At 36.3% G+C, this 57,671-nt stretch carries 54 protein-coding genes (1 of these 54 running past the window's edge); 35 read left to right on the top strand and 19 right to left on the bottom strand.

Translation table 11 applies throughout. The features are described 5' to 3' along the window. From JOE44_RS00270 to JOE44_RS00215, 12 genes are all read left to right on the top strand, one after another. Positions 1-418, top strand: the 3' portion of a protein-coding gene (locus JOE44_RS00270) for a DUF3575 domain-containing protein (protein ID WP_209783827.1). It extends 128 nt beyond the left edge of the window; the window shows 418 of its 546 coding nt (coding positions 129-546); its start codon lies beyond the left edge, outside the window; its stop codon occupies positions 416-418. Positions 419-771: 353 nt separating this feature from the next. Beyond that, positions 772-1,608 (top strand): hypothetical protein, encoded by an 837-nt coding sequence (locus JOE44_RS00265; RefSeq protein ID WP_209783826.1) that lies wholly within the window; start codon positions 772-774, stop codon positions 1,606-1,608. After that, positions 1,592-2,164, top strand: a complete 573-nt coding sequence (locus tag JOE44_RS00260; RefSeq protein ID WP_209783825.1) for an SdpA family antimicrobial peptide system protein — start codon at positions 1,592-1,594, stop codon at positions 2,162-2,164. The genes JOE44_RS00265 and JOE44_RS00260 overlap by 17 nt, the downstream gene beginning before the upstream one ends. Beyond that, positions 2,152-3,054: a sporulation-delaying protein SdpB family protein gene (locus tag JOE44_RS00255; RefSeq protein ID WP_209783824.1), complete on the top strand. Its 903-nt coding sequence runs from the start codon at positions 2,152-2,154 to the stop codon at positions 3,052-3,054. The genes JOE44_RS00260 and JOE44_RS00255 overlap by 13 nt, the downstream gene beginning before the upstream one ends. Before the next feature lie 26 nt (positions 3,055-3,080). Further along, positions 3,081-3,395 carry a DUF1648 domain-containing protein gene (locus tag JOE44_RS00250; RefSeq protein ID WP_209783823.1) on the top strand — a complete coding sequence of 105 codons (315 nt, stop codon included), beginning with the start codon at positions 3,081-3,083 and terminating at the stop codon, positions 3,393-3,395. A gap of 10 nt (positions 3,396-3,405) precedes the next feature. Beyond that, complete coding sequence (locus tag JOE44_RS00245) at positions 3,406-4,659, top strand: alpha/beta fold hydrolase (RefSeq protein ID WP_209783822.1); 1,254 nt, start codon at positions 3,406-3,408, stop codon at positions 4,657-4,659. A 69-nt stretch (positions 4,660-4,728) separates the two neighbouring features. Further along, a complete protein-coding gene (locus tag JOE44_RS00240; RefSeq protein WP_209783821.1) occupies positions 4,729-5,046 on the top strand; it encodes a hypothetical protein in 318 nt (105 codons plus the stop codon). A 19-nt stretch (positions 5,047-5,065) separates the two neighbouring features. Next, complete coding sequence (locus tag JOE44_RS00235; RefSeq protein ID WP_209783820.1) at positions 5,066-5,392, top strand: hypothetical protein; 327 nt, start codon at positions 5,066-5,068, stop codon at positions 5,390-5,392. Positions 5,393-5,411: 19 nt separating this feature from the next. Next, positions 5,412-5,738, top strand: coding sequence for a hypothetical protein (locus JOE44_RS00230; RefSeq protein WP_209783819.1), 327 nt, complete (start codon positions 5,412-5,414; stop codon positions 5,736-5,738). Between the two features lie 128 nt (positions 5,739-5,866). Next, complete coding sequence (locus JOE44_RS00225) at positions 5,867-6,448, top strand: hypothetical protein (protein WP_209783818.1); 582 nt, start codon at positions 5,867-5,869, stop codon at positions 6,446-6,448. Then, positions 6,448-7,296 carry a hypothetical protein gene (locus JOE44_RS00220; RefSeq protein WP_209783817.1) on the top strand — a complete coding sequence of 283 codons (849 nt, stop codon included), beginning with the start codon at positions 6,448-6,450 and terminating at the stop codon, positions 7,294-7,296. The genes JOE44_RS00225 and JOE44_RS00220 overlap by 1 nt, the downstream gene beginning before the upstream one ends. A 199-nt stretch (positions 7,297-7,495) precedes the next feature. Next, a complete protein-coding gene (locus JOE44_RS00215) occupies positions 7,496-7,921 on the top strand; it encodes an AAA family ATPase (protein ID WP_209783816.1) in 426 nt (141 codons plus the stop codon). On the opposite strand, the gene JOE44_RS00210 is transcribed toward JOE44_RS00215, so the two are convergent. Further along, positions 7,916-9,826 (bottom strand): amidohydrolase, encoded by a 1,911-nt coding sequence (locus JOE44_RS00210; RefSeq protein ID WP_209783815.1) that lies wholly within the window; start codon positions 9,824-9,826, stop codon positions 7,916-7,918. The genes JOE44_RS00215 and JOE44_RS00210 overlap by 6 nt on opposite strands. Before the next feature lie 481 nt (positions 9,827-10,307). Here JOE44_RS00210 and JOE44_RS00205 point away from each other — a divergent pair, with 481 nt between their 5' ends. Continuing rightward, positions 10,308-12,707 carry a hypothetical protein gene (locus JOE44_RS00205; protein ID WP_209783814.1) on the top strand — a complete coding sequence of 800 codons (2,400 nt, stop codon included), beginning with the start codon at positions 10,308-10,310 and terminating at the stop codon, positions 12,705-12,707. A 254-nt stretch (positions 12,708-12,961) separates the two neighbouring features. Here the strand turns inward: JOE44_RS00205 and JOE44_RS00200 are convergent, their stop codons facing one another. Beyond that, positions 12,962-13,786, bottom strand: a complete 825-nt coding sequence (locus tag JOE44_RS00200; RefSeq protein WP_209783813.1) for a hypothetical protein — start codon at positions 13,784-13,786, stop codon at positions 12,962-12,964. 110 nt (positions 13,787-13,896) lie between these two features. On the opposite strand from JOE44_RS00200, the gene JOE44_RS00195 reads away from it, so the two are divergent. The 3 genes from JOE44_RS00195 (at position 13,897) to JOE44_RS00185 (ending at position 15,396) form a co-directional block, all read left to right on the top strand. Then, positions 13,897-14,043: a hypothetical protein gene (locus JOE44_RS00195; protein WP_209783812.1), complete on the top strand. Its 147-nt coding sequence runs from the start codon at positions 13,897-13,899 to the stop codon at positions 14,041-14,043. Between the two features lie 156 nt (positions 14,044-14,199). Beyond that, a complete protein-coding gene (locus tag JOE44_RS00190; protein ID WP_209783811.1) occupies positions 14,200-14,406 on the top strand; it encodes a hypothetical protein in 207 nt (68 codons plus the stop codon). A 522-nt stretch (positions 14,407-14,928) separates the two neighbouring features. Next, positions 14,929-15,396 carry a hypothetical protein gene (locus JOE44_RS00185; RefSeq protein ID WP_209783810.1) on the top strand — a complete coding sequence of 156 codons (468 nt, stop codon included), beginning with the start codon at positions 14,929-14,931 and terminating at the stop codon, positions 15,394-15,396. A 150-nt stretch (positions 15,397-15,546) separates the two neighbouring features. Here the strand turns inward: JOE44_RS00185 and JOE44_RS00180 are convergent, their stop codons facing one another. From JOE44_RS00180 to JOE44_RS00165, 4 genes are all read right to left on the bottom strand, one after another. Continuing rightward, on the bottom strand, positions 15,547-17,217 hold the full coding sequence (locus JOE44_RS00180; protein WP_209783809.1) for a lamin tail domain-containing protein: 1,671 nt from the start codon (positions 17,215-17,217) through the stop codon (positions 15,547-15,549). A 340-nt stretch (positions 17,218-17,557) separates the two neighbouring features. After that, a complete protein-coding gene (locus JOE44_RS00175; RefSeq protein ID WP_209783808.1) occupies positions 17,558-18,361 on the bottom strand; it encodes an SDR family oxidoreductase in 804 nt (267 codons plus the stop codon). A gap of 77 nt (positions 18,362-18,438) precedes the next feature. After that, positions 18,439-18,996 carry a Crp/Fnr family transcriptional regulator gene (locus JOE44_RS00170; protein ID WP_209783807.1) on the bottom strand — a complete coding sequence of 186 codons (558 nt, stop codon included), beginning with the start codon at positions 18,994-18,996 and terminating at the stop codon, positions 18,439-18,441. A gap of 67 nt (positions 18,997-19,063) precedes the next feature. Then, the gene (locus JOE44_RS00165; protein WP_209783806.1) at positions 19,064-19,930 is read right to left on the bottom strand and encodes a LysR family transcriptional regulator; all 867 of its coding nucleotides are present in this window, start codon (positions 19,928-19,930) and stop codon (positions 19,064-19,066) included. A 94-nt stretch (positions 19,931-20,024) separates the two neighbouring features. Here JOE44_RS00165 and JOE44_RS00160 point away from each other — a divergent pair, with 94 nt between their 5' ends. Continuing rightward, on the top strand, positions 20,025-21,002 hold the full coding sequence (locus JOE44_RS00160; RefSeq protein ID WP_209783805.1) for an alpha/beta hydrolase: 978 nt from the start codon (positions 20,025-20,027) through the stop codon (positions 21,000-21,002). A 56-nt stretch (positions 21,003-21,058) separates the two neighbouring features. Beyond that, positions 21,059-22,021, top strand: a complete 963-nt coding sequence (locus tag JOE44_RS00155; protein ID WP_209783804.1) for a zinc-binding dehydrogenase — start codon at positions 21,059-21,061, stop codon at positions 22,019-22,021. Between the two features lie 89 nt (positions 22,022-22,110). Here JOE44_RS00155 and JOE44_RS00150 read toward each other — a convergent pair whose 3' ends face one another. The 3 genes from JOE44_RS00150 to JOE44_RS00140 all read right to left on the bottom strand — a co-directional run bounded on the left by JOE44_RS00150 (position 22,111) and on the right by JOE44_RS00140 (position 23,895). Then, entirely contained in the window at positions 22,111-22,569 is a 459-nt protein-coding gene (locus tag JOE44_RS00150) for a MaoC family dehydratase (RefSeq protein WP_209783803.1), read from the bottom strand. Positions 22,570-22,914: 345 nt separating this feature from the next. Next, positions 22,915-23,109: a cold-shock protein gene (locus tag JOE44_RS00145; RefSeq protein ID WP_209783802.1), complete on the bottom strand. Its 195-nt coding sequence runs from the start codon at positions 23,107-23,109 to the stop codon at positions 22,915-22,917. A 54-nt stretch (positions 23,110-23,163) separates the two neighbouring features. Then, positions 23,164-23,895 (bottom strand): DEAD/DEAH box helicase, encoded by a 732-nt coding sequence (locus tag JOE44_RS00140; RefSeq protein ID WP_245169663.1) that lies wholly within the window; start codon positions 23,893-23,895, stop codon positions 23,164-23,166. A 429-nt stretch (positions 23,896-24,324) separates the two neighbouring features. Between JOE44_RS00140 and JOE44_RS00135 the strand changes: the two genes are divergently transcribed. Both JOE44_RS00135 and JOE44_RS00130 read left to right on the top strand, forming a co-directional pair. Continuing rightward, a complete protein-coding gene (locus JOE44_RS00135; protein WP_209783801.1) occupies positions 24,325-25,272 on the top strand; it encodes a beta-1,6-N-acetylglucosaminyltransferase in 948 nt (315 codons plus the stop codon). A gap of 111 nt (positions 25,273-25,383) precedes the next feature. Beyond that, a complete protein-coding gene (locus JOE44_RS00130) occupies positions 25,384-26,595 on the top strand; it encodes a crosslink repair DNA glycosylase YcaQ family protein (protein ID WP_209783800.1) in 1,212 nt (403 codons plus the stop codon). Positions 26,596-26,683: 88 nt separating this feature from the next. Here JOE44_RS00130 and JOE44_RS00125 read toward each other — a convergent pair whose 3' ends face one another. The 3 genes from JOE44_RS00125 to JOE44_RS00115 form a co-directional block, all read right to left on the bottom strand. Then, on the bottom strand, positions 26,684-28,192 hold the full coding sequence (locus tag JOE44_RS00125; RefSeq protein ID WP_209783799.1) for an adenosine kinase: 1,509 nt from the start codon (positions 28,190-28,192) through the stop codon (positions 26,684-26,686). Positions 28,193-28,447: 255 nt separating this feature from the next. Continuing rightward, positions 28,448-29,368 carry an AraC family transcriptional regulator gene (locus JOE44_RS00120; protein ID WP_209783798.1) on the bottom strand — a complete coding sequence of 307 codons (921 nt, stop codon included), beginning with the start codon at positions 29,366-29,368 and terminating at the stop codon, positions 28,448-28,450. A gap of 474 nt (positions 29,369-29,842) precedes the next feature. After that, complete coding sequence (locus tag JOE44_RS00115) at positions 29,843-30,754, bottom strand: NAD(P)H-binding protein (RefSeq protein WP_209783797.1); 912 nt, start codon at positions 30,752-30,754, stop codon at positions 29,843-29,845. 217 nt (positions 30,755-30,971) lie between these two features. Between JOE44_RS00115 and JOE44_RS00110 the strand changes: the two genes are divergently transcribed. From JOE44_RS00110 to JOE44_RS00080, 7 genes are all read left to right on the top strand, one after another. Further along, on the top strand, positions 30,972-31,406 hold the full coding sequence (locus JOE44_RS00110; RefSeq protein WP_209783796.1) for a hypothetical protein: 435 nt from the start codon (positions 30,972-30,974) through the stop codon (positions 31,404-31,406). Between the two features lie 104 nt (positions 31,407-31,510). Continuing rightward, positions 31,511-32,596, top strand: a complete 1,086-nt coding sequence (locus JOE44_RS00105) for an efflux RND transporter periplasmic adaptor subunit (RefSeq protein ID WP_209783795.1) — start codon at positions 31,511-31,513, stop codon at positions 32,594-32,596. Between the two features lie 15 nt (positions 32,597-32,611). Next, positions 32,612-35,773, top strand: coding sequence for an efflux RND transporter permease subunit (locus JOE44_RS00100; protein WP_209783794.1), 3,162 nt, complete (start codon positions 32,612-32,614; stop codon positions 35,771-35,773). Further along, positions 35,766-37,235 (top strand): TolC family protein, encoded by a 1,470-nt coding sequence (locus JOE44_RS00095; RefSeq protein WP_209783793.1) that lies wholly within the window; start codon positions 35,766-35,768, stop codon positions 37,233-37,235. Before JOE44_RS00100 ends, JOE44_RS00095 begins: the two co-directional genes overlap by 8 nt. A gap of 621 nt (positions 37,236-37,856) precedes the next feature. Beyond that, positions 37,857-38,006 carry a hypothetical protein gene (locus tag JOE44_RS00090; protein ID WP_209783792.1) on the top strand — a complete coding sequence of 50 codons (150 nt, stop codon included), beginning with the start codon at positions 37,857-37,859 and terminating at the stop codon, positions 38,004-38,006. A gap of 195 nt (positions 38,007-38,201) precedes the next feature. After that, positions 38,202-41,156, top strand: coding sequence for a SusC/RagA family TonB-linked outer membrane protein (locus JOE44_RS00085; RefSeq protein ID WP_209783791.1), 2,955 nt, complete (start codon positions 38,202-38,204; stop codon positions 41,154-41,156). 9 nt (positions 41,157-41,165) lie between these two features. Further along, the gene (locus JOE44_RS00080; protein ID WP_209783790.1) at positions 41,166-42,629 is read left to right on the top strand and encodes a RagB/SusD family nutrient uptake outer membrane protein; all 1,464 of its coding nucleotides are present in this window, start codon (positions 41,166-41,168) and stop codon (positions 42,627-42,629) included. Between the two features lie 315 nt (positions 42,630-42,944). On the opposite strand, the gene JOE44_RS00075 is transcribed toward JOE44_RS00080, so the two are convergent. After that, on the bottom strand, positions 42,945-43,457 hold the full coding sequence (locus JOE44_RS00075) for a hypothetical protein (protein WP_209783789.1): 513 nt from the start codon (positions 43,455-43,457) through the stop codon (positions 42,945-42,947). A 111-nt stretch (positions 43,458-43,568) separates the two neighbouring features. Between JOE44_RS00075 and JOE44_RS00070 the strand changes: the two genes are divergently transcribed. Continuing rightward, a complete protein-coding gene (locus tag JOE44_RS00070; protein WP_209783788.1) occupies positions 43,569-44,606 on the top strand; it encodes a serine hydrolase domain-containing protein in 1,038 nt (345 codons plus the stop codon). 282 nt (positions 44,607-44,888) lie between these two features. Here the strand turns inward: JOE44_RS00070 and JOE44_RS00065 are convergent, their stop codons facing one another. Continuing rightward, a complete protein-coding gene (locus JOE44_RS00065) occupies positions 44,889-46,004 on the bottom strand; it encodes an acyltransferase (RefSeq protein WP_209783787.1) in 1,116 nt (371 codons plus the stop codon). 183 nt (positions 46,005-46,187) lie between these two features. Between JOE44_RS00065 and JOE44_RS00060 the strand changes: the two genes are divergently transcribed. The 4 genes from JOE44_RS00060 to JOE44_RS00045 all read left to right on the top strand — a co-directional run bounded on the left by JOE44_RS00060 (position 46,188) and on the right by JOE44_RS00045 (position 49,620). After that, the gene (locus JOE44_RS00060) at positions 46,188-47,252 is read left to right on the top strand and encodes a sensor histidine kinase (protein WP_209783786.1); all 1,065 of its coding nucleotides are present in this window, start codon (positions 46,188-46,190) and stop codon (positions 47,250-47,252) included. Continuing rightward, a complete protein-coding gene (locus tag JOE44_RS00055) occupies positions 47,245-47,940 on the top strand; it encodes a LytTR family DNA-binding domain-containing protein (RefSeq protein ID WP_209783785.1) in 696 nt (231 codons plus the stop codon). Before JOE44_RS00060 ends, JOE44_RS00055 begins: the two co-directional genes overlap by 8 nt. A 343-nt stretch (positions 47,941-48,283) precedes the next feature. Continuing rightward, positions 48,284-48,844 (top strand): hypothetical protein, encoded by a 561-nt coding sequence (locus JOE44_RS00050; protein ID WP_105680800.1) that lies wholly within the window; start codon positions 48,284-48,286, stop codon positions 48,842-48,844. Positions 48,845-48,924: 80 nt separating this feature from the next. Further along, entirely contained in the window at positions 48,925-49,620 is a 696-nt protein-coding gene (locus tag JOE44_RS00045) for an ATP-binding cassette domain-containing protein (protein ID WP_209783784.1), read from the top strand. A 96-nt stretch (positions 49,621-49,716) separates the two neighbouring features. Here the strand turns inward: JOE44_RS00045 and JOE44_RS00040 are convergent, their stop codons facing one another. Further along, positions 49,717-51,654, bottom strand: coding sequence for an SPFH domain-containing protein (locus JOE44_RS00040; RefSeq protein ID WP_209783783.1), 1,938 nt, complete (start codon positions 51,652-51,654; stop codon positions 49,717-49,719). Positions 51,655-52,100: 446 nt separating this feature from the next. Between JOE44_RS00040 and JOE44_RS00035 the strand changes: the two genes are divergently transcribed. Then, positions 52,101-52,538, top strand: coding sequence for a hypothetical protein (locus tag JOE44_RS00035; protein WP_209783782.1), 438 nt, complete (start codon positions 52,101-52,103; stop codon positions 52,536-52,538). A 124-nt stretch (positions 52,539-52,662) separates the two neighbouring features. On the opposite strand, the gene JOE44_RS00030 is transcribed toward JOE44_RS00035, so the two are convergent. From JOE44_RS00030 to JOE44_RS00020, 3 genes are all read right to left on the bottom strand, one after another. Then, positions 52,663-53,463, bottom strand: coding sequence for a patatin-like phospholipase family protein (locus tag JOE44_RS00030; protein WP_209783781.1), 801 nt, complete (start codon positions 53,461-53,463; stop codon positions 52,663-52,665). A 165-nt stretch (positions 53,464-53,628) separates the two neighbouring features. Then, positions 53,629-55,017, bottom strand: coding sequence for a dihydrolipoyl dehydrogenase (gene lpdA, locus JOE44_RS00025; RefSeq protein ID WP_105680808.1), 1,389 nt, complete (start codon positions 55,015-55,017; stop codon positions 53,629-53,631). 228 nt (positions 55,018-55,245) lie between these two features. Then, positions 55,246-55,509 carry a hypothetical protein gene (locus tag JOE44_RS00020; protein ID WP_209783780.1) on the bottom strand — a complete coding sequence of 88 codons (264 nt, stop codon included), beginning with the start codon at positions 55,507-55,509 and terminating at the stop codon, positions 55,246-55,248. Between the two features lie 205 nt (positions 55,510-55,714). Between JOE44_RS00020 and JOE44_RS00015 the strand changes: the two genes are divergently transcribed. Both JOE44_RS00015 and JOE44_RS00010 read left to right on the top strand, forming a co-directional pair. After that, a complete protein-coding gene (locus JOE44_RS00015; RefSeq protein WP_209783779.1) occupies positions 55,715-56,089 on the top strand; it encodes a hypothetical protein in 375 nt (124 codons plus the stop codon). A gap of 126 nt (positions 56,090-56,215) precedes the next feature. Beyond that, positions 56,216-57,097, top strand: a complete 882-nt coding sequence (locus JOE44_RS00010; protein ID WP_209783778.1) for a hypothetical protein — start codon at positions 56,216-56,218, stop codon at positions 57,095-57,097. Positions 57,098-57,148: 51 nt separating this feature from the next. On the opposite strand, the gene JOE44_RS00005 is transcribed toward JOE44_RS00010, so the two are convergent. Then, positions 57,149-57,671: fibronectin type III-like domain-contianing protein (locus JOE44_RS00005; RefSeq protein WP_209783777.1), on the bottom strand; the 523-nt coding region annotated here is incomplete at its 5' end.

Genomic DNA, 57,671 nt, shown 5'->3' with positions numbered 1-57,671 from the left:
GCTATCCGGTGCTGCGGAAGTAGGTTTTGAACGGTACCTCAACAAAAAATCATCACTGGGAATCTCTGCATTTTTCGTCTATGACAATACAAAAGAGAAAGACATGAATTACTTCATCTCCCCCTATTACAGATATTATTTTGGAAAAGAATATGCTTCCGGTTTCTTTGTCGAAGGATTTGGAATGTTCACCTCCATTGATGGAAAAAAAATATACGCAGCAGACAATATTACATTCACTGAAAATAAAGATGTTTATGATCTTGCACTGGGTGCAGGTCTTGGCTGGAAGCTGGTTACCAAAAAAGGACTTGTTTTTGAAGCCAATGCAGCTTATGGAAAACTGATGTTCAATGCCAATAAAACAGATCATGACCAGGTTATAAAACTTGGATTGAGTATTGGCTATCGGTTTTAATATCCAATATATCTAAAAAGGATAGCAGAAATTTTGTATGCAGTGGATACATTACAAGAAATGAAGAATACATAAAATCCTGACGAAAGTTGGGATTTGTAGATTATATAACCTTTGTTCATTCAAGCAATTATCTCACTGATAATCAAAACACAAAAAAAATAAATTATTCCCGTTGCTTTCAAAAATAAATCCTATACGAAATAGGAATTATTATCTTGAAAACATTTACTTATTTCGTTCACAAAAAATAAATTTATACTCTATTCTTATATTTTTCCCATAAACTTTTTGCATATTCACTGAAATATTTATATTTGCTCAGTCAAAAAAACTAATAAATTTATTTAACCATGAAAAGATTCAGAACAAATCTGCGTACGGTTTCTGTGTTACTTACACTAAACGTATTTTTAGCTTCATGCTCAAACAGCATTGATGATGCTTTAGGGAATTCACCCGAAAACTCCAAAACTGAAAAGAACCTTAACGGTCTTTCTTCAAAAATGGCCCAAGAATATTCCGGGGAAGAATTATTTGAAGGAATATTCTTTGCGTATGGGGATTTTGCCAAAAACATTGAATCTCACAAAGAGATCGTTGAAAAAGTAAATGCTGCGCCTGCTGATCAAAAAGATTTATTTAACAAGAGATTCAGCAATTTCGTTAAAAGTGTAAAAACGAAGGATGCCGATTATTTTGAAAACTTCAAAAAAGAGATATTGAGTGGTGATAACTCAAATATCCAAAATGCGATTAAAAATGGATCTATCCATATTTATGAAAATGTAGCTATTATCTTACCTGAGTTTCAGCCTATAATGGATAAGCTTGAGCAAGATGAGGAATTACAGAACATGGTAGCAGAAGGCGGAGAAATCAGCCCGGAAGATCTTAAAAATTTAAATGTTAAATATCAGAAGTTTTTAGCTCAGAACTATGATGTTGAAGCAATTCCTTGCTCGTGGGCTGTAGCATGTTTTTACTATGCAGCTTTAGCAATTCATAATACAGTTGCAGTTACAGCTAATCTTGCTGTTGCGGGAGCTGTTGCGATTTACTTAGGGGTTACTTGGTGGGGACCTAAACTAACAAGTCCTAGAAAAGGAAAATCAATAAGCGTTATGAATGAGGATTATTTAAAATTTGAATTATTTGTTCAAGAAATTGCTGATGCTTCACAAAATTAAAAACCTGTTTTTAAACCTTAGATACACTGCCTTAGCAGTGTGTCTGGGTTTATTTGCAATAATTTCATTTATTATTGTTCTTATTTCAAGTATTCCTTTTAACCCTATTCAGTATAAATTTAACTATGTAAGTCAAGTTTACACCTATGCTCCTCAAGGTTGGGCATTTTTTACCCGGGAGGCAAAAGAAGATCAGGTTTATATTTATAAAATTGAAAATAATAAGCTTGAGAAAATTAGCCAGAAACATGCGAACCTAAGCAACTTTATAGGGTTATCCCGTAAAGTATCAAAAATGACAATGGAAGTGGAAATCATTGCCACTATGCTGGACAAAAAGAAATTTCCTAAAACAACATGGAATTATGATGAAAATCTTTACGGTAAAATTCCAGATCAGTTTATTACCATTAAGAATCTCATAAAATCACCTATTTTGTGTGGAGATTATTTAATTGTTTACCATAGTATCGTTCCATGGGCATGGAGTAACTCAGCGTATAAAACAAGAATGCCCGCCAAAGTTATTAAAGTAAGAATAACATGTCAAAATTAAACACTATTGAAAATAAACTGAGAGCATTCGCTTTCACCCATGCACCTTATACCAATGTTGTGGGCTTATCAAGAAGCCTGATCGCACTGGGAACACTATTAACTCTTTTAATTAATCCGGTTGATACCATTTTTGTACGTAAAGTCTCTGGCAGCTTTATGATACCCACCTTGCAAAATGAGTTTGCCAGTAAAATCAACTTTTTTTATTTGCTTGGCAATCAGGATCTGGTCTTCATGAAATGGGGCGCAATTATTATTTTAGCCCTCGTTATCAGTGGTTATTTCCAAAAGATAACCTGCATATTACATTGGTGGATTTCTTTTAGCTTTTTGCATACTGCAGCAGTAATTGACGGAGGTGATCAGATTGCTACCATTCTGACTTTGCTTCTCATTCCTATTTGTATATTGGATAATAGGAAAAATCACTGGGACGCTAAAAAAGAAGAGCATCGTGCAACAAATCTTATTTCGATTTGCTTTCTGTATATGATCCGTCTGCAGGTGGCCATCATCTACTTCCATGCCTCTGTAGGAAAATTTGCACATCCCGAATGGGCTAATGGAACTGCTATTTATTATTGGCTTCATCATTCCAATTTTGGGATGCCTGATACTTTTAATTTTTTAAATCCATTTTTAGGAAACCCTTTATTTATTACATGTTTAACCTATGGTGTACTGATTTTAGAATTGTTACTTTTTTTAGCGTTATTTGCTAGCAGAAAGTACAGATTATCTATTCTGGTAGTGGCTTTAGTATTCCATTTCTTTATCATTATTTTCCATGGGATATTTTCGTTCTTCTTCTCGATTAGTGCAGCATTAATTCTGTATTTGTATCCAACAAACGAAAATTTCACATTAAAATGGTTTCAAAAAAAATAAAATTATTATTCTGCATTCCGTGCCTTATGGTTTTACTTTATACAGCCTATGTGCTCTATACGTATGATCGTATCCCCGAAATGATACCCATTCATGGATATGGTGATCATGTGGACGGATATGGAGATAAAATTTATTTATTTTTAACGATTGGATTGAATGTTCTGTTATTATTACTCATTTGGGTTTTGATTAAGATTCCGCAAAATCTCAATCTGCCCATTGAGATTAATGATGATAACAGAGAATCTGTTTTCCAGAATATACAGATATCTTTAGTTGTGCTCGCTGTTATTATCACGGTAATATTTTGTGTCTTATTTAAAGATACCGTATTTTAATTTTTTAGGAATGAAAAAGTATCTCAATTTATGTCTTCTTACCTTCTCTATTTTTACTTATTCACAAAGTAGAAAGGAAATCGGAAGTAATTTCATACAAGCCTTATTTATTGAAGGAAATGCTGAAAAAACGCATCATTTTTTTGATGAATCTGTTGCCCAGCAAATTCCAATTGACATTTTAAAATCTCTGCCGGGACAACTGGAAGGACAGTTTGGCAAATTTAAAAATGTTATTGAAGTCAATAATGAACAAGATACTTATTACTATTATTCTGAATTTGAAAAATCAAAACCTGATATTCAAATCACTTTTACTGATCATAATAAGATTATAGGTTTTTATGTATTGCCTCATAAAGATTTTATTAAGGAAGATGATAAAACAACGTTAAAAATAAAGAGTGACGGATTAGAACTAAAGGGTACATTATTGCAGCCGACTGAAGACAATAAGAAAAAACTTGTCATTTTTGTTCATGGTTCCGGAGCGAATGACCGAAATGAAACGGTAGGAGAAAACAGTCCTTTTAAAGATATTGCGGAATACCTGTTAAAAAATGGAATTTCGTCATACCGATATGATAAAAGAAACTATTCTTATCCTGCAAGCTTTGATGATCAGTCAACCGCTGAACAGGAAACAATCAACGATGCAGTCAATGTTTCCACCTATTTTAAGAAGAATAATGATTTTAAAGGATACCAGATCATTATTTTAGGCCATAGCCTGGGAGCTTATCTGATGCCCAAAATAGCTTCTAAAGCAGAGGTATCCAAATATATTTTCTTATCCGGAAATGCAAGACCTCTGCAAGATTTATTATTAGACCAGTTTGAATACCTTCATAAAATTGATGCTTCAGCGGTGTCAGATGAAAACATTCAGAATCTGAAGAAAGGGATTTCAATATTGAATTCCAGTACATTTAATGCAAATACCCCTAAAGAAGAATTACCAATGGGAATTCCGGCTGCTTACTGGAAATACCTGCAGAATTACCACCCTTTAGAAGAAGTAAAGCACATTAAAGTGCCTATGTTTTTTGCTCAGGGCGACAGAGATTATCAGGTAACTGAAAAAGATTTTATGCTCTGGAAGACTGCATTAAAAAATAATACTTCTGCAGAATTTAAGTTGTACCCGGGATTAAGTCATTTATACATTAAAGGTTCCGGCATCGCTTCTCCAAAAGACTATACCGTAAAAGGGAAAGTGGATGAGGTATTTTTAAGGGATTTGAAAAATTTTATTCTAAAATAACAGGCATGTCGGACAAACTGAAACAGCGACAAAAAATTTGAAAGTAAGTAAAACTAATAACTATTTAACATGAAAAAAAGTACCATTCTCTTTTCTGCAATTTTAGCAGTAATTGTGGGATCTTCATTTACCCAAGCTAACTCTAGTAAAGGTCAAAATCTAGATTTAAATGCTATCAAAAAAGGACATATCGTTGATGTTAAAGATTTACGAGGCCATAAGCAAATTGTAAATGTTGTCATAGACGGATCTATTGTAACCAATCAGGTTAATACAACAGATGTTATCGTTACCCAAAATTATGCGGTAGTAGGCACTTCACCAGGTACTGGGACCGGTACAGGAAAAAACACGAAACTCGCTAAACTGATCAATGATTATAAATAACCTTTAAAATTTAATAAACATGAAAAAAAGTACATTCCTGTTTTCAGCAGCTTTAGTCATAATCGTTGCCTCTTCATTTTCACAGGTAAACTCCAGCAGAGTTGAGGATTTAAACAATACAACAGGAAACAAGAACCATTCAATTTCAATAAAAGATCTAAGGGGTTACAAAAACAATATAATAACCGGTACATCTGCTACAGCTATGCCTGGAACATTAGATAATCTAGCTACGACAGATTTAAGTACAGGATATTTTCTATCAGGCCCTGGGACAGGAACAGGAACTGGTTTAGGGACTGGAAAAAACACGAAACTTGAAAACTTAATTAATCATTACAAATAATTTTTAAAACTTAATAAACATGAAAAAAAGTACATTCCTATTTTCAGCAGCTTTAGTAGTAATCGTTGCCTCTTCATTTTCACAGGTAAACTCCAGCAGAGTTGAGGATCTAAACAATACAACAGGAAACAATAACCATTCAATTTCTATACAGAATTTAAATGGCTACAAAAACAATATCGTTATTGGTTCATCCGCTACAGCTTTTCCTGGAACATTAGATAATCAGGTTACAGCAGATTCAAGTACAGGAATTATTCTATCAGGCCCTGGGACCGGAACTGGAACAGGTTTAGGGACTGGAAAAAATACAAAACTTGAAAATTTAATTAATAACTATAAATAGTCGTTAGCCTGAATCTTTTGAACCCTATGCTGTTCATCAGTTATCAATAAGGTTTTTTTTTACTATTCTCGAATAATAGTTTATTAATTTCCAATAAACTGTTGTTCGGGAATATTCTATATATAATTATGAAAAAACAAGAATTTCCTTTTAGAAAAAAGATTTATTTAACAATTACCTTTACCATAATTTCAATCATCCTGTTATCGTCTGTAAAAACAACAGTAGACAGTGTGTGCAATTATTATCAGTATGATAAGAATACTCCTTTAAACAATTTTCTAACCTCTGTTTATAATATTAAGCCTTTAAGAGTTTTTAATTCTTACACGGGTTTTGAGACCGGCTATGGTTTTTTTGGGACGAATGTATCCAGTGATTTTGTGATCATTTACGACCTGCTGGATAAACAAGGAAACAAGGTTGACAGCAAGAAATTTAAATTGAATACCAAAGAAGCCAGCGTTCGTTTTACTTCTTTAAACAGGTTATTTCTTGATAAACTGACGGGAGACAAAAATGAAATGTTTAATAAATATATTGACATCGTACTGAAAGAAATGTCAAAGCATATTTATAATCAATATAATGGTAAGTATGGGGTTCATCTCAAAGTATATCTTTACAACTACCCAACATTACAGGACTATGTAAAAGGCAAGAATAAGACAGAATTATTTTTAACTAATGAAATGACCTATACTAAATAATGGACAGAATTTATACTTTTTTCTTTACCCAGCAAAATAACAATTTCTGGCTTACCTTTTTCAGAATTGCGGTATCTTTACTCATCATCATTCATTTTGTATCTATATTACCTGATTTCAAAAATCTATATTCAGTAAATGAAGGGGTAATCGGGTATAATGTAACGGATATTTTTGTTCCGGATTACTTAATAAATTTACCCAAAATCATTATTTTTTTTGATACAATGGGGATTGCCCCTGATACGACAATTCTATCATTTAAAATACTCTTCCTGGCTGCTTTAGGTACGTTGTTATTAGGCTACAAACAAAACCTATCAGCACTTGTTGTTCTTCTTTTACAAATTGCTCTCGTAAAGAGTAACTCCTATTATGCTTATGGCGTGGATTTTTTCACCAGCATGTCTCTTTTTTATCTAGCCATCATTCCTCGTGATTTGTCATCAATCGCATTATCTCCTTTTAAACGATTATTTCAAATTCATGTATCAATCGTATACTTTTTTGCAGGTTTTGATAAGATCATTGGCACCAACTGGTGGAATGGAGAAAACATATGGAAGGCCATTAATTTACCTTTCGCTACCAATACATATGACATTACATTTCTAGGACATTTTCCTATCTTATTAACTGTTTTTGGACTGTTAACCGTTATTTTAGAGTTGACCTATCCTTTTTTTGTATGGCAGCCAAAAATTTCAAAATACTGGATATATTTAACGATTTTAATGCATGTGGGAATAGCATTTATATTAAATCTGTATTTTTTCAGTTCCATAATGATCATTTGGAATCTGACTTTACTGTTTTCTTTTAACAATGAAAAACCTACTCAGTCTTAATCTTACTGATTAAAAAAAATCCGTTTCAGTGGTGAAACGGATTTTTTATGGTAAAGATTATGTATTGGAATATTTTCAAAACCCATCGAAGGATTAGCCTTCTTTTTTACCTATATTTGGATTTGAATGGAAAATTAGGAGGTCAGCCCCAATGGAAACTAGAAATCATTCATCAGAAATCCTGAACACAGACTGAAATATGAGAATTGCAATATTCGGTGCTCATAAAGTTGGTAAAACCACATTAGCAGAAGAACTTCTGGAAAACCTTCCCGGATATACATTGGAAACAGAACCTTATTATCAAATGGAATCTTCAGGTTTTGAATTTTCAGAAGAACCCAATGCGGAAGACTTCGTTGAGCAGTTTAATTATTCCGTACAACTTATTTCCCAAAGCAGTAACGATGTACTATTTGACAGATGTTTCATTGATATCTTAGCTTATCTTCATATTCTTGATCCGCACCGAAATATTAAGCCTCTTTTTGAAAAAACCCAGGCCATGATTTCCGAAATATTTCATGATAAATTAGGACCTATCAAAAAAATCAGAGCAGAAATAATCTACTCTGATCGTGTATTGATTAGCAATTATTTAAATTCTTTTCAGAACAGATTATGAGTTATCTGAAAAGAGCATATCTTTTTCGGTTACTGTTTTTGCAGCCTTATCATTCACATACACAGGGATACCGCCTACCCAAGTTTCCAATACCGGAATATCTCTCATTTTCATATATTGCAACGATGGGGTATTTAATGAAAGAGGATCCTGATCCAGGATAACGAAGTCTGCAAAGTATCCTTCCTCTAACGACCCTACCCATTTATCCGCGTAACACTGCCAGGCAGCATCATAAGTAACCGCAATCAAAGCCTGCTCTGGAGTAAGACGCTCGGCGCTGTTTAACACTTCAATCTCCGTTGGATTCTTTTCCATGATTCTGGTAATCGACTGTTCCATCATTCTTAAAGGGCCTAACGGGCTTACCTCATTGTCGCTATGAAGGGTAATTCTCATACCAGCGGCAAGCGTTGATCCGCAAAGGTCAAGCATCTGCGCTTTCTCACCAAAGATCACTTCCTTAAAAGCATATCCCCAATAGCCAACATGCCCGATAAGGAAACTTGGAGAAACTCCCATCTGAAGCATATTGGTAATTTGATCGGCCGTCAGCAGCGAACAGTGTTCTATACGGTTACGAAGCTCACGACCTTTATATTGAGCAAGACTACGCTGATAGGCATTGATAGCAAATGTTACGGCCTGATCTCCATTGGCGTGAACCATTAGCGGCCAGCCTTTTACAGCCACCACCGTATTGATTAATGTATTATAGCTTGGCGGAATTGTATAGGCAGGAATACCTGTCTGCGGAAAATTAAATACCCCTGTATTATTAGCGGGATCACACAGGTAAGGAGCGCTCTGATAACCGGTGAGTCCTTGGTTGGAACCATCTGAAACCACTTTAATATGTCCGTAGTATACAGGTTTATAGTGTTCCGGTTCTTGATAAGGGTCAAGATTATCTACATCTGCCTGATTGGAACAAAGATATGCCCCGCCTGTTCTTACCCATTCAGGGTGAGTCTCGAAATATTTGGTTAAAAGTACTTCTGAACCCTTATTCAGACCCGCATCATACATAAAAGTAACTCCTCTTGAATTGGCTGTATTGAAAAGATTCGTAAGATACCTGTTAATCTCTATGCTCATCGCAATGATCTGCAGTTTTACCGTTTTCAATGCAGGAGTCATCTGTAAACCTTCCTGCAATTGGCCTTTGGTTTCACTGATATATTTATCAACAGTTTTATACTCGTCACTGATATCAGAATTATGTTTAAACACATACTCCAGTGCTTTGGTATTCAGATAAAGAGTATGCATAGAAGCACTTAACAGCATCATTGGGGTATCATGATTAATCGTATCGAGTATTACATTATCAATCGTTATTAGCTCTTTCTTACCATTTTTATCTTCAAAAGGCATTAACGAAGGATCTAATCCTCTTCCTAAAATAACAGCTCCGGGAATTTTAGGAATGTGATTGTTGATGATTGTTCCCACAGATGCCAAATCGTATATAGCTTTTAAATTCTGTCCTTCAAAAGGGCTCAGATCCAGCCAGCCATGCATCATTGCCGTAGGAACCATATGAACATGGGGTTCTATCAGACCAGGAAGTAAAGTTTGGGTACCGGTCAGTTCTCTTCTTTGAAATTCCTGATAATTCTCTTTCATATATGCTTCTACCTGATCTTTTGTACCGGTTACCACAACTTTTCCATCTGCAATCCCAACAGAAGGAACGGTGTCTGTAGATCCTCCAATCATAGGACGGATGGTTCCTCCGCTGATCATCAGAGTTTGTGGTTTTTCGTGGGTTGCTTTTCCGGAACCCGGATTTATTTTGGTCATATTTTCTGCACTGAAGAGTTCTTCTTTAAGAACATCTAGAACAGGATTGTGGCAAGAGCAATGCGTGCAGCCATGCGTGTGTGAATGTGATTTTTCCATAAGAATAATTGGGTTTAAAAGTGTGTGTAAGTTTAATTCTGTTTGTATCGATTTTTAATTGTGATATACATAGAAATACAAGCCTGTCATTGGATGAGGCTTATGATATAATGAGAATAAATAAGGATTGTTCTTAGAATATTATACTCAAGTAAATACTGGGATGTGAATAAATTTCATTTGTTTTCATGTTTTAGTTTATTTCATAAAAATAATAAAAATATCCGTTCAAAAATTATTTTATCACTTGATATTGATTAATTATTCACATCTAAATTTTTAATTTACAGCAGGTTGCCACTTAATTCACAATTCCGTTCTGAATCCTTGAAATGGTTAATCATGCATGGTATCTCAAAATTTTCACTCTTGAAATAGGATCAATCCTATTTCTTTCTGGTGAAATAACCCGTCAAATATCAATTACCGAAGTCTTTAAATGACTACATTAGCAAAGAATTAAAATGCGCTGAGATTTCTTATGAAAAATATATTCCGTGTATTGCTTATTTCAATGGTACAGCCTGTACTGGCACAAACCAAATTAGAAAAGGCAATTACCAATCTTGAGGATAATTACGAGCAGGAGAAAGTATATGTACTTACCGACAAATCCCAATATGCTGCCGGTGACAAAATATGGTTCAAAAGTTTCGTATTTGACGGATATAACCGTTCTCCATTATCTACTACCCTATTTGTTGAGCTGTACAATGCTGATAAAAAATTAATAGACTGGAAAACCATCCTGTTGACCAATGGGGAAGGCAGCGGAGATTTTCAGCTGAAAGAAGATCTTCCCGAACAGGTTTATTTTGTAAGAGCTTATACTCCTTACATGACTAATTTTAATGAAGATTTCCAAATTGTAAAAACCATTCCGGTTTATAATCCAGGCTCTGCGGAATCATTAGTTATTGCAAAAAATTCCGATTGGTCTGCAAAAGCATTTCCCGAAGGCGGAACTTTCATTAGTGGTATGCCTACAAAATTTGCAGTGAGGCTGTCATCCAATTCATCACTGCCGGAAAACTGGTCCGGAAAAATAATAGATTCTCAAAATCCCACTACTCCAATCACCACATTTAAATCTTTTGATAAAAATGTAGCCTCTTTTAAAATAACTCCGGCCTCAGGAAAAAAATACCAGGCCATTATTCAGGACAATACGGGGAAAAGTCAAACCATAGATCTGCCACAGGTTGCAGACAGCGGCCTTAATATTGAAGTTTCCAGTACTAAAGAAGGGATAAAATATGCTCTTAAAGGTGTTAATCTGAAACAACAGCTTCAGGGTTATAAAATTGTCGGAATGATCAATAACCACCTTGCCTACAGAGCGAATATCAATCAATTAACCAATGAAGCATCCAGTCTTATTCCTACAAAAATAAGTAATGGGGCGAACGGTATTTTACAGTTGGTTATTTTTGATGAACAGGATAACGTTGTAGCAAAAAGGCTTTGCTTTATCAAGCCAGGTAATTTAAAGATTGAGAAAGCGGAAATAATAGGCCAGAGCTTAAAAACAACGCCAAGAGCATTCAACAGCATTGACCTTTCTCCAGAGTCTTATTTTAAAAATTATACGGTTCTCGTAAGCGAAGATGATGGCACTCAAACTCCGGAAGAAGAAAATATCCTGAGTGGACTTTGGTTGACAGGAGATTTCACCACAAGAATAGACAACCCTGCACAATATTTCTCCAGGAATGCCAACAGTGAGGCTCTTGATGCCCTGCTTATTTCTGAAAACTGGAAAAGATTCGACTGGAATTCTGCACTCAGTGGATCTACACCCTCTATTAAGACCAAATCTGAGCAATATCTTTCCTACAGGGTAAAACCTATTAAAAACAATACAATGCTGGTGAACACCACTGTCAATTTAATATTGAGATTGGGTAAAAATACGCCTAGCTTTAATCAGTTTAAAACAGATCAAAACGGATATATTTATTTAAATAATCTCAATAATGACGAACCTTTAGACGTATCATTTTTTGTAAATTCAGAAAACAAAGAATCAGGGAAGGATGATTTGTTTGTCACCATAGAGCCGTTAGTTACGCCCACACCATTTAAAGGTAACTTCCCTGCTACCAAATACACATTGGTAAAGACCGATAAAAACAAGACGGTTTCTCCCAAAATCTCCAGAGCCATCAACACCCAAAAAAATATTAAAAAGAAAGAAAGTGCTGAAATACAGATTCAGGAAGTTGCTTTGGTAGGAAAAAAGAAAGATCCCACAGAAGAGCTGGATAAACAACTGTCCAGTGGAATGTTCAGTTCTGTCAATACCACCATATTTGACTTTGTGAACGAAAACCAGCATACCGGAGGATCAATGAATGTATTAGACTGGCTGCAAGGAAGAGCTACAGCCGGATTAACCTTTCAAAGAAACAGTTCAGGGATCAATGTACCCTCTATCCGCGGCCAGCAGGCTAAACTGTATTTGGATGAAATATCTACAGATGCCACCATGATTGCCAACATTCCTATCAGCAATATAGCGATGGTAAAAATCATTAAAGGATCAGGACTGGTAGGTGATGCCATAGCCGTCTATACCATGAAAGGAAATATGAAATCCAAAAGCAATGAAAAAGAAGCACCAAAGAACAATGCATCCATCATCAAAGGATATGATAAACCTTCAGAATTTCCTATTGAAATGATCGATGATAATGCTCCGGAAAAAATTGAAAGTGATACCCGCGAAACCCTTTACTGGAACCCGAATTTATTTGACAGCGATTACGTCCCTCCAAGAATTAAATTCTTCAACAACGACAGCGCCAAACAATATAAAGTACTGATCATAAGCTTTGATGAAGACGACAACATTCTTTATGACCAGCAGATTTTGAAATAATAAAAAGCCTTTCAGTTTTCCTGAAAGGCTTTTTAGTTTTGAAGAAGGAAGCTGGAAGAAGGAAGTGATGATGGTTATAAAGAATAGATATTTGTCTGTTTTTATGAAAGAATCAACTTCGTTAGTTTCATCTTTACTTCTTCAAAATATGACAATAATACTCTTGAATCTTTGCTTACAGAGACTATTAATCATCGTAAACTAAAATAACTTCTCCCCAATTCTCCAAAGTCTCACAATATAAAGGATCGAAATTAAGATTTTCGTTTTCTAATAATTAATTCCAGATTTACAATTAGAAAATGAAGGAAAACTCCTATTCCAATACAATAGATTATGATATAATGAAGAGTATATAATATATTAGCCATTGGTGTTAAAGGAGACATATTTCCTGTAAATATTGAAGATATACTGTACGGAAGTAATGTTGCAAAAGTCCAAAAATTATTTCTGTCTAATTCAGTCTTTTTAACTTTATAATAGTTAAGTTCCTTCTTAAGGTAGTTAATATCATTATTAATTAAACTTCCAAATTTCATAGAGTCTAATTCCACATGGCTTCCACTTCTACCTAACTTCTTTTTTAAAATACCATTTTTGTCAAATACATAAACAGTCGCCATAAAATCTCTACCAGTAATATTTAAATTAATATCTGAATGTATTATACTACCTTCTGTAAAAGTTAATTTCTTCAATTCATTTAATCGTCTGTTTAGGATTGTATTATTTGAGAGCTTAATATTTTCAAGATATTTAATCTCGTAAGGAATGTTCTTAGAATCTTCACTCAATTCATTCAGAACTGTCTGTTTTCGATTATCATGAATAGCAGTTTTAAATTCAAAACTTTCCGGATCTTTTTTGAGCATTAAGGTATACAAAAAAGGAAATACAACTAAATGCAATGTTAACATGATTGAAAGACATGAAATAGCATATTTAGATTTGTGATACTTCTGATATTTAGAAATCCGGTAGAGATAAGTAGAGAATGATAAAATAATTAAAATTAAAAATACTGTTGAAAAAAATTCGCCAACACCAAATGAGATATTAAGTAAGGTTAGTATCATATACGTTTTTTAACCGCAAACATACATGAGATCATAATACCTTTATTACGGATTACCATAATGTAAAACTCTCAACTTATGATAACTTTAGTCTGTTAAACAAATTTATTATGGAAACAATTAAAGCAATTAAACCTGGTCCAAAACCTGATAAGTCTGACGGAATCCCAGACAGAAGAAGAAGAGTAACACCGGAAACAAAACCAAAACATCCAGAACTAAAACCTCATAAGCACAAACCCGGAGATTCAAAATGATCAATTTTCCCAGCAAAACTGGGATTTTTGGTTTTATATAAACCGTACTTCTTGTACTAGATTGATATATATTAATAAAAACTATTGAAAAATAATCGACTATAAGTATTTAGGAGATTATACAAAAAAAACAAAAATAACCCCATTATAAAATGCATGACACATAAAGAAATTAGAAAAGCACATCTGGAAAATAATAAACTTTATGATCATAAAGACATTAATTTCCAAGAGTATATTAAAAAGCAATTTGAATTACTCAGTGAATTAGATAGAAATATATATAGATTAGAAAATATTCATTTAGAGCTTTTTAAAAATATAAAAACTTGGTTTAGAAAAAAGTTTTATAATGAAATATAAACTATAGTAGTTACAACCTCTCTTCCTCAAAAGATCTTCCCTTCTATTGCCCAAATTCCTTCGTATGATTTTATCGCCACATCACTATTCTAAAAAAAATCCTTTTCATTCGAATAATCTTTTGTACGGGAAACCATCCTTGTCAAGGTTTAAAACCTTGACAAGGATATCAAACGAAGTTCTTTTGTATGAGACTTACACTTTAAAGACAAAAACAGTACGCTGCTATTTTATTTTAGCCCTATGTAACGGTTCCAGAATATTCTTTTGCGGTTCCAGACCCATCCGGAGCAATATAAAACCCTTCCCTTGGGGTTTACCCATGAGAAATTAGGAATCACGGACCTATCGGCAGAACATAAAGACCTTAAAGGAGCATTTCAGAACCCCAAAATAGCGTTCCAAAACCTCAACTGAGATATCAGCAAACTATCTGTATTGTAAACAGCAGAAATTTTCCAAAAAAACATCATCTTTTAAAAGAAACTCTCAAATATTCCGTTTAATTCTTAAATTTGGCTTATGCGAAAGAATCTTTATTTCATCATTATATTATGTACGCTTACCAGTTGCTATACTTATCAGGTAAAAAAGCCAGTGGATCCGGCTGCCGGCAATAAGCAGGACTCTAAAAAGAATACAGCGATTGCCAATAATACCGCTCCTCAAATGAACACTACCGCTGCACCTCAAAGCTTGAACATCCAGCAGGCACCTGCTCCGGTTAATATTCAGGAGAAATTAGCTGCGGGTAAAAATGTTAAAATTGAAGTGGATAACAAGAGTTATAAAGTTATCGTTGACCGATGGGAAGGCGACAGTCTGGTAGCACATCCCGTTCGTAATGCTAAAAAAAGTTTGAAATTCCATAAGAACCAGATCAATAGCGAGAGAATTGCAGAAAAACGTTTTTCGCAGCCTATCGCTGATATCCTTACTGTTACGGCTTATGCTGCTATTGGCGTTGGAATCTATCTTCTTGTCAAATAGTTTTTTAAACTTCACTATTCTTCAAAGTCTCTCTATTTCAGACCAGAAAAAGTCTGAACACAGACAGATAAAAGAAGATCTTGATATAGTACCTAACAAAATAGACTGTCTCAAAAGACAGTCTATTTTTATGAATTATTTTTTGTTGGTTTATGGCCAGATTACCCCGGATTGCTTAGGGCTTGTCCATGGTTTTCCTGCCGGGCTTGTTCCCGGATGGGCAGCAAGACATTCACTTACCCATGTAGCACCCACAGCATGAGATTTCACTTTTTTTACAGAACAATAGGTAGTTCCGAAGTTATCTTTATACAGCTGGTAGTTAGGATAAGCACCTTTCGCTACTAACTCTTCATTATCCAGAAGTTCAACATCATCACCTACCTCAGCCGGATAATCCACAATAGCACCCAGAACCCATGCTATGGAATCTCTATTGTTACCCGCAACCAGACTTGGCGGAGGACTGAGTGTGATCTTAATTGTAGATTTTGATTGGTCTACAGAGTAAGAAGAAGAATAGGTAGATTCTTTAACACTCGCCAAAGGAATTCCTAAGAAAGAAAGCGTAGCGGAAGTAGACTGTTCAAAAGTTTTCTGAATACTCTTATAATCTTCACCCGTTACAGTGATCTCTACCGTAGGATAATTGGAAATCGCCACCCCGTTCAGTAAACCGAAAGGTCCTTCCGCATTGAATTTCATACCCGGATCCGGAGAAAATTTATATCCTGAGATATGTTTTTCTTCGTCTTTGTCTCTGCTGTTGATCTGCGCTTTACGGATCGGATCAAACCATGCCCAGTACATATTACTGGCTATATTAAAATCTGTTGGTCCAAAGTTAACAAGAGTAACTCCTGTAAACATCATTGATATTTTGATAGAGTTTTTACTTATCGCAATATCTTCACTGAAATAATTGGCATTGCCACCAATTCCCAACGTAAAGAAATCAAAGATAGGAATAGAAAAACCCGTTTTTCCCTCTACGGAAACCCGGAACTTGCTTTCAGATTCACGGTTGACTTCCATATCAATCTGAGCGGTCTGAGCGGTATTTTTAAGACCGTTTAAAATATCGCTAAGCGGTGTTGTCACCTGAAAAGCTGGTAAAATACTGTCGTCATTCAGCAACAGTCCGCCATTTTCTTTTTTAGGATTCTGTACATTCTTTAATGCTTTGGATAAGTAGCCGTTATTCATCGTCACATTGTTCTGCAGAGATATCGTAGCACCCAGCGCATCCAGATAATTAGCTAGCACAGGAATAATCGGTTTTCCGCTTGCCGGAGTCTTGTTCAGCAGAGCATCAAGATTATCACTTTTCTGAATCTGGTACAAAGTAGTAGCGGGATTCGCCCATTCTGTAGCAATTTTATCCATAATGATATCAATAGGCTGCATGGTGTCGGTAGCAGGAGGAAGCGTATTATAAGCAGCTACCCACGCATTAAGTAAAGCCATTTGCTGATCTGTAGCTCTTGTATGGGCATCATTCAGTACAGCGGTATCTTCTACGGATAAAGAATAGTTGACTTTTGAGAAAGCATCAATAAAGTAATTGGTAAATACCTGATCCAGCTGCACCGGCTCCGTATTGGCTCTAAGGTTGGAAGAGATCCAATCGTAAGTTTTCTTATTAAACTTCAGATTAGACGGATCCTGCCAGTAATAAGGGAAATTTCCTTTGCCATTGATGGTGATTGCGGACAGGTCTGTACTTAAAACACTGGAAAGAATATCATTGGCTCTGTCTTTCAGTTCTGTAATAATTTGTGATGCTTCTACAAAGGGAGCAACATTTTCTGGATTTTTCATGATGATAATATTTGGTATGGTTCCTACTCTTTTGTTGGCTTTTCGGATACTGCCGTTGTTCAGGGTTTGGAAGCTTCTTTTGAACATACCAAAGTAACGATGAAAAAAGACCGGATTTTAGGGTATAAATCTCTGATTTTGAAGCCAAGTATTTGTACTGTAGCGCATAGGCATTTTTACGTATAAAAAATAACCTTCTTAAAAATCTTCGCTTTTTCTCTTAAGCATACTCACGCGTTGAAATAAAAAACATATTTAAAATCAACAGGCCTTTCAGGTTTGAAAGGCCTGTTGTAAAATGAAGATCGTTAAGAATACAGATTGTTTTGAAAATAATGCATCAGCCCAAAAACCGCTGGCTCATTGTTTCCAATACAGTTTCTATTCCCTCTGTTCTAAGCCATTCATATTCTGCGGTTGCCAGATCACCAGCGATATAATGAACCTGCTGCTTGTGGTCTGTTGCTGCTTCATACACGATATCGGCAATAGTTTCAGGAGTATCCCGTTTCGCAGTGGAATCTGCTCTCATCGATTTAATATATTGATTGAAAACATTCTGGTAATCCGGATGGGAAACCATTTGGGCATTGCTTCCAAAATGAGTCTGCATATAAGCAGGAACCACTGTTTTGATACTGATCCCCCACTCTTTCAATTCATAACTCATGCCTTCTGACCATTTTTCAAGCGCTGATTTTGTTGCAGCATATACAGAAACAAAAGGATATGGAATGTTGGCTGTGGATGAGGTTACCGTAATTATTGTTCCCTTTTTTCTGGCTCTTAAATAAGGAAGAAATGATTTTGTAACCAGTATCGTTCCTAAAAAATTAGTATTGATCTGTTGGCTCAATTCTTCGTCTGTAGTTCCTTCAAAAGGTCCCATAAGTCCATAGGCGGCATTATTCAGTACTATATCTACAGGGCTTATCTTTTCTGCTTCTGAAGCAATTCCGGAAATCTGTTTCGGATCGCTGATGTCTAATTTCAGGAGATGGATATTGGGAAACTCTGTAAGCTCAGTTTCTTTTTCCGGATACCGCATAGCAGCAATTACCGTCCAGTTTTTTGATGCAAACAGCTTTGCAGCCGCCTTTCCTAATCCTGATGATGTACCTGTAATGAAAATCGTTGGGTTCATTTTTTCTTTTTTAAAATTGATATCACAAATGTGCAACGATAAAAAAAGAACCTGTTTACCATTTGGTAAAAAGCAGTTTACCGGATATTTTTTCTGATTCTGCTGAGTGACTGCTGGGTAATCCCAAGATAAGAAGCAATATATGACAAAGGAATACGGTTAACCAGTGTGGGATATTTTTCCATGAATTCCAGATAGCGGGTGGTAGCATCCTGAGCTACTAACGGGCTTACTCTTTCTAATTTCTGAGCGAGTGCTTTATTCGTGATTTTCTGAATGATATTTTCCCAGTCAATAATCGTATCTGAAATATCTTTCCAGTCCTGATTAGAAAACACAAGCAGCTGGCAATGGGTTGCAGCCTGTATATATTCTGTGGAAGGCACATTTTTCAGATTAAAAAGTAGATGGTTCTCTTCCAGAAAAATCTTGGTAATTTCTTCTCCTTTGCTGTTGTAATAACAGATACGAAGAATTCCGTCGAGAAGAAAACCTACCTGTCTCAGGACTTTCCCTGCTTCTGCAAAATACTCATCTTTGCTCAGCTCAATTTCTTTGGCTTTGCTTGTGATAAGGTCTATTTGTTGCTGGTTTAAATGACCAAATTGCAGGATATATTCTATAAACTCTTTCATTATGACAAAGTTAGCAATAGTTAAGGTAGAATATTTACCATTTGGTAAAAAGCAAGTTGGAGAAGAATTATAATAATTGAGAATGCATATCAATAAAACACTGCAGAGCTTTGGACTGTGGTCCGTCTTTTCTGAAAACAAGAATCGTATTCATCGTTCCCAGCTGTTTGTTCAGTCCATACGTCTTAATGCCTCTTCCTGCATAATATTGATTAACCACTTCCTCAGGCAATATGCTGACTCCCAGGCCAGCTTCCACAAAGTTAATGACTCCTTCAATAGAATTCAGGACCGTACTTTTATAATTAAGAATTCCTTTATGGCTCAGCCAGGATTCTAATCGTTCCCTGAAAATACAGCCTTCATCAAATACCACTATTTTCAGGGGTTCATTGGCGATGAGTGTCTGCAGATTCGGGCCTTTTGAGGAAGCCAGAATCACAAGCTGTTCTTCCTTAATACAAATTTTCTCCAATCCTTTGGCATTCACAGGGGCAGAAACAAAGGCTGCATCAAGCCTGTACTCCAAAACATCAGACAGTACTGAATCTCTGGTATCTGACTTAAATTCCAGCTCAATACCAGGGTATTTTTCATCAAAAGTATTGAGGATTTCCGGAACTTTTAATGCCATTGTTGTTTCTATACAGCCTATTTTCAGACAACCCCGGATGTTGTCACCGCTCAGAATATTGTTTTTTGCTTCTTCCACCAAATGCTGAATCTGTTTAGAATACTGCATCAGGATCATGCCTTCAGATGTAAGCTCTACTTTTCTTGAGGTACGTGAAAAAAGCTTGGTATTAAACTCATCTTCAAGACTTTTTATTCTTGCTGTAACATTGGACTGGACGGTAAACATGACAGAGGCTGCTTTTGTAAAACTTCCCGTTTCTGCTACGGCTTCAAATATTTTTAAATCGTGTATATTCATTTCAATTAATCATTATTAGTGATTTAAATCATTATAATTAATCGTTTTTAATAATCAAATATCCATATTAATTTTGAACTATCAAAAAAAATAAATGAAAATAATTTCAAGACAATTCATTGCAGGTTTATCTGTTGCCTTATTCACAGGTACGATGACCATGGCACAGTCCAATCAAAAATTACATTCAAACAATCACATTATGGAAAACTATCCTATTCATTATCGCAACATCAAAGTAAATGATCTTAACCTGTTTTACAGAGAGGCCGGCCCAGCCGATGCTCCCACGATCCTTCTTCTCCACGGATATCCTACCTCATCTCATATGTTCAGAAATCTGATCCCGATTTTGAGCAAAAAATACCATGTAATTGCGCCGGATCTTCCGGGATTCGGTTATTCTGATGCTCCGGATCATAATAGGTTCTCTTATACATTCGACAATCTTGCTGGAACGGTACAGGCCTTTGTAGACAAGCTGGAGATGAAACGTTTTGCCGTTTATATCTTTGATTACGGAGCTCCGGTAGGGTTACGTCTGGCGATGAATAATCCTGAGAAAATCACGGGAATCGTTTCACAAAACGGAAATGCGTATGAAGAAGGTTTAAGCGATCAATGGAATCCCATCCAGAAATACTGGAAAGATCCTTCACAGGCCAACCGTCTTGCCTTAAAAAACTTTGTATCTGAAGAAGTTACCCTGTTTCAGTATCAGCATGGTGTTTCTGATCCTTCATTAATTGCCCCGGAAGCGTATACCCTCGATCAGAAATTCCTTGACAGACCAGGCAATATAGAGATACAGCTGGATTTGGTAAAAGATTACAGAACCAATGTGGCTTTATATCCCAAATTCCATGAATATTTCAGAAAATATCAGCCAAAATTATTATTGGTGTGGGGAAACAAAGATCCTTATTTTCTTCCTGCCGGAGCTGAAACCTATAAAAAAGATGTACCGGATGCGAAATTAAAGTTTTATGATACGGGACATTTTGCCCTGGAAACAAATGCAGCAGAAATAGGTGCTGAAATCTTTGAATTTATGGGAACATTACCCCGATAAAATCTATAATCAGAAAATCATTTTCCTTAAAAAAAGAATAAGAGAAATATCTCACTATGAAAACAATTCTCATTACAAACTATGGCGGACCGGAAGTTCTGCAGCTTACGGAAATGCCTGATCCTGTTATAAAAGATCCGTCTCAGGTACTGGTAAAAGTAAGAGCAACCTCTATTAACCCGCTGGATTATCAGATCAGAAGAGGTGATTATGCATCACTTTTCGATCTGCCTATGATAACAGGGCATGATATTGCCGGTGATATTATAGCTGTAGGTGAATCCGTTAAAAAATGGAAACCTGGTGATAAGGTGTATTATTCCCCGCGTTTTGGAAGTTCGGGGAGCTATGCCGAGTATCATCTTACCGATGAGTCTTCATTATCCAGAATGCCGGATACTATCAGCTATGAGGAAGCTGCTTCTATTCCCCTTATTGGAGGGACAGTTTGGGAAATGCTTGTGGTAAGGGCTCAATTGAAAAAAGGAGACCGTATTCTTATCCTTGGTGGTGCCGGAGGTGTAGGAACATTGGCCATACAGGTTGCTAAATCATTGGGTGCTTTTGTTTATACCACCGGGCAAAATATTTTACATGAAAAACTAAAAAATCTTGGAGCTGATGTTGTAATTGATCATCATAAGGAAAATTATATTGAGGAAATCAAAACACATACGAATGGAAAGGGTGTTAATGTAATCATCGACACTGTGGGAGGAACTACCCTTTCAGACAGTCCGCTTGCATTAGCAGATTACGGTTCTGTAGTAACACTCGTTGATATTCCACAGCCTCAAAACCTCATCAATGCGTGGGAAAAGAATGCGACGTATCATTTTGTTTTTACCCGACAAAGCAGGGATGAACTTCACCATATCACTGAATTAATTGAAACCGGACATGTAAAACCTGTTATAGACAGCATATATTCACTTGAAGATGTCCAAAAAGCTCATCAAAGAATTGAGGATTCGAAAAGAGACAGACCTTTATTAGGAAAAATTGTATTGACCGTGTAATTATTTATAATAAGGTCATAAAATTTGAAAGCATCATTGAATTCAATAATGCTTTCAAATTTTTATATTCTCTGAAAGGAGATTCATCTTTATAAAAAATGATAAAGGAAAATGACATCACCTATATAAGCGGGCTTTGTACGATCTTTAATTAGCAGTTGAGCTTCTACGATTACTTTAACAGTTCCCCTAAGATCAATCACAGATTTTACCGTAGCCTTCAGCTTCACAGCACTATTTACCAGCACAGCTTCTCCGAATTTAAGATTTTCTATTCCGTAGTTGATCTCCATTTTTACATTTCTTACATCTGCAATCTGTTTCCAGAGATAAGGGATCAATGATAAAGTTAAATAACCATGAGCAATTGTTGACTTAAATGGCCCTTCTCTTTCCGCTTTTTCCTGATCAGTATGAATCCACTGGTTATCTAATGTAGCATTTGCAAATCTATCGATCTGATCCTGATCTATCAAATGCCAGGCAGAATATCCCAATACCTGCCCTTCAAGAGACTTATATTCATTAAAATTATTAATAATAATCATATCTTTTTCTGAACCTTTTGAGGGATTACAATATGTATAGCTCAATGATTATCACCGTAGCCGAGTGTATATCAACACTGCATATTTATTTTCCAGGCATCCGGCCTTAGTCTGTCAATATTCAGACCAATTGCTTCCTTATTTTTTTAAATCTCTAAAAACCTCTTACGTAAAAGTAAGAGGCTAATGAACATAATGAAAATAAAAAGTAATTTACATTACATCAATGTTCTTTCAAACAATATATCCAGATATACTAAGTTCCATGAAATTTTGAACTTATAAAAATATGAGACTTGATATGGCAAAATATTTTTCTAATATACCTGCAATTAAGATTTTAAATTAAGCTAACTTTACGTTAACAGCATTTAAACCTTTATCACTTTTTTGTACATCAAAAGCTACTTTATCATTCTCGCGGATTACTCTTGTGTTTAATCCTGAAGAATGTACAAATATGTCTTTACTTCCGTCTGCCGGAGTAATAAAACCGAAGCCTTTTGCTTCATTAAAAAATTTTACGGTGCCTTCTTGCATTGTAATTGTTATTAAAAATTGTGTATTATAATCTGTAAACGTTACAGATTTTATTTATGATATACTGACAGGCATTGTGTTTCCTATCAGCGGTTGAATATTTTTAAGATCCGGGAGCTTCACCGTTTGTGGTATTGAAGATGCAGGATCTGCAATAATCTCTACAGGATTGTTCAGGATTGTTTTGGCGAAATATTTTAAACTTCCCGGCATTGTAGCAGAAAAAAGCAGGTTTTGTCTTCTATGAGAAACCAGATTCAATATTTTTTTTATATGATTAGTGAGTCCCATATCAAGCATTTTATCGGTATCATCTAAAACAAACAGCTCAATTTTAGAAAGATCAATATGTCTCTGATTTTCTACATCAAGCAATCCTCCAGGTGTTGCCACAAGAATATCTACTCTTTTTCTTAGTGCTGCAAGATGGCTACCAATGGAAACCCCTTCATAAACAGAAAGCAGAGACAATGGTAAATATTTACTGTAGATTTTAAAATTCTCTTCTATCTGTATGGCCAGTTCCTGAGTTGGTGTAAGTATTAAAGTTCGTATTTCTTTATGATCCGGAGTTTGTCTTTTCAGCAACTGTAAAATAGGCATAGCAAATGCAGCTGTTTTTCCAGCACCTGTCTGTGCAGACACTACAATATCCCTTCCTGCCAAAATATGCGGAATTGCAGAGTACTGTATTTCAGTAGGTCTGGAATATCCGGCTTCTGTCACTGCACGGATAATAGGATTAATTAGATTTAAATTTTTAAAATTCATTATAAATTCCGGCATTCCCGGTATCTTAAAACAAATCTGTTGATCAGAATTTGAATCGGTGTATTATAATGACAAACAAAAGAGTATTCTTTTCTGTTCATCTTTCTCTTGCCTCAGCTACAATAATATTTTTATCTATATTACGGATGGCCCGGCAATAACGTGTCGCTCTTATCTACAATAGAACTTTATAATCTCTTATTTCCATTATGAAAACAAAGGCTATAAATTGGTAGCTGAAAAAGCAAAACTGAAAGAAAAAAGTGATTTTAAACTATGACAGAATAGCAAAGGCAGTGACCTGTTTTTATAAATGTTCTGCAAACCTACAATAAAAAAAACGAACATCACCTTATATAATTAACTGATTATCAAAAATTTATTCGTACCTTCTGCAAATTAAACGAATTGTTTGCTGACGCGGATGATTTTAAACTCCGGAATATGCAAACTTCTTTTCCCTTACCCAGCCCTTCCCCCAGAACATTAGAGTCCCATACAGGCCTTCATGTAAGAATTGCTTATTTCATTATGATACATCATAAACCTGAAATATTTAAAAATATGTTTCAGAAGATCTATACCAGGGATCAGTTTTATCTTATCCATATTGATAAAAAAGCAAAACAAGAGTTCATTGAAGAAATACAGCTTTATATCGTTCATTTTCCCAATGTTTATATTCTGGACAGTATAAATATAGTTTCGGGAGGTTTCAACATCGTTCAGGCAGAATTGAACGCTATGGAATTCCTCCTGAATGTAAGCAAAGAATGGGATTATTTTATTAATCTGAGCGGTGAAGATTATCCACTGAAATCACAAAATATTATCCGTAAATTTCTTACCACCAATAAAGGCAGGAATTATCTTTTTTATTATGATCAGAAGTTTTACAGACCAGACACGCTGCAAAGAATACAAAATCACTTTACAGAATTGGCTTATGTTATTTCATCTTTCATCTACAAAAGATCTTTTATGAAAAATGTAATACCCTATATAGGTGGCAAATGGTTTATGTTTACAAGAGAAACCTGCTTATTTTTAACAAACAACAAAACTGTAATGGATTTTGAAGACTATTATCTTCATACTTTTTTACCTGCAGATTCATTTTTCCAGACTGTTCTTATGAATACATCATTCAATGATATTATTGTCAATGATGATAAAAGAGCGGTACTTGAGACCTCCTTTTTTCAAAATACCCAGAATACATTCAATTATATTCAATCATTAAAATCCGGCAATCAGCTTTTCATCAGAAAGGTTAACAAAAAAACAGATGAAAGTATCAGAAAATACATTGAAGACAGCTATCTTACTCCCCTTCCTTATGTAAATGAAGTAGAAAGAGAATTGAAAAGAAATAACCGTCAAAACAACTGATTTTTGAACTTCATCCCCAATATGCTTAAGACAGATACTCTTTACTGCTTTTCTGCTAAATCATTATATTTGAAAGAAACATCATAAAATCTGTTTTCTTGGAATTACAATATGGAAAAGAAGCTGACTCCGGAACATGTAAAGCTTGCCACTTTAGACTGTCAGGGATTAATACATAGTACGCCGTTCGGAACTGGAAAAACTGCAGTTTTGAATGCAGTGGAACATCTTGGATATATTCAGATTGATACTTTATCGATTGTGGAACGAGCCCATCATCATACGCTTTGGACAAGAATCCCAGATTTTCAGACAGATTATCTGGAAGAACTGGTGGAAGACCGTAAAGTATTTGAATATTGGTTCCATGCTGCTTCCTATCTTCCCATGCAGGACTTCCGGTATGTTTTACCCCAAATGCTGACGATCAAAAGAGGAGAATCCCGTTACTACAATGCAGATCCTAAAGTGATGGAATATGTCATGGACACTATCCGCAATGAAGGACCTAAAAGAGCAAGAGATTTTGAAAATGAAAGCCATAAAGCCGGAAGCTGGTGGAATTGGAAGCCTGCCAAATTAGCGCTGGAAAGACTTTTCATGCAGGGAGATCTGATGATCAGCGGACGTTCCGGAATGCAGAAAACATATGATCTCGCTGAAAGGGTTTTGCTTTCTTTTATTGATACCACGGAACCTACTCCACTTGAGTTTGCAGAATATCTGGTTAAAACCAATCTGCGTGCCTATGGATTGACAACGGTAAAGCAGATTACCCACCTTCGGAAAGGAAACGACTTAAAAAAGAATGTCAATACCGTTTTAAAAACTATGCTGGATAAAGGGGAAATATCTCAGGTCAAAATAGAAGGACTCTCTTCTGCTTTTATTCGGAATGATGTTTTTGAAAAGACATTTGATCTGAAAGATTCCAATATACACCTGCTGTCTCCCTTTGACAATTCTATTATCCATCGGGATAGAATCAGGCAGATTTTTGATTTTGATTTCCGGCTGGAATGTTATACGCCAAAAGAAAAAAGACAATACGGTTACTTCTGTCTGCCCATTCTGTATGGTGACCAGTTCATAGGAAGAGTCGACTGCAAAGCTCACAGAAAAGAAAAAAAACTGGAGCTCATTCATTTACATATTGAAAACAATACTTTGGATATTGAATTGTGGCTGAAACCTTTCGCAGAAACTATAAAACGTTTTGCTGTTTTTAATGGCTGTGAATCTTTGACTTTGACAAAAGTAAGTCCATCAAAACTGAATGCTCCCGTGAAAAAAGAATTGTCCGGATTAAAGTTTAAAAAGTAATAGCTGCTTATCTGAATGTTTCTATTAAAAGACAAATCGCATTATTGAGCTCAATAATGCGATTTTATTTTTATCAGGGTAATCCCGATTAGTTTAATTTCTGATTTGTTTTCTGAACAAAATCATCCCATTGCTGGTTCAGGTAAGTGAGTGCTTTCTTTTTCTCACCGTCATTCATAGAAGAATAATTAATGGAATTGAAAACCAGTTTCTTCAGGGCTTTTAAATCCAGATCCCAATATACCTGCGTTACCCAGAAATCATAGCTGAGCCCTGTATATCCATAGACGGAAGGATCATCGCTGCTGATAGAGCATTGTATTCCATTGCTCAGTAAAACCCTTGCAGGATGATTTCTCAGGTCACTTACATATCCTAAGATCTGATTACTGATCGGGCTTACTTCAACCAGTTTATTCTGTTTTCTGATTTGTTCCATTGTTTTGGGAAAATAAATCAGATTCAATCCGTGCCCAATTCTTTTATTGTTTAACAGCGCTACATCCAAAACATTTTTATTCAGGATAGAGCTGCTTTCTCCGGCATGAAGGTAGAGAGGAAGCTCTACTCCATACTTTTTATGAAGTTCATCCAGTTTTGTCCAGCTTTTCTCAAAAAAACTGATGTTGTGCCCTGCTGCTTCATCTGCCACAAGATCAAATCCTGAGATCATATCCGGAAATTCTTTCTTCAGTTCAAATGCTGTTTCCAGTTGTTTTCCAATACTTTCATTATCTAAGAATTTAAAGCTTGAATAGATCAGTTTAAGGGTGAACTGCGGATCCGACTGATGTATTTCTTTAAGAATATCCTTCAGATCTGTGATGGAAGTTTTCAAAGGATATTTGCCATGCTGAAAATCATAAAGTTCATCAAAGATATACCTGATTTCTACGTGCTGTACTTTATCTTTTATCAGATCTTTAAATCCTTTCAGATAATATTCTTTAAAGAATGGACGGTACGGAAGCAGCAGACTGATCCTCTTAAAACGTTTTTCAAATTCAATCCAATAATCTGTATAAGAGCAAAGATTGTCACGTTTCAGTGTAAGAAGATCCTGGAGTTCTTTTTCAAAATCAGGAGTTGAGGTCAGCTTTTTATCAAGACTTACAAATCCGTTCGGAACTTTTCCGTTTTCAAAAAAAGCCAGCTGTCCGAAAATGAACTGATCATTATCTTTCTGATCATACACATAACATTCCTGATATTTTCTGGCGGCCGAAATGATCCATTTCACATCTGTTATTCCTCCACTGTGGGTATGCAGCAAACCTCCTTTCGGCATAGTCTGAAGGAATTCAAACAACTTGCTGCTTTCAATTAACGGCTTAATTTCATTAAAAGAGCTGTTATATAAAGATATTTTTTTCTTTTCCGTATCACTGAGAAACTGTTTGCGGATCTGGAATATTTTCTTATCCAAAACGATTTCCGTATCCGATAATTTTATATCAGCATCAAAGGCCATCGCCTCATTTTCTTTCTCAGACGATGCCCATTTCTGTTGATAGACAGATTTTTCCGCCACTTTAGTTTGTCCCCAAAATAGAGGTGAGCCTAAAAGTGATATATAAATAAGGTATTTTTTCATCATAATAAATATTGGAGGAGTTTTTTGTACTATCGGTTATATTTTTAACCGTTAAAAAGTAGCTTTTTACAGCAAAAATTGTGCAAAATAAAGCTATTTCAAAAATAATATTAATTTTATTAAAATCCTCAGGTAATTATTATGCTTTAATTGTTTTCTGACCGGCCTCACTTACAGGGTGTGAGGTGCGCCAATTGTGACGGAATTTTTAAGGACAACATTCAATAATGAGAAATAAAGAAACCATTTCCGAATTCTCTACTGAAAAGAAGTTCTGAACTCCAATGGAGAAAGACGGGTTTTATTTTTAAACAATTTGGTAAAAGATTGTGGATGTTCAAAACCGAGCTCATAAGCAATCTCACTTACAGACAAATCTGTGGTAGAAAGCTTTTCTTTTGCTTTTTCAATCAGTTTATCATGAATAAACTGCTGGGTACTCTGACCGGTAAGCGTTCTTAACATACGACTTAAATAATTGGGAGAAATTCCAAGATGATCTGCAACAAACTGCACGGTAGGTAATCTTTTTGACACAAGATCATTATCATTGAAATAATCATCCAGCATAACTTCTAAACGATTCAGAATGGTATGGTTGGTTATTTTTCTGGTAATAAACTGCCGTTCGTAGAACCTTTCTGAATAATTGAGCAATGTTTCAATGTGTGAAATAATAATATTCTGACTGAATTTATCGATCACCGAATGATACTCCTGCTCAATATTTTCTATAATTCCATTGATGGTAAGCTCTTCTTTTTTTGAAAGAAATAAAGCTTCATTCACTGAATAATCAAAAAAATCATACTGCTTTATGGTTTTGGCAAGTGAAGTATGCCACAGAAAATCAGGGTGAATTAATAGCATCCAGCCGGATTGTTTTTCTTTCGGACCGGAATCCGCTTCAATCCTGAAAACCTGGTTGGGAGAAATAAAGAAAAGGGTTCCTTCATCAAAATCATATTCCTGCTGGCCATATTTCAGCTTGCCATTCATTCCTATTTTTAAAGAAATCTGGTAAAAACCCAGCATCCAATTAACTTCACCAATGTCGGCAGGCCGCTTTACATCCTTATAATCGATAACACTGATCAATGGATGTTCAGGAGGATTCAGCCCTCTTGAACGGTGAAATTCCGTAATGGTTTTTATTCTTTTGATAGCCCGTCTTTCCATATCTATAAAATTACAAATTGTTTTTGCAGTAAACTTTTGTTGTAGAGTTTTTCGCACAGATGACACAGATTTTCACAAATATTTACGTTAATACTATTATTTTCAAAACTTATTTGAACTTCTCTACGGCAAAATTTTCTCTTTTTTTAATTAAATATTTACTTCTTTTGTGACTTTTGTGATTTATTTTTCCCGCAGATTGCACAGATTTTCACAAATATTTACGTTAATACTTTTATTTTCAAAACTTATTTGAACTTCTCTACGTCAAAATTTTCTCTTTTTTTTAATTAAATATTTACTTCTTTTGTGACTTTTGTGGTTTATTTTTCCCGCAGATGACACAGATTTTCACAGATGGTTGTGGTTAAAGCAGTGCGTTATTTTATTCTTAAGTGTACTTTTCAGCGTAAGAATATGGTCTTCGTCTTACTAAAATGCTTAAAAACTTTTGTGACTTTTGTGGTTCACTATTTACACTTCATCATTTTGATAGACCTCAGCAAATTCCTTTACAAAGTCGGCCAGTTTTACTTTTCCCAAAACAGGCTGATGCTGATCATAATCTTCATACAGAATCCCGCTTCCCTGAGCTGCCTGAGTTTCTACAAAACCTTTAGCCACCTGCTCATTAAAGCCCATATCAAGCCAGCTTTTCAATAATTCCTGATCTGAGATCACCTTCCACTGAAGATCCGGCTTACCGATTGAGTTCCCCAAAGCTTTCGCAATTTCATTAGGAGAAACCTCATCACTTGCTACGTAACGAACTGTTCTTCCTTCAAATGGTTTTTCAGTTTCTTCTGCAATAACAGCCGCAATATCTAATGGAGAAACCCACGGTTCTTTCTGATCTCCTCCCCAATTGGAAATAATAGCACCTTTGTTTTTAATCGTACTGATGAATGAAAACATATTGAAATAAATACCTACCGGACGAATAAATTTGATGGCAACTTCATCCGGAAGCTGCTTCAGAATCTGTTCTACATGATGATGAAACACGATAATCCCCGTCCCTTTATCCGTGTGAGCTCCAATACTGCTGAGATGAATAATTTTCTTCACTCCAGAGCGCTCCACAGCTGTTTTGTAATGGTGGCCAATTTCGCAGATCTTTCCAATAAAATCAACATCTTTATCAAAAAAATCTCCTGCTGCTTCCATGGTCTCCATTAAATAAACAATATCTGCCCCTGTAAATGCATCAGTGAGAAAATCAGGATCAAACATACTGCCTATCGCCGCTTTTGCTCCCAATGCTTCTATAGCTGACATTCTTTCTACAGTACTGCTTATCACTGTTACCGAGTGTCCTTTCTGTATAAGCTCTTCTGTAAGGGGTTTTCCGATGTTCCCGATGGAACCTGTTAAAACAATATTCATTTCTATAATTTTTTGTTAGAGCAAAATTCTGAAATACCTGTAAAGATGACTTCACCGGATCTATCTTCTTCTTAGCCAAAAAAGGAAACTTGATGAATAGATGCATTTTTTCGGTAAACAGAACACTTTTTAACACTTTTTTAATCTATAACGGTTGCACCTATTTTGAACTTTACCTACCTTTGCCTCTGGGATGCGGAAAAGATTTCATCAATATTTGTACAGCTTGTTATTTGCATTGCTTACCGTTTTAGGTTGGTACTATGGGCAAATCCAGCAGTATATTTCAACAGATATTTCTTCCGAACTTCATTTTACCACTGATCTTCTTGTTCATCAGAATAAAAGCTTCAAGGCATCTTTTGCCTTTCTTAAAAATCATGAGGCCAATGATGCTTACAATGTCAGCCATCCCCGCTACAACAAAATCAGAGCTAATCTTTCTGAAAACGACAACGAAAATGACGACAATGTAGAAACATCCGGTTCTACTGAGCTTCTCGCTCTTTTCAAAGATGGTTTCTGGCATCTGATCTCAGGTTTTGTTACTACATTTCACGACAGACAAATCGCTGTTTCACTCGCTCAATCCGAACACTTAAAGCCTTTAGATGATGATCTGTACATCCAGTACAGGGTCATCAGACTGTGATTTTATAGTAATTTTTTCGAAAACCTTATATGCTTTCAAATCCTATTTGAGAGCAGGTAACTCTATTTTTTCAATTATAAATTATTATAAAAACAAAATTTATCATGGTCAAGAAAAGTCTCATGTATATCAACTTGTGCCTTATTTTCTTGTTTGCAGGCTGTCAATCTGAAAAAAAGGAAAAAGCAGAAGCAGCATCATTCAACGTTACAAGCCCGCTTATAAAAGATACTTTGGTTAACAAAGATTATGTTGCACAAATCCGTTCTATTAATCATATTGAGCTTCGTGCCCAGGAAAAAGGATACATTCAGTCTATTTATGTAGATGAAGGGCAATTCGTACAAAAAGGGCAGCTGATGTTCAAAATTATGCCTAACCTATATGAATCGGATGTAAACCGCGCCAAAGCAGAGTCTAAATATGCACAGATTGAATATCAGAATACCAAAAACCTTTCTGACAAAGACATCGTTGCTCCTCAGGAAATGGCAATGGCCAAAGCAAAATATGAAAAAGCCCAGGCTGAACTTACTTCAATGAATACCCATTTGAGATTCACCGAAATCCGTGCTCCTTTTACCGGAATTGTAGGAAAATTACATGTAAGAAAAGGAAGCCTTGTAGACGAAGGTGAACTTGTAACGGAACTTTCCGACAACAGCAAAATGTGGGTATATTTCAATGTACCGGAAGCAGAATATCTTAACCAGATGGATGCTAAAAAGGATAACAACCCAATGCATGTACGTCTGAGAATGGCCAATGGCAAAGAATTCACTCAAGACGGTGTGGTACAAACCATAGAGTCTGATTTTGACAATGAAACAGGGAATATTGCCTACAGAGCTACATTTCCCAACCCTAAAGGTCTGTTAAGATACGGAGAAACCGGGAATATTGTCATTACTTCACCTTATACCAATGCCATGATGATTCCTCAGAAAGCCACTTTTGAAGAACTGGAAAAAAAATATGTCTATGTGATTGGCAAAGACAACAAAGTGCATGCAAGAGAAATAAAAGTAGCTGCTGAGCTGCCACACATTTATGTAGTTTCTTCCGGGCTTGGAAAAGATGACAGAATCTTGCTGGAAGGGCTTAGAATGGTTCAGGAAAACCAGAAGATTGGTTCAAAATACCAAAAACCTGAAAAAGTAATGTCGAATCTGGATCTGTACGCCGAGTAACCCAAAAACAGCATTATGTTTAAAAAAGTAATACACCGACCGGTTTTCGCTATCGTAATATCGGTTGTTATCCTGTTTATGGGAGGTATCGCCATGAAGCAGCTTCCAACAGAGCAGTTTCCAAAAATTGCCCCTACCACAGTAGCCGTTTCTATTGCCTATCCGGGTGCAAGTGCAGATGTATTGGTAAAATCATCTCTGATTACAATTGAAAATGCCATCAACGGAGTTCAGGGAATGCGCTATATCACCACCGATGCTACCAGTGCCGGAGAAGCTACTGTAAATGTTGTCTTTGATCCGGGAACCGATCCCAATGAGGCCGTAGTTCTGGTAAAAACGAGAGTAGATCAGGTAATGCCTCTACTGCCGGAGCTTGTACAAAAAGAAGGAGTGGTTGTAAACCCTATTCAGCCAAGTATGCTGATGTACGTGAATCTCTACAGTACGAATAAAAGTATGGATGAAAAATTCCTGTACAACTACTCTATGGTGAATATCATCCCGGAAATCAACCGTATCCACGGGATTGCAAAGTCTCAGATTCTGGGTAGCCGAAGATATGCCATGCGTATCTGGCTGAATCCTGACCGTATGCGTGCGTATTCTATTTCTGTAGATGAGGTGATGAAGGCTATTGGTGAGCAAAGTATCATTGGCCGTCCGGGAAGAATCGGACAGAGTTCCGGTATTGCAGCACAATCCCTGGAATATGTATTGACCTATAAAGGGCAGTACAACAAACCGGAAGAGTATGAAAATATCATTGTACGTTCCAATGCAGAAGGAGAAAATGTGAAACTGAAAGATATTGCCAAAGTAGAATTGGGAAGTGAATTCTTTGATATTTATTCCAATCTTGACGGACATCCATCCGCTTCTATCGTTTTAAAACAAAACTACGGAAGTAATGCCAATGACGTGATCAGAGATGTAAAGGCAAAGCTTGCAGAAATGAAAGGAAACTTCCCACCGGGTGTTGATTATAAAATCAGTTATGATGTGTCGCAATTCCTGGATGCCTCTATAGAACAGGTAATGCATACCTTGAGAGATGCATTTATCCTTGTAGCTATTGTGGTTTTCATTTTCCTTGGCGACTGGCGTTCTACGCTGATTCCTATTATTGCCGTACCGGTTTCTTTGATTGGAACTTTCTTTGTCATTCAGTTCTTCGGATTAACCATTAATCTTGTTACCCTTTTCGCACTGGTATTGGCAATCGGAATTGTGGTGGATAACGCCATTGTAGTGATAGAAGCTGTTCACGCTAAAATGGAAGACAGTAATATCTCGCCTTATAAAGCCGTAAAAGAAGTGATGGGTGAAATTGCAGGTGCTATTATTGCAATTACAGCCGTAATGGTTGCGGTATTTATTCCTATTTCCTTTATGACGGGTCCTGTGGGAACTTTCTACCGTCAATTTTCTATTACCATGGCAAGTTCTATTGTGATTTCAGCGGTAGTAGCGCTTACACTGACTCCGGTTTTGGCAGCAATGTTATTGAAAAACCATCATGGAAAGCCTAAAAAAGTAAATATTTTCACCAAAGCGTTAGATTCTTTTAACGGAGCATTTGATAAAGTAACAGGAAAATACGCTTCATTCCTTAGAAAAATCGTAAGCCGAAAGGTGGTAACATGGGGAATCCTGATTGCTTTCTGTGCCGGAATTGTTATGATTAATAAAGTACTTCCGGGTGGATTTATTCCGAATGAAGACCAGGGAACCATCTATGCCATTATCCAGACTCCTCCGGGTTCTACCCTGGAACAAACCAATAAGGTTTCCAGAACATTACAGAAAATCTGTATGGGAGTAGACGGTGTGGAATCTGTATCCTCACTGGCAGGATATGAAATCATGACGGAAGGCCGTGGTTCCAATGCCGGAACCTGTCTGATTAACCTTAAAAGCTGGAACGACCGTGAGCATTCTGTAAAGGAAATCATGGAAGAACTGGAAGAAAAATCAAAAGATCTTGGAGCTACCATTGAATTCTTTGAACCACCCGCTGTTCCGGGATTCGGATCTTCGGGAGGTTTCTCTATGAGACTTCTTGACCTTAACAGAACTACAGATTATCAGGAATTTGATAAAGCCAATAAAGACTTCATCGCCCAGCTTAAAAAACGTAAGGAACTTTCAGGAGTGTTCACCTTCTTTGCAGCCAATTATCCCCAGTATGAATTGGTGTTTGATAATAATGCATCCATGCAGAAAGGAGTTTCTATCGGGAAAGCGATGGACAATCTCAACATTCTGATCGGGAGTACCTATGAACAGGGTTTTATCCGTTTCGGGCAATTCTTTAAAGTATATGTACAATCATCTCCGGAATTCAGAAGACTTCCTACAGATATTATGAATCTGTATGTGAAAAACGACCGTGATGAAATGGTTCCTTATTCAGCATTTATGACCATGAAAAAGACTCAGGGGCCGAATGAAATCACCCGCTATAACATGTACAATTCCGCAGCAATCCGTGGACTTCCGGCAGCAGGTTATACGACAGCAGATGCTATTCAGGCTATCAATGAAACGGCAGCAAAAACATTACCTCACGGATACAAAGTGGCATGGGAAGGATTGTCTTATGATGAGGCACAGCGTGGTAATGAAGCCATTTATGTCTTCCTTGTTGTTTTGGTATTCGTTTATCTGGTTCTGGCGGCTCAGTACGAAAGTTTCCTGATTCCGTTTGCAGTACTTTGTTCACTTCCGGTGGGAGTTTTCGGGTCTTTCTTATTATTAAAAGCGATGGGACTGGAAAATGACATCTATGCACAGGTAGGATTGATTATGATTATCGGATTACTGGGTAAAAATGCGGTACTTATTGTAGAATTTGCCGTGAAAAGGCGTCAGGCCGGAGATTCTATTCTTGAAGCCGCTGTAGAAGGTTCCAAAGCGCGTTTCAGACCCATTCTGATGACTTCTTTCGCCTTTATTGCAGGATTGGTTCCGCTTGTTTTTGCAAGGGGTGCCGGAGCCATCGGAAATCACACCATCGGAGCATCCTCACTGGGTGGAATGCTTATAGGAACACTATTCGGAGTGATTGTAATTCCGGGGCTCTACTACATATTTGCCAAGTGGTCTGACGGTAAAAAAATGATTAAAGACGAAGATGAATCTCCATTAAGCGAAGACATGATCCATTATGAATAAAAGAAAAATATATCAATATGCAGGTCTGGCAGTCTTCTTATTAAGTCTTACTGCCTGTAAACCTATCGAAATAGAACAGCGTGCTGAAAATAAAACCGTCCCTGAAAAATACGGTTCAGCAGAAAATGATACCCTCAATACAGGAAAAATGAAGTGGAATGAATATTTCAGTGATCCTCACCTTCAGGAACTGATTACTCAGGCTCTTCAGAATAATCAGGAACTGAATATTGTCCTTCAGGAAATTGAAATGTCTAAAAATGAAATCAAAGCCAGAAAAGGTGAATATCTTCCGTCTGTAGGTTTAAAAGCTGGTGCAGGTGTAGACAAAGTAAGCCGCTACACCAATATCGGAGCGATGGAAGCCAACACAGAAATAGAACCCGGCAGAGAAATGCCTGAGCCTTTGTTTGACTTTGGAATAGGTGCCCAGGCACAGTGGGAAACGGATATCTGGGGTAAACTTCATAATGCTACAAGAGCACAGGTACAGCGGTATCTTGCCAGCATTGAAGGAAAGAACTTTATGACCACTCATCTTATTTCAGAGATTGCAGATTCTTATTATGAGCTGCTGGCACTGGATAACGAACTGGTCATTTTGAATCAGAATATCAAAATTCAGAATGATGCACTGGAGATTATCAAAGATTTAAAAAAGAATGCCAGATCCAATGAACTGGCTGTACAAAGATTTGAAGCGCAGGTTCTGAAAACCCAGGGGATGCAGTATGACATCCAGCAAAAGATTGTTGAAACTGAAAATAAAATCAATTATCTGGTGGGCAGGTTTCCGCAATCTGTGGAAAGAAGTCAGGATTCTTTTGATTCTGTTGTTCCACAAGCTGTTTACGGAGGAATACCTTCTGAGCTTTTGGAAAACCGTCCGGATATTAAACAGGCTGAGTATGAGCTGGCAGCAGCCAAGCTTGATATCAAAGTGGCTAAAGCAAGATTCTACCCTTCTCTTGATCTTTCTGCAGGAGTCGGTTTACAGGCTTTTAATCCGCTGTATATCATCAAGCCTCAGTCGTTTCTGTTTTCTCTTGCCGGAGAGCTTACGGCTCCTCTGATTAACCGAAGAGCAATTAAGGCGGCTTATTATAATGCCAATGCAAAGCAAATCCAGGCGGTATATCATTATGAGCAGACTGTTTTGGGAGCTTATATTGAGGTAGCCAATCAGTTATCTAAAATTCATAATCTGGAAAGCAGTGTGAATATCAAAACAAAGGAAGTGAATGCTTTAACAAAGTCTATTGATATTTCTAACGATCTGTTCAAATATGCCCGAGCTGATTATATGGAAGTTTTGCTGACTCAGCGGGATGCGCTGGAATCAAGGTTTGAGCTGGTGGAAAAGAAAGTGAACCAACTTAAAGCAAGCGTTGCAGTATACAGAGCACTTGGTGGTGGCTGGGATCAGAATTCTCTGGAAGTCCCGGACATTCGTAAACAATAAATTCTTTTCAATCTTGTTTTTATAGGAGTCTGCCGAGAGGCAGGCTTCTTTTTTTAGGTTTTGGCTGAAGCCTGATGAATTTTTTAATCTTCGGTAAACGGGCTAAAGCCCGTTCCTATTGAATATTTTCATTTTTCCCACAGATTTCACGGATCAACACAGATGTTTGAGTATATTTTTTACATTCACAATTCATAATTCACAATTTATAATTCATAATTCATAATTCTATTCTAGCTCTGATAGCAGCGGTTACCCCACAGCAGGAAGTGGTTTCAACCAGGAGCGAGGAGTATGAGCGGATAGCAGGATCAAGCTCCTGATGCCTGATCTTATGATTAACAATGCTATAAAATAAGCAATAAGTCTACAAAACAGATAGACTTATAATGTTAATTTTAATTCACTTTCTGGAAATTAACTTTTTTATCATTTTTTAACATTTCAAACAATAACATAAATAATTGAATAACAAACAAATAAATCAAATAATTCTGATTTTATTTTATTAATCTACTAAATTAGTAGACTAATATGATTTATCTCATACGTCCTTTTTATCGAGGTTCATGAATTATTAAATAATTTTGACCCAGCTAAAAAAAAATAAACTTTATTCTCATGAATAAGAATACCTTTAATTCTTACGTATGCACCCTTATGGTAGCGGATTCTGCACAAAAGTGTTCTGCAGAGCCTGCCTATTCACAGCACAACTGTATTTCTAACGACATGTGCTTTGAGATGATGTGCAAGATGATGATGTCATAACTTTCTAAGAGATACATTCATTACTGTAGGAATTAAAGCCTAAGAGTTTAAGGCTTCTTTCATCCGGGTACATCTCCTGTAAATTTTACCATTTTACTTCTTATATCCTCCCTGAAAAAGGAGGCAGGGAATTATTATTTCTTACAGAGAGATCAGCAGTAATACACAATTCAGTTTTAAACCTAGATTAATATAATGAAAAAGAAACAATGCAAACTTGGTGTATTGGCCTTACTCCTATTCGCGGAATATGGTTTTGCACAAAGTAAAGACAGTCTTTCCAAGGAAACCTCCATCAAAGAAGTGGTGGTGGTAGCTTTTGGAAAGCAGAAAAAAGAAGAAATTACAGGATCTGTACAGTCACTGAAGGCTAAAGATCTCTCTAATCTTCAAAACGGAAATATTCTTCAGGGAATTGGAGGAAAAGTAGCGGGAGTACAGGTAATTTCCTCAGGGCAGCCGGGTTCCCAGCCTACCATAAGAATGAGAGGAATAGGCTCTATCAATGCTTCCAGTGATCCGTTAATTGTACTGGATGGAATTCCTTACAGCGGAAACCTGAACAGTATTGCAGCATCGGATATTGAAAGTATTTCTTTTCTTGAAGATGCTTCATCCAATGCCTTATATGGTTCCCGAGGAGCCAACGGAGTGATTATTGTGAATACCAAAAGAGGGAAAAGCAAAGGATTGAGTATTGAAGCTGATGTAAAAACAGGGGTCAATTTCAGATCTATTGAAGATTATTCCGTGTATACGTCTCCGCAGGATTATTATACCGCATATTATAACAGAGCTAGAATTGGTGAAATTGCAAGACTGAAACAACCGGGAGCTGTTCCTTCAGGCCCTTCTCCTCATGATGTGGGACTTGCTGCACTAAGCAAACTGGGATATAATGCATACAGTGTCCCTTTCAGTCAGCTGATTTCCAAGGATGGTTCTTTCAATCCCGAGGCAAAATTATTGTATCAGGATAACTGGAAGAAACTCCTCTTCAGACCTTCGTTAAGAAGAGAAGCTACGGTAGGCATCAATGCCAATAGTGACCAGGTAAAATCATATACATCCCTTAATTATCTGGATGATAAAGGATATTTGATTTCTTCAGGTTTTGAAAGATTCGGAATCAGGTCTAATGTAGACTACGCTATCACCTCAAAACTGAAATTGACCAGTGCTTTGTCTTACACTTATAGTAAACAGGATTTTGGGGAGACTGGTGGTTTCTCCAACCCTTTCCAGTTTGCCAGAAATATTGCCCCTTTTTATCCGGTTTTCCTTAGGGATAACAACTACCAGAGACTTTATGACAGCTATGGAAATGCTTTATACGACTATGGCGACGGCCAGGGTCCCAACGGTGCAACAAGATCTTATGCTGTTTTTGAAAACCCGGTTGGAAACCTTCAGAAAGATAAATCACAGATCATCAGCAATATAACTAACCTCAACCTTGGTTTAAATTATGAAATCATCAAAGGACTGGATTTTACTTATAACTTTGGGGCCTATCTTGAAAATACAAGAAACCTGCAGTTCGGAAATACGGAAGGTGGAACTTCTTCTTCTGTAGGAGGAACGATTTCACAAGGTTCTAATTTTAAATATACGCTGAACCATCAGCAATTGCTTACTTATCAGAAAAAACTGGGAAATCACAGCTTCAATCTCCTTGTAGGACATGAGCTGAACAAGATTAAAGATGATGGTTTTTCCGGTTCAAAACAGCAGCTTCTACTGCCTGACTCACAATCATTTGACAATGCCGTAAAAATTACCGATTTGTCAGGAAGCGGTTATGAATATGCTGTAGAAGGCTATTTTACAAGGTTATTGTATAATTATGACGGCAAATATTTCTTTAATGCCAATATACGCAGAGACGGTTCTTCAGTCTTTTCTCCTGAAAGCAGATGGGGAAACTTCTATGGACTAGGACTGGCATGGAATATTGCAAAAGAAGATTTTCTTAAAGATAACAGGGTAATTAATTCCCTGAAATTAAAAGCTTCTTACGGCCAGCAGGGAAATGACAACATTCTATTGAGTGGTTCCAACAGAGATTATTATGCCTACCAGGATATCTATGGAATTAATAACTTCGGGGATGACAAGCCTGTTCTCTCCCTTAAAAAACAAGGAAATAAAGATCTGAAATGGGAAACTTCCAAAAACCTGAATGCCGGTTTTGAAATCTCCCTGTTAAAAAACAGAATAAATTTAAATGCTGATTATTTTGAAAGGAAAGTTTCGGATATGATCTACACGCTTCCTCTCCCACCTTCCAATGCAGGTTCTTATGTGAAGTATGGAAATATCGGAGATATGACCAACAGAGGGGTTCAGGCTAATCTTAGTGTGGATATTCTTCGCGGTGAGGAATTCCAATGGAGCTTTTATGCCAATGCCACCCATTATAAAAATAAGATTACCCGATTGCCTGCCGAACAGAGAAATACAGGTTTAGTAACCGGTTTATTTATTCTTACAGAAGGTGGAGACCGTTATACGTATTTCCTTAAAGAATTTGCCGGAGTAAATCCTGAAAATGGAGACGCTTTATGGTATCGTACTGCCATAAACCCAACCACTCAAAAGGAAGAAAGAACGGTTACCAATAATTACAAAGAGGCTACTGATTATAATACAGGGAAATCCGCTATTCCAAAGGTGTATGGTGGATTCGGAACAGATTTTACTTTTAAGAGATTCAATCTGGCAGTGAATTTTGCGTATCAGTTCGGAGGATATGGCTATGATGATATTTACAGAAGCTTATTCCATTCTGACAGCTATGGGTCTAACTATTCAACAGATCTGGATAAAACCTGGACACCGGAAAACCCAACTGCGGCATTGCCAAGAGTAGATCTTACGGCTACCAACCAGAATGGAAATTCAACACTCTATCTGATCAAATCAGATTATATCAGCCTTCAGGATGTAACATTTTCTTATCAGCTTCCTGAGGATTTTGCAAAGCAGGCAGGGTTGTCAGGTCTGAAAATCTATCTGACAGGAAACAATTTGTATCTGTGGTCAAAGAGAAAAGGATATGACCCAAGAGCTTCACTAACAGGAGTTTCGGATTCCTACAGATATTCTCTGCTGTCAAGTGTTTCTTTAGGCTTTAAACTCAATTTTTAAAAGAACAGAATGAAAATAATAAAATACTTTATATCAGCGGTAACCATAGGTTTTATAGCGACCAGCTGTGCCAATGATCTCAATACGTTGCCGGAAGGAGATATTTCCGGTGAACAGCTGAATAATGACTCTAACAGTCCGGAAAAAATCCTGGGCGGAGTATATCTTGATCTTCGCAGCAGCGGTGCCGGCGGTACTACCGTTCACTCAGATTTCGGAATCATGGGGATCAAAGCAGGTGCAGATCTGATGTCCAATGATGTCATCCAGTCTACCAACCAGCATTTGGGAATGTTTTATAATTATGAAGCCACCAATGCCAGCAACATCGCTTCAGAAATTGTATGGACCACTTTTTATGCAAGAATATTTGTGATCAACAAACTTCTTGACAGCCTGGATAAAAATGCCAATGCAAAAAACAGGGCAATTGCAGGGCAGTTACTGGCGTTAAGAGCTTATTCTTACTTTTATCTGGTTCGTTTTTATGCTAATGATTATAATGGTCATCAGTCTGAAGCAGGACTTCCATTGGTTCTTACCGCCAATAATCCAAGCCAGGGGCTTCCGAGGTCAACAGTTGCTGAGGTGTATGTACAAATCAAAAAAGATATAGAAGAATCTGTTAGCCTTTTGGATACCTATGCCCGCCCATCCAGAGCCCAGATAGATCAAAGAGCAGCGAAAGCAATTGCAGCTGAGGTATTTTTACAAACAGGAGATTACATAAAAGCCGCTCAATATGCTGAGGAAAGTAAACAGGGCGTTGCTCTTATGACGGAGGACGATTATACCACGACCGGATTTTCAAACATCAATAATCCTGAGGTAATATGGGGTTTCCATAATACGATTTCCACGATGAGTATCGGAAATTATTATGCCTCTTTCTTCTCAATGTTTGATAATACCAATGAAGGATATGCCGGAGCAGCACAGATCCGTAAGCTGATCGACAAGCGTCTTTACGAAGCTATTCCCGCAACGGATTATCGTAAGAAAGTATTTAATGGAAGCCAGAGTGCACCATATACTTTTAATGGAAAAACAAAAAATTATCCGCCTTATGTAAGCTGGAAGTTTAAAGATCCTACCCTTTTTGAAGGAGATTATATTTATATCAGAGCTTCCTCACTGTATTATATACAAGCCGAAGCCCTTGCCAGACAGGGAAGAGAATCAGAAGCCAGACAGGTATTATTCGAAATAACTTCAAAAAGAGATAAAGCCTACACGCTGTCGGTAAAATCAGGTAGTGCGCTGATTAATGAAATTGTACTGCAAAAGAGAATAGAACTTTGGGGAGAAGGCTATGCCTGGTTTGATATGAAAAGATTAAACACCCCTTTAGAAAGAGTTTACACAGGAACGAATCACACTTTTGGAAGATTTAACCTGACACCGGATAAATTCAGATTCCAGATTCCTAATAAAGAGATTAATAATAACCCACAAATCAAGCAGAATGAGTAGATAAACAAGAAACAATTTTACATTCAAATATATTCAGTGACGAGGCGCCATTTACAAGTAAATGGCGCCTTTATTATTGACTAAGGTAAGGTTCATTTTCACTTGCTAAAAATCTTTGATTTTTTCGCGCCTTAAAATTTTACATTGAATTAAAAAAGCTTTGCGTCTTTGCGTTTTCAAAAAAATATAAATAAGAAAGGTATAATTGGAAAACGCAAAGACGCAAAATTCTATCAAGAAGGTTACTATAAGACGCAAGGATTTTATCTTCGATAAAATTGAATACTGCTTATTTCCAAGTCTCTTGCAAATTATTTATTTTATAATAATATCAGACTTATAATTATCTTTTAAAAGCTCACCATTTTTATACAACCGCTGGTTGATGATCTTTCCTTTTTCGTTGAAATAAAGCCATAAAGCATTTTTTCTTCCTAAAGAATCCAGACGTCCCATTTCTTTCGGCATTTTGTTATGGTGAAGAATCTGGATGGGAAACAAACCTTTCAAATCTTTTAAAGAATCCAATTTTTCAGGAATCAGTTCTGCTTCATTCCCTATTTTGAAAGTATACTTTTTTCCTTTATTGCTGTTTAGAATAAGCTCATCTCCTGATATGTCATATTTCCCTTCTGAAAATGGAGCTGTTGAAATCTGATCATAGCTTATATATTCTGTTTTTAAAAATTCGAAGGTTCCGTCTTTTATATACAGTGAATATACTCCACCTCCGGATTGCAGCTCAACATATTTCGGATATTCCTTATCTTTTTTACAGGAAACAAAAGATAAAAAGAGTACAAAAAGGCTTATCGATTTAATTCTCATGGAAACTAAATTATTAAAATATTTAGAATAAAAGAAAAACAGGAAATACATATATTTGGAATCCTATTTATTTTTTACCCTTTACTTTTTTCCAATAACAAAAAAACAATAATGACCACAGCAAAACTATTCTTCACAGGCTTGTTTTCCACCCTGTTATCTATTACCGCAACAGCTCAGGAAAAAGACACCTATACTCATAAAATCGACAGTATTATCACAGCATCCAGTCCGATACAATTCAACGGCGTTGTCTTGGTTGCTCAGAAAGGAAAAATACAGTATCTGAAATCCAATGGTTATAAAGATTTTGAGAAAAAAATTTCGTTGAAAACGGATGACCAGTTTGAAATTATGTCCAATTCAAAACAAATTACCGCTGTGTTGATTTTACAGGCCGCTGAACAGGGAAAACTGAACCTTCATACTCCTGTTAAAAAATACTTACCTTCCCTTACACAGACCTGGGCAGATACAGTTACGATACATCATCTCCTGAATCATACTCATGGAATTACAAATACAGAGAAACCCACAGCTTTTAAGGCAGGTTCCCAGTTCAAATATGGCAACCTTTCCTACATAATGCTGGGAGAAATTCTTAAAAATATAACCGGAAAAAGCTTTGCCGAATTAGCAAATCCTCTCTTTAAAAAGCTAAAAATGGATCAAACTTTTGTGTATAATGCCCAGAATACTCAATCTCATGTTCCTGGTTATATAAACGAGAACAATCAGTTTGAAAAAGTACAACAGTCATTTCTGAACAATGATAATGCTTCTGCAGCAGGGATCATTTCCACTGTACAGGATCTGGCAAAATGGGATCAGGCACTATTTAAAGGAAAACTGCTTTCTCCGGAATTCCAGAAACAGATGATGACCTCATCCACGACCTCTCAGCATAATGTATTTGGAAAAGAAAGCATGGGATTTGGCTATAATGTGAGGTTTATCAAAGAAGCCGGTCTGGATTATTTTGCAGTAACAGGGCTTGGTGATGGGTTTACCTGTCTTAATGTCTATTTTCCTTCCACAGATACTACATTGGTCATTCTGGAAAACCAGATGCCTAAGGACAGTCAATACTGGAGTTTTAAAGAAGCTGCGATAAAAAATACAGTGCTGAAAGCAATAACTTCTAAGTAAGTCAAAAAATTGTTTTATAAAGGATCTGTCAAAGATTTCAAAATACACAGCATTCAATTTTATCGCAGATAAAATCCTTGCGCCTTATAACAATTTTATTAATACCATTTTGCGCCTTTGCGATTTTCCAACTAAACCTTTCCTATTTATGTTTTTTTGGAAAATCGCAAAGGCGCAAAGTTTTTTTAATATTATATTTTTTAAGGTGCAAAAAAATCAAAGATTTTTAGCAAGGATAATACTTTTTACAATTTTTGACATCTATCCCGAAGATGGTAGATATTATACAATTCTTTTTAAAGCCTTTGTTTTAAGAACAGAGAAAGGTTTTTCTATCATAAACCTGTAGACCAAACCACCCAAAAGACAAGCGAAAAGACACACAAGAAGACTTATATTATCTGAAATTTCAAGTTTAAAATAATCAAAACATTCCTGTACCATATGAATAATTCCTTTATGTGAAAGATAAACAGCATAGGATAAAGCAGCCAGCTGAGCAGTAAGATAAGACTTTGAGCGATACAGAAAAGAGGATGGGGAAACCGCTGCCATAAGAATCAATCCATAACTTACAGCCACCAGTGTAAATCCAAAAACAGAAGCTGTTTGAGAAGCCTGTTCGTTACACACCCAGAATGAAATTCCCAACAGTATGATTCCAAAAAAGAAAAGTCTATTTCCATTGTGTTCCACTATTCTTTTAAACAGGGATGAATGCTGCATGAGATACCCGATCAGGACTCCTACCCCAAGTCCATCCAATCTTGTATGAGTAGGATAATATATTTTCATATACCATAATTTCCAGAAGTCTGTAGAATTTGGATCCATTGCTGCAATCCATTGATTCCACACCATCCATCTTACCATGCAAGATGATCCAATCACGACTATCATCAGATAAGGCAGATATTTGAACCATTTTATTGGGAGTAGGATTAAAAGTAATAAAGGCAGAATGAGGTAAAACTGCTCTTCAATACATAAGGACCACGCATGGGAAAATGTTCCGCGATTGATAACATCCAGTCCGTAATTTTGGGTAAAACTCACAAACTTCCACAAAGGAGATAAAGCCTCCCGTTCCCTGAAAAAAGGAAAAGTAAAGTAGAGAAAAAGGGTAAAAAAATAGGCTGGAAAGATCCTGAAAAACCGTTTTATATAGAATGTTTTCAAACCGATTTCTCCCGTATTTTTTATTTCTTGAAACAGCTGGCCGGAGATCAGGAAACCGCTCAAAACAAAAAAGAGATCCACTCCTGTCCATCCAAACCTTCCGATACTGTCAATCCAGTCCGGATGTTTAAATGCCCGGTAATGGTACATGAATACAAGTAAAATAGCAGCAGCTCTCAGATGATCCAATCCATAAAGCCTTTCAGAACGTTCCGTCATTATTTTTTTGTACAAATGTTGACAAATTTCAAACTGCTTTTTTATATAGAATCCAGACAGCACAATATTCAGGATCAACAGTAAAATATTCCTTTTGCACCGTAAATGATGTTACCCGTCATTATTTTAAAGCCATTAACATCGTATTTCTCTGAGGTAACTTAAGATTTTATATTTTTGAGGATGATGAAAACCCCATCAGAAAATCTGATCAGACAAAACCTATACTTCCAGCTGTTTTTCTGGACTGCCTTATTTTTGTTTGGAACCGCAAGAATGTATGGAGAATATAACGAAGGAGCTTTTAAAGAAGTGATCATCTACAATTTTTGTCATTGGATTTTCCAGATTGCCGGAGCCAATTTTATTTATTTCATCCTGATCCGTCATTTCTTTGACCGGAAAAAGTACCTGGAATTTGTACTGTCCCTTCTTCTTAGTCTGTATGTTATTTCTGTTATCAACCGGTTTTTTATTGTTTATCTCGCAGAACCTCTTTTCACCAATGAAGTTAAGGATAGTATTTTCAATATTTTCACAGATATTCCTTATCTTTTACTTCACTACACTTTTCCCATTATCAGCGGGGCATTTATCTTTATCTCAATCATGTTTATCATACGGTATAAAGATGAAAAGGAACGTACCATCAAACTTCAGAAGGAAAAAACAGAGCTGGAACTGCAATCTCTCAAATCTCAGCTCAACCCTCATTTTCTTTTTAATACTTTGAATAATATCTACTCTCTGTCCATCAGCCATTCTGATAAAACATCCCAATCCATCAGCCAGCTTTCGGATATTCTGGATTATATTTTATACAAAGGACAAAAAAAGTGGGTGCAGGTTTCTGATGAACTGGATATTATTAATCATTACATTGCATTGGAAAAACTTCGATATCATGATGAAAGATTAAAAATTAACCTGAACACCGTCTTACAATCGGCGAATACCATTCCGCCACTCCTCTATCTCACTCTGGTAGAAAATGCTTTTAAACATGGAGCAGGAAAAAGTTCAGAAACAACGGAAATAACGATTGAAATAGAAACGAATCCTCAGCATTCTGTTTTTAAAATTGAAAATACCTTCTCAGATTCATCCACATCTCATGAGAAAGGAATCGGACTGCAAAATATAAAAAGACAGCTTCACTATCATTATCAGGAACATTTTACTTTTCAGATCTCACAGGAAAATAATATTTTTAAAGTTGAAATAACAACGCCTTCCCATTATGATTAACTGCATTATTGTAGATGACGAGCCTTTAGCCGCATCATTACTGGAAAACCATATCTCCAAGATTGACGATCTGAAACTTACGGGAAAAGCAGAAAATGCTATGCAGGCTTATAAATTACTGCAAAACCAATCTGTTGACCTTATGTTTCTGGACATACAAATGCCTCATCTTAATGGTATAGATTTTTTGAAATCACTGCCTCAAAAGCCTAAAACCATTTTCACCACAGCCTATCGTGATTTTGCTATTGAAGGATTCGAACTCGAAGCTGTAGATTATCTCCTGAAACCTATTACCTTCGAACGTTTTTTCAAAGCTGTAGAGCGCCTGTTAAGAAATACCGTTGACCATAAAGAAGATTTCATCCTCATTAAAACAGAGGGAATGCACCGCAAACTTTTCCTATCTGAGATCGTATATTTTGAAAGCCAGGGAAACGATATTAAAATTGTCCTAACGAACCAGGAAAGCTGTATTTCAAAAAGTAAAATTACGGATCTGGAAAAAACTTTATCGGGTAAAGGTTTTGTAAGGATTCACAGATCCTTTATCGTTAATATTGCTTTTGTTACGGCTTTTAATAATAATGAATTGATTGTCAACAAATATCAAATCCCTGTCGGCAGAAGCTATAAACAAGAATTCGATGCCTTTACAGCTGCCGTTTCTAAAAACAAACTGTTGTAGTTTCTTTAATTTTAATTCACAAAACCTCTTTTTTAATAATTATTTAAAATTAATTTTTCTCCCAAACATACTGGGGTAATTTTCAATCTGTTTTTCAACGCATTACATCCTATCAATGAGCATAAATCTGTCACAAATAGAAATCACCACATTTTCAGAAAACAGGATCAAACCCATGATTAACAATTCTTTGTATAAACAATGAAATCCATAGCATCAGCAGATAATCCCTTATAAATATTAAAAAAAAATGTTACTTTTGCTTTACGAATAAAATTGCTTTTTAGCTTTTTTATGATTAAATTTATGTGCACCAAGTTTATAAAACATTAAAATTCATTCCATGAGAAAAATAATTCTACTTATTACATGTATGTTCGGTATTTCAGTTTTCTCACAGATCAAAGTGTTGAAAAATGAAAGTTTGGTGGAAATTGGTAAAGATAATTCCGTTGGTCTATATAAAAAGGAAGATAAATTTACAGTCAACTACCAGGATCTGAACACTGCTAACCTAAATACAATCCGATCTTTTTCATTCCAAAACCTTAATGGAGATGTTGCCGGATTATATAAACTTATTATGGATGGCTTCATCTCCACTCCTGATGAGAATGTTGTATTGGAACTTCCTAATGATATCATTGAACTTCATTATGAAAAAAACTATGGTCAGCAAACCATGCAGTTTATCCAGGTGATCAACAAAAACAGAAAATACATTGGAAAATCTCAGTTTTTAAACCAAAAACAGGTGGAAAAAATCTTTGGACGAACCAATGGGAAATATACCATGTATGACAAACCTGCCAGTATAAATCCTGCTGCAACCAAAGGAGCTGCCAATACAGCCTCTACAGCAACTCCTGCCTCAGGTGGTGCTAAGAAAAAATCAAGAAAATAATTATATTTTATAAATATTGCGAAACTCATTCTATCGGATGAGTTTTTTTATTTTATTTTTGCAGAAAGATCGTAAAACTTATGCCGCTTCAGATAATCAATTTAACCAAAAAATTTGGTGAACAGACTGCCCTTGACAACATCAACATTTCTATTGATAAAAATGAAATCATCGGTCTACTTGGCCCAAACGGTGCCGGAAAATCTACCCTGATGAAATCTATTGTCGGTGCACTGAAAATTGATCAGGGTGAAATCATTTTCAACGGCTTGAATATTGCTGACCGTGAGATCGAAAGCAAAAAGAAAATAGGTTTCCTTCCTGAAAACAATCCGCTTTATCTGGAGATGTATGTAAAAGAATACCTTCAGTTTGTTGCCAATATCCACAGAATCCCGGAATCCCGGGTAGATGAGGTGATTGAACTGGTAGGAATTACTCCTGAAAAATCTAAAAAGATTGGCCAGCTGTCTAAAGGATACAAACAACGTGTGGGCCTTGCTCAGGCTATTATTCATCAACCTGATTTACTGATTCTTGATGAACCTACCAATGGTCTGGATCCCAACCAGATTATTGAAATCCGTAATGTGGTAAAAGAAATTGGTCAGGAAAAAACCGTTTTACTTTCTACGCACATCATGCAGGAAGTGGAAGCGCTTTGTTCCAGAGTCATTCTGATTCATAAAGGAAATATTCTTCAGGACTGCCCTATTGATGAATTTAAAGGTAAATTTGAAAGTCTGGAAGAGGCTTTTGCTAGTTATACCGCATAAAAATAACAAAAAGCTCCAAATATTTTGGAGCTTTTTGTTTTACTTTTGTCTTTAATGTAAAGCAACTCTTACCTTAAAATCATTTAAGCCTTTCTGTTAAGAATTGTTATCCGTTTTTTCTTCAATTACAGTAACTGTTTCAGCATTTTTCTTTTGCACCTGTTCCAGGAGCTGAAGTCCTAAAAGTCCGCTGATTCCTCCATTTGCTGAATCTCCGCTTCCTCCGATTAATACTTCAGGCATAATTCTTACATTCTGACTGGCAATATTTTCCATGATTTTCAATTGGGTAAAATTATTTCCGCCCATTGCTTCTACAGATAATTTGTAGGATTCCGCATTCGATTTACCAATGGCCAGAATCTTTTCTGCTTCAGCATTACCAGTTAATGAAATCTGTTCAGCACTTGCTCTGGCCAGCAGTTCTATCTTTTCTGCTTCGGCTTTTGCAAGAAGTCTTGTTTTTTCCGCTTCCCCGGTTGCCAGAAGCTTCAATCGATCACCTTCGGCATTTGCCTGCAGTCTTACAGAATTAGCATCTCCGGTAGCCTTTTTCACCGATGCATCAGCAATTCTTTCCGCAATGACAACCCCCTGATCTGCTTTTACAATTTCCTTCTGCATATCGGCAACGGCCGTTTCTTTTTCCAGAGCCTGACGTGTTTCCTGCGCCAACATTTCGGTTTCGTAAGTAATTTTCTGCTCTTCCGCCAGTTTTCTGTCTGTTAATGTTTTCATTAAACTTTCCGGAGGAACAATAGCACCAATTAAAGTATCAACAGCATTTACATTATATTGTTCCAAAACACTGCTGATATGGTCTTTGGCCGATTGCTGTCTTTCTTTTCGCGTTCCCAGAAATGCGATCACATCACTGTCTTGCGCTGAATTTCTAAAATAATTTCCAATAGTAGGCTCTAAAACCTGACTTACAAGATTGATCATATTTCCAAAACGGGCAATGACTTTTGGGGCTTCATAGGTCGGAATATGAATAATTTGGGAAACATCCAGATTGAAAGGGAAACCGTCTTTACTACGCACCGTAATGGTGGAAAGGTTTTTATCCAGCTGGTGAGATTCGCTTCTTTCATATGCCCAGTTCAATACCAAATTGGTGGTAGGAACAAGTTCAACCTTCATGATATAAGGATTGATTGGATATTTTCCTGGACCAATAGGCTCTGCCCAAACTCCTTTATGACCTTTTTCAACGATATTTCCATGTTTAAAATCAACGCCGCTTAAATCTTTTCCTTCTTCTCCCACATAACTGATAATAACCCCAACATGGCCAATCGGAATTTCCGTCATTTTCACCATTTCCACTTTTGTAAACCAGGGATTCAGAAAGTAGGACCCAGCCAGAATTACCTGCTCCTGAAGACCTTTATATCCTCCGCTATTTAAAAAAGTATCAACATCCTGAAACTTATTATGGTCATTGATAATTTTACCTGCAATCTGACCTTCTTCTAAAGGACTTCCTTCCATTGTTGTGATAATTCCCACTGCATTGTCGGGAATCTGAGTCATATCCGTTAATTCTATTTCAAATAATAACGTATTGATTCTATAAGATCCTGGAGCAACAATAGCAGTCTGACGGCCTTTTCTTCCACCGTTTTTTAAAAAGGCCTCAGCATCCTGAAAAGAATCACAGTCAACTTTTCTGGCCAGAATCCTTCCGGTTTCCAATTCTACACCATCTTTTGCCAGTAATAATCCTATTTTACCCGTCGGAATCACTGTAAATGGCTGAAAATCGATAGAATATTGCCATATCCATTTTCTAAAATACACTCCGGGAGCCAATGTCTGAGCCTGAAAGCCCGCCTCTCCGTTGGTTGCTATAATCCTTCCTTCAGGAAGTTCCTGCTTGCCCATTAACACAAATTTTTTGGTAACCAAACCAATTCTGTCCTGAGGAACAATGATTAATCCAAAGAAAATTCTTAAAATAAATTTGTAAAAAATTACGCACAAAAGCGCAATTACAGCCGGAATCATCCAGCCATGAAAAGTTAATTCCATAGTTTGTTGTTTTTGTTTTTTGTTTAAATTTTAAAACAGGGATTGTGCTCTGGCTCTTCAGAATACGAATGAGCAGAGTATGAATTAAATGATAATTCTTTCGAAAAAATTAAGAAATTACTGGAGGGGAAGTATTAAAAATCGTGAAGATGATTTCTGATACTTTTAATAAAAAAAACTTAAAGTTAATTAGTTTCATTTTGATAATAAAGGAACGAGATCCTTTGATGGTACAAATGTACAGAAGAAAAGTATTCAGTTGTTTTAAAAATTGGCAATATTTCATATTCAAAATAATAACACATTGAAAATCAATACAATTATTTCTATAAACAGACCTCTGTCCATCTAAAAAATTTCTTTCCGACATCCTTTATTCTTTTTTTTGATTGAAATATGGCGCTATATTTGATAGACTCTGAAATGTTAACCAATAACCACTCAATATGATAAAGCACATTTTATTAGGGACTTTCTGCCTGGCTCAGTTTTCATTTGTGTATGCTAAAGAGGTTCCGAATCCGAAAACAGACCGTTTTATAACTTCTTCCGTGCTTCAGCAGGTACCGAAGACCGTTATTATCAAAACCAAAAAGTTCAAAATCAGAATAGACAAGCAGCCGAATGGCAAGTACCTTTATCAATCATGGAATGCCAATGCAAAGATTACGGCTAAACCAAGCATGATCATCAGTGATGGCGAACTGATCCCTGATGGTACTGGAGGAAATTATTATATCAACTTCAACAATGAGGGACACAGCTATCAGGTTTGGAGAAATTATCTTACAGATTCTGCGAAAAAAGCACCTTATACTTTGGTTGTAAATGATGCTAACGACCGTGAGATCGTACGTCAGGACGGATACGTGGTAAAAAATTAAAGCTGGAAGATGGAGGTGAGAAGCTGGAAGTTGTTATCGTCCTTCTATAACTTCTCTTTAAGAACTCAAAACCGTTTTCCACTCTTATAAAATAAAAATCCTGTATTGATTGATACAGGATTCTTTATGTTCCGGATTGTCTCAATTCTGTAAAAAAGGCACTTTCTTCATAGCTTTCTTTTGCTGCCTGGTAACCGATATTGAAGATCTGCTCCAATCTGTCTTTTCTGCGTTCAAAAGTTCCGTAAGAAGATAATTTTTGAGAGGAAATGAACCAGTCACAGTAATCGAATTTTACTTTTTCAATTCTGTAGGAAAGAAGGTCGTAAGAACGCGAAACGATTGCTTTAATAGAGTTCAGGTCTTTAATCTTCGCTTCGTTGGGTGGAGAAACGAATACACCAATCAGTTTATCACAATCTTCTCTGATGATATCTGCAGGAAAATTATTCAGAACTCCTCCGTCACAGTACATTTCCTCACCAATGATGTAAGGGGTCGTAATTCCCGGAATAGAACATGAAGCAATGACTGCATCAACAATTTCAAAATCTTTATCAAAAATTTTCTGGGTTCCTGCTACTAATTCGGTTGCTACAATTTTCACTTCGATATCAAGATCTCCCAATTTCATTTCATGGAATATCGGTTTCAGATAGTTTCTGAAGATCACCGAAGAAACAAGCCCCGGCTGATTGAATGTAAAATGCTTCCAATTGAAAAAATATATGGAATTGAAGAATTCCAGAATTTCTTCCGGAGTTTTTCCGATGGCATGAAGGCAGCCTACAATAGACCCTGCGCTACAGCAGGAAAGGATGTCAACCTCAATTTCTTTTTCCTGTAAGAATTTTAATACTCCTGCATGAGCGATTCCTTTGGTACCGCCGCCTGATAAAACAAGTCCTACTCTCTCAAAATTCATAGAATAAATGTATGAAAACAGCCTGAGATAAATAAGTTAATTTTTATAAATATGCTAATTTTAAAATTATTTTAATAAAATCAGTGGTTTTATAGATTTATTTAAACAAAAAAAAGCCTGGATTTCTCCGGGCTTTTATATTATAGATTTCTGTTAATTTCAGAATTAAATGTGAATCACTTCACCATACGCAGCAGCAGCAGCTTCCATAATTGCTTCAGAAACTGTTGGGTGCGGGTGAATAGATTTGATGATCTCGTGACCTGTAGTTTCTAATTTTCTGGCAACAACAGCTTCAGCAACCATATCAGTTACGCCTTCACCAATCATGTGGCATCCTAACCACTCACCGTATTTAGCATCGAAAATCACTTTGATAAATCCATCTGTGTTTCCGTTTGCAGTAGCTTTACCACTTGCAGAAAGAGGGAATTTACCTACTTTGATTTCATATCCTTTTTCTTTAGCCTGCTTTTCAGTAAGACCTACAGAAGCTACTTCAGGGTGGCAGTATGTACATCCAGGGATATTGCCATAGTCGATTTTCTCAACGTGCATTCCTTTAATTTTCTCAACACAAGTGATTCCTTCTGCAGAAGCAACGTGAGCCAATGCCTGAGTTGGGATGATATCTCCGATGGCATAGTAACCAGGTACTGAAGTTTCATACCATTCGTTTACCAATACTCTTCCTTTATCTGTTTGGATTCCTACTTCTTCTAATCCGATGTTTTCGATATTAGCAGCAATACCTACAGCAGATAATAAGATATCAGCTTCAAGAGTGATGGTTCCGTTAGCTGTTTTCACAGTAGCTTTCACACCTTCCCCTGTTGTATCAACACTTTCTACAGAAGCGTTTGTCATGATCTCAATTCCTGTCTTTTTCAGAGATTTCTCTAAGTGTTTAGAGATTTCCTCATCTTCTACAGGTACGATGTTTGGCATAAATTCAACAACAGTAACTTTAGTTCCCATTGTGTTATAGAAGTCAGCAAATTCTACCCCGATAGCTCCAGAACCTACAACGATCATAGATTTCGGCTGCTCAGGAAGAGATAATGCCTGTCTGTATCCGATTACTTTTTTACCATCCTGTGGTAAGTTTGGTAATTCTCTTGAACGAGCACCTGTAGCGATAATGATGTGAGTACCTGTATATTCAGTTACTTTTCCTTCTTTATCTGTAACAGAAACTTTTTTACCTTTCTGTACTTTTGCAGTACCAAGAATTACGTCAATCTTATTCTTTTTCATCAAGAATTCGATTCCTTTGCTCATTTTGCTGGCAACACCACGGCTTCTCTGAATTACATTCGGGAATTCAAAGCTTGCCTCCACTTTATTTAAACCATAATCTTCAGCATGGTTGATATAATGAAAAACCTGAGCAGATTTCAATAAAGCTTTAGTGGGAATACATCCCCAGTTAAGGCAGATTCCTCCTAAATTTTCTTTCTCGATAATTGCGGTTTTGAAACCTAATTGCGCTGCTCTGATCGCAGTAACATATCCACCAGGACCACTTCCAATGACAATAATATCGTAATTCATTACTTTAAAAATTTTTATGCGAATTTAAGGAAAAATATTGGATGTTTCATGTTTCTGTAAACTGATCTTAAAATGCATCAATAAAGCTATTTTCATTCAATTTTACACAAAGAAAGAGAACACAAAACGCGTTCTCTTTCAATAAATTTTCTTTTACATTGAAAACTTCTCAAAATTTAAAATATAAAAAACGGATTTTCTTATTTTAATAACCGCAAAAATTCTGTATTATTTTGCCTGTCTAAGTAATCGTTTTTCAGCCGCATATCTTTCGTTTAAGGCTTTCATCTGATCTCTCTTCATCTGCTTGGTAGCAAGAGGGTGATTAAGAATGAGTTTTTTCTCTGTATTATATTTTTTGGTAAGCTCCTGCATTTTAATATTCACCAATTCACTTTTTGAAGGATGTGGAGGAACTGGCGGATGTTTTTGAGCTGAAACATTCATTGATAAGCCTAGTAACAATACTGTTGAAATTAATAACTTTTTCATAATATTCTTATTTTCGAATGATTTTCAATTAATTAAATTCATTCCGGTTCATGATAAATCTTACATATATCATACCAATATTTTTTTCAAAGAAAAGAAAATGCATATCCAATTGAGGATTGATTTGAAATAAATGACTCTGGTAATGGTCTATTTTTCATACATTTATTTATCTTTTAAATTTAAACAAGTACTTATAAAAACTATGAAAAAAAATGATCTGACCCAAGACAATATCTGGATGAAGGAACCGGAAGATCATGATTTTCCTGCAGCACAGGACTATCTTGAACTTCTTTTCCTGCCCGGTGAAGCACAAAAAATGGTTGAAAAATTAAAGGCTGCGCCTACCCTCATTAAAAAATCGAAAGACATCTTAAGAGCCAGTAAACTTTCTCTGCTTCCTGAAACGAATATTCATGTGAAGGAAAACCTGAAAAAAGTAGAAAAAAATAAAAAACTTTCACCGATATTATTGGTGAGAGGGGAAAATGAACTCATCATTGCGGATGGATATCACCGCCTTTGCTCCAGCTATTACCTCACGGAAGATTTGGAGGTTCCCTGCAGATTGATTTAGATTTTTTTATAAAACAACTCCTATCACTTAAAAGGGAATTAAAATAAAAATATTTAAAATATTCAGTTTCAGTTGATTTTTAGCTATTTTTTTTTATATTTTTGTTTAAACCCAATTTTATACAATATGAAAAAATACATCTCGATTCTTTTATTCGCTGCTGTTCCCTTAACTGCACAAGTAGGTATTAATACCACAACCCCTAACAGTACGCTTGCCGTGAATGGTTCCTTAAGGGCTGGATATAGCGAAGTCACAGCCACTACTTATAGTATTCTGACGACCGATCATTATATTACTTATAATGGAACGGCCGATGCTACATTTACTCTTCCCGTCATCGGAACCGGAACCACAAGTTTTACAGGGAGAATTTATAAGATCAAAAACATTTCGCCAAATGCGATTACACTACAGGCTTCCAGTGGAAATACCTTAAGAATTGACAACACTCCTGTTGCTTCTTTTATGATTCCTACAGGGGCCTATGCTGAGGTGGTAAACAACAGCAATACAACTGGTGGAACATGGGATTTATCTTTTACCGTTCTTCCAAAACCGAGCAACGTGGAAATTTATGGTACACAAGTTCTCATTCCTCCTCATAGGCTGGGAACCGCACCTGTTGCTGACTGGACCGCTCATGGTAATGCAGGTTATGATACAGGAGCAGCAAACGACAGATGGTGGATCATTAGTAAAACATCTGTAGATAATGCTCACACTGCTCTTTATTCCAATGCCAGCAGAATGACCTTGGTTTATGAATATCAGGGCACTCCGTTCAACGTTAACAATATGTATCCCATCCTTACTGCAGGAAATAATTCAAGTTTCCCGGATGTATTTACAGCATCTTTTGTAAGCCTTGCCAATAATGGTACTGCAGGAAGAACAAGACTTACTGTATCTGTGGCCCGTATAGACTTTATCGGAAATAACGGATCTAATAACAGTAACTGGACAGGAACATTCTTGCTGAACGTTCTACTGGCAAGAAAATACTAAACATCTATAACAGATATATAAAAAGAGCAGAAATTTCTGCTCTTTTTTGCTTTATAAAACTTCAATATTCTGTTTTAAAGGAAGGCTTTTGGATGAGTTTCCAACCATAATCCTATAGGTTCCTTTTTCTACAGTCCATTCCATTTTTTCATTCAGAAACTGTAAGTGTTTTATGGGAACTTCAATGGTAACAGATTTGGATTCTCCGGGCTGCAATGCTACTTTCTGAAATCCTTTGAGCTCAATAACCGGTCTGGAAACAGAAGCCAATACGTCTTTCACATACAGCTGAACGACTTCGCTACCCGCTTTTGACCCTGTATTTTTCACATTGACTTTAGCCATAATGGTTTCATTTTCTGAATATTTGGTTTTATCCAGCTGTAACCCGGAAATTTCAAAGGTGGTATAACTTAAACCAAAGCCAAACGGATACAATGGCTCACCACTCAGATCATAATAGTCATTTCCTCTTCCTGTAGGATGGTGATTATAAGTTAAAGGAAGCTGGCCTTCTTCAGTAGGAAATGTTATTGGTAATTTCCCGGATGGATTCTCTGCTCCGAAAAGTGTT

This window comes from Chryseobacterium sp. PvR013 (genome assembly GCF_017833095.1).
GTDB classification, from domain to species: Bacteria; Bacteroidota; Bacteroidia; order Flavobacteriales; family Weeksellaceae; genus Chryseobacterium; species Chryseobacterium culicis_A.
Note: the sequence above shows the minus strand (reverse complement) of the source record. Positions and strands in the feature narration are given on the sequence as shown.

Coding starts and splice junctions, on each gene's coding strand:
- JOE44_RS00265 (WP_209783826.1), top strand. CDS start 772: ATGAAAAGATTCAGAACAAATCTGCGTACGGTTTCTGTGTTACTTACA.
- JOE44_RS00260 (WP_209783825.1), top strand. CDS start 1,592: ATGCTTCACAAAATTAAAAACCTGTTTTTAAACCTTAGATACACTGCC.
- JOE44_RS00255 (WP_209783824.1), top strand. CDS start 2,152: ATGTCAAAATTAAACACTATTGAAAATAAACTGAGAGCATTCGCTTTC.
- JOE44_RS00250 (WP_209783823.1), top strand. CDS start 3,081: ATGGTTTTACTTTATACAGCCTATGTGCTCTATACGTATGATCGTATC.
- JOE44_RS00245 (WP_209783822.1), top strand. CDS start 3,406: ATGAAAAAGTATCTCAATTTATGTCTTCTTACCTTCTCTATTTTTACT.
- JOE44_RS00240 (WP_209783821.1), top strand. CDS start 4,729: ATGAAAAAAAGTACCATTCTCTTTTCTGCAATTTTAGCAGTAATTGTG.
- JOE44_RS00235 (WP_209783820.1), top strand. CDS start 5,066: ATGAAAAAAAGTACATTCCTGTTTTCAGCAGCTTTAGTCATAATCGTT.
- JOE44_RS00230 (WP_209783819.1), top strand. CDS start 5,412: ATGAAAAAAAGTACATTCCTATTTTCAGCAGCTTTAGTAGTAATCGTT.
- JOE44_RS00225 (WP_209783818.1), top strand. CDS start 5,867: ATGAAAAAACAAGAATTTCCTTTTAGAAAAAAGATTTATTTAACAATT.
- JOE44_RS00220 (WP_209783817.1), top strand. CDS start 6,448: ATGGACAGAATTTATACTTTTTTCTTTACCCAGCAAAATAACAATTTC.
- JOE44_RS00215 (WP_209783816.1), top strand. CDS start 7,496: ATGAGAATTGCAATATTCGGTGCTCATAAAGTTGGTAAAACCACATTA.
- JOE44_RS00210 (WP_209783815.1), bottom strand. CDS start 9,826: ATGGAAAAATCACATTCACACACGCATGGCTGCACGCATTGCTCTTGC.
- JOE44_RS00205 (WP_209783814.1), top strand. CDS start 10,308: ATGAAAAATATATTCCGTGTATTGCTTATTTCAATGGTACAGCCTGTA.
- JOE44_RS00200 (WP_209783813.1), bottom strand. CDS start 13,786: ATGATACTAACCTTACTTAATATCTCATTTGGTGTTGGCGAATTTTTT.
- JOE44_RS00195 (WP_209783812.1), top strand. CDS start 13,897: ATGGAAACAATTAAAGCAATTAAACCTGGTCCAAAACCTGATAAGTCT.
- JOE44_RS00190 (WP_209783811.1), top strand. CDS start 14,200: ATGACACATAAAGAAATTAGAAAAGCACATCTGGAAAATAATAAACTT.
- JOE44_RS00185 (WP_209783810.1), top strand. CDS start 14,929: ATGCGAAAGAATCTTTATTTCATCATTATATTATGTACGCTTACCAGT.
- JOE44_RS00180 (WP_209783809.1), bottom strand. CDS start 17,217: ATGAAAAATCCAGAAAATGTTGCTCCCTTTGTAGAAGCATCACAAATT.
- JOE44_RS00175 (WP_209783808.1), bottom strand. CDS start 18,361: ATGAACCCAACGATTTTCATTACAGGTACATCATCAGGATTAGGAAAG.
- JOE44_RS00170 (WP_209783807.1), bottom strand. CDS start 18,996: ATGAAAGAGTTTATAGAATATATCCTGCAATTTGGTCATTTAAACCAG.
- JOE44_RS00165 (WP_209783806.1), bottom strand. CDS start 19,930: ATGAATATACACGATTTAAAAATATTTGAAGCCGTAGCAGAAACGGGA.
- JOE44_RS00160 (WP_209783805.1), top strand. CDS start 20,025: ATGAAAATAATTTCAAGACAATTCATTGCAGGTTTATCTGTTGCCTTA.
- JOE44_RS00155 (WP_209783804.1), top strand. CDS start 21,059: ATGAAAACAATTCTCATTACAAACTATGGCGGACCGGAAGTTCTGCAG.
- JOE44_RS00150 (WP_209783803.1), bottom strand. CDS start 22,569: ATGATTATTATTAATAATTTTAATGAATATAAGTCTCTTGAAGGGCAG.
- JOE44_RS00145 (WP_209783802.1), bottom strand. CDS start 23,109: ATGCAAGAAGGCACCGTAAAATTTTTTAATGAAGCAAAAGGCTTCGGT.
- JOE44_RS00140 (WP_245169663.1), bottom strand. CDS start 23,895: ATGCCGGAATTTATAATGAATTTTAAAAATTTAAATCTAATTAATCCT.
- JOE44_RS00135 (WP_209783801.1), top strand. CDS start 24,325: ATGCAAACTTCTTTTCCCTTACCCAGCCCTTCCCCCAGAACATTAGAG.
- JOE44_RS00130 (WP_209783800.1), top strand. CDS start 25,384: ATGGAAAAGAAGCTGACTCCGGAACATGTAAAGCTTGCCACTTTAGAC.
- JOE44_RS00125 (WP_209783799.1), bottom strand. CDS start 28,192: ATGATGAAAAAATACCTTATTTATATATCACTTTTAGGCTCACCTCTA.
- JOE44_RS00120 (WP_209783798.1), bottom strand. CDS start 29,368: ATGGAAAGACGGGCTATCAAAAGAATAAAAACCATTACGGAATTTCAC.
- JOE44_RS00115 (WP_209783797.1), bottom strand. CDS start 30,754: ATGAATATTGTTTTAACAGGTTCCATCGGGAACATCGGAAAACCCCTT.
- JOE44_RS00105 (WP_209783795.1), top strand. CDS start 31,511: ATGGTCAAGAAAAGTCTCATGTATATCAACTTGTGCCTTATTTTCTTG.
- JOE44_RS00100 (WP_209783794.1), top strand. CDS start 32,612: ATGTTTAAAAAAGTAATACACCGACCGGTTTTCGCTATCGTAATATCG.
- JOE44_RS00095 (WP_209783793.1), top strand. CDS start 35,766: ATGAATAAAAGAAAAATATATCAATATGCAGGTCTGGCAGTCTTCTTA.
- JOE44_RS00090 (WP_209783792.1), top strand. CDS start 37,857: ATGAATAAGAATACCTTTAATTCTTACGTATGCACCCTTATGGTAGCG.
- JOE44_RS00085 (WP_209783791.1), top strand. CDS start 38,202: ATGAAAAAGAAACAATGCAAACTTGGTGTATTGGCCTTACTCCTATTC.
- JOE44_RS00080 (WP_209783790.1), top strand. CDS start 41,166: ATGAAAATAATAAAATACTTTATATCAGCGGTAACCATAGGTTTTATA.
- JOE44_RS00075 (WP_209783789.1), bottom strand. CDS start 43,457: ATGAGAATTAAATCGATAAGCCTTTTTGTACTCTTTTTATCTTTTGTT.
- JOE44_RS00070 (WP_209783788.1), top strand. CDS start 43,569: ATGACCACAGCAAAACTATTCTTCACAGGCTTGTTTTCCACCCTGTTA.
- JOE44_RS00065 (WP_209783787.1), bottom strand. CDS start 46,004: ATGACGGAACGTTCTGAAAGGCTTTATGGATTGGATCATCTGAGAGCT.
- JOE44_RS00060 (WP_209783786.1), top strand. CDS start 46,188: ATGATGAAAACCCCATCAGAAAATCTGATCAGACAAAACCTATACTTC.
- JOE44_RS00055 (WP_209783785.1), top strand. CDS start 47,245: ATGATTAACTGCATTATTGTAGATGACGAGCCTTTAGCCGCATCATTA.
- JOE44_RS00050 (WP_105680800.1), top strand. CDS start 48,284: ATGAGAAAAATAATTCTACTTATTACATGTATGTTCGGTATTTCAGTT.
- JOE44_RS00045 (WP_209783784.1), top strand. CDS start 48,925: ATGCCGCTTCAGATAATCAATTTAACCAAAAAATTTGGTGAACAGACT.
- JOE44_RS00040 (WP_209783783.1), bottom strand. CDS start 51,654: ATGGAATTAACTTTTCATGGCTGGATGATTCCGGCTGTAATTGCGCTT.
- JOE44_RS00035 (WP_209783782.1), top strand. CDS start 52,101: ATGATAAAGCACATTTTATTAGGGACTTTCTGCCTGGCTCAGTTTTCA.
- JOE44_RS00030 (WP_209783781.1), bottom strand. CDS start 53,463: ATGAATTTTGAGAGAGTAGGACTTGTTTTATCAGGCGGCGGTACCAAA.
- lpdA (WP_105680808.1), bottom strand. CDS start 55,017: ATGAATTACGATATTATTGTCATTGGAAGTGGTCCTGGTGGATATGTT.
- JOE44_RS00020 (WP_209783780.1), bottom strand. CDS start 55,509: ATGAAAAAGTTATTAATTTCAACAGTATTGTTACTAGGCTTATCAATG.
- JOE44_RS00015 (WP_209783779.1), top strand. CDS start 55,715: ATGAAAAAAAATGATCTGACCCAAGACAATATCTGGATGAAGGAACCG.
- JOE44_RS00010 (WP_209783778.1), top strand. CDS start 56,216: ATGAAAAAATACATCTCGATTCTTTTATTCGCTGCTGTTCCCTTAACT.